Raw genomic sequence first — 57,671 nt, forward strand, 5'->3', positions numbered from 1 at the left:
GCAAGGTTTCGACGTTCGGATCACCGCCGGTGTGCACGGCGGCTGCATCCGGCTCCTCGGCTCCAAGGCTGCGAATATTGACAACCTCGAGTCCCTGCGCGGCAAGGCTATCGCAATTAGCGATCAAGCGAGCCCAGCGAAGAACTTCTTTTCGATCTACCTCGCCAAAAAGGGCATCGATCCGGCCCAAGAGGTAGAGTGGCGCCAGTACCCGGCCAACCTGCTCGCGCTTGCCGTCGAAAAGGGCGAAGTGCAGGCGCTAGCCGAGATAGATCCGCTGCCCTATCTGTGGCTCAAGGAAGGCAAACTTAACGAGATCGCGACGAACCTAACGGGTGAATTCGCCGACCGCACCTGCTGCGTTCTCGCGATACGTGGCAGCCTCACCCGAACCGAAATGCCGGTGGCGGCCGCTCTGACACGATCGATACTCGAGGCGGCAGACCGAGTTGCCAGTGATCCCGCTGATGCCGCAGCAATCTATTCGGGCTACGGCGGGAGAGGGTCCATAGAGGATCTCGCCACCATGTATGGCAGCCATACTCACCACAATCATCCCGTCGGGGCGGCGCTCAAGAAGCAACTTTTACTCTACACCGATGAACTCAAAGCAGTGAACGTCATCAAGCGAAGCACTGACCCGGCCAAGTTCGCCGACCGGATTTATCTTGATGTTCTAAGCTGAGCCGATTGGGAAGATCCGCAGTGAGCTCGGTCATCAATGACGTGCCGAGGCCATCAGAGAAATCGGGTTTCGGCTTTTTTGAAAGTTCAACCACCCGGTCGTTAAGCGGCGGACTGTCTGTGGCTGGCGCATGGTCTATAGTGGCCGTGCTCACTGCGTTCTGGCCGGATAAGCTCGAAAGCGATTGGGCCTACACGGGCGGCTTCGCCATTGCCTGCGGCGCATTGGCCGTTGCCCTTGCCTTGGCGGCCTTTGCCGGCGTTCGTTTTGTTGCTTTTCAGCGTCTCCAGCGGCTTTATCCGTGGCTGTTCGCGCTCGCGCTGTTTTTGGCTGCTTGGGAGGCCGTCACAGCAAAGCTCGGATTGCTGCCGTTGCCGTTTTTTCCGCCGCCGCAGGCCATTGTCGAAGTCGCAATCGACGATTGGGCACGACTGGCTGAAGGCGTCTTCGCCTCAGCTCGTCTGCTCGCGACCGGTTATTTTCTCGGTGCGGCAGTGGGTTTCGTGACCGGCGTGACGATCGGCTGGTCGCCGCTCGCCGGTTATTGGATCCACCCAGTTTTGCGGTTCATCGGGCCGCTGCCCGCGACGGCTTGGCTGCCGCTCGCATTTTTCGTTTTCCCGTCGAGCTTCAGCGCCAGCATTTTCCTGATTGCGCTCGCCACCGGATTTCCGGTCACCGTGCTCACCTGGTCGGGCGTCGCCGGCGTGAAGAGCGCCTATTACGATATCGCGCGGACATTGGGAGCAACCCAGAGCTTCCTCGTCCTCAAGGTCGCCATTCCGGCGGCAATGCCACATGTCTTTGTTGGCCTGTTCATGGGTCTGGGCAACTCCTTTGCGGTTCTTGTCGTAGCCGAAATGCTGGGCGTGAAGGCGGGGCTCGGCTGGTATTTACAATGGGCGCAGGGTTGGGCGGCCTATGCCAATATGTACGCCGCCCTGCTGCTCATGGCGTTCTTGTGCTCCGGGCTGATCACGCTGCTGTTCCGCTTGCGGGACCGCCTGCTCGCTTGGCAGAAAGGTCTGGTGCGATGGTAGCGGCGATCGCAAGCGATCACGCGGTCCGTGGATCGACGCTAACGCTGCGCGACGTGAGCCATGGCTTCGATTTCGAAGGGCAGCCCCTGCCGGTATTGGACCGCATCAGCCTGCAGGTCGGCCGCGGCGAATTCGTCGCTCTGCTGGGACCGAGTGGGTGCGGAAAATCGACGTTGCTGCGGCTGGTCGCGGGGCTCGACACTCCAACAGGCGGCTCCCTGCTCACGGAGGGAAGGGAGATCGAAGCACCCGATCCGTCGCGCGTCGTGGTTTTTCAAGACCCAACGCTTTATCCATGGCGGACGGTTTGGAGCAACGTTGCGCTCGGTCTGGAAGCCCGCGGGTTGCTGCGCACCCATCGCGGACGGATCGAAGACGTGTTGCGCCTGGTGGGGCTCACGGGCTTCGCCAATGCCTACCCGCACCAGCTTTCCGGCGGCATGGCGCAACGCGCGGCTCTGGCGCGTGCGCTTGTCAACGACCCGAAGATTCTCATTCTCGACGAACCTTTGGGCCAGCTCGACTCGCTGACTCGCATCGCGATGCAGGCGGAACTTGTATCACTTTGGCAGCGCTCGAGCTTCACGGCGCTGCTGGTCACGCACGATGTCGAGGAGGCGCTCTTGCTCGCCGGCCGCGTCATCGTGCTGAGCGACCGACCTGCACGGATCAAGGCCGAAGTCGTCAACAGCCAGCCCTATCCTCGCCACCGGGGCGATCCACACTTCGTTGAGCTTCGTCGCGAGGTGTTCCAGCATCTCGGCCTCGATGAGGCATGGTAGCCATCGAGGGTGGCACGTTCGACCGCGCTTTGCCGCTTCTCGTGCTCCACTTCGTTCCCGAAGCCGGCAAGGCAGTAGCCGAGATGCGCCGCGTCGTTCGGTCGGGCGGCGTGGTCGCGGCAGCGGTGTGGGATCATCTCGGCGGCATGCCCGGCATGCGCATGATGGTCGACACGGCGGCCGCGCTTGGTGAGCATCGTTCCCTAACTCGACGGTCGGAGCCGTCTCTTCCGGGGTCCTGAACCCGAAATCGTTCACCCAACCGCGCAGCGGCTACCGATCTTGGTTTGGGACCCATTCCTGCGCGGTCGAGTCCCAATGATGCGTGTCGTCGAAGTGTTTCCAGAGTGGCCGCCCTGGCTTGCTCTCACCCTTCTGTCGGGTTGCATTCAGTCCGCGGAGTTGGACGACAAGCGTCCCAGCCATCATCACCCATTCGCGAGCGTTATATCGGGAGTTCCATTTGATTGTCGCGAGCATTGGATGCCTCCTTCAAAGTTAGAAGCCTTGGCCATATTAACCCAGGCCAAGGACACAGGGATGTAAACTACTTCACAGTGAGCCAACATCTTCGACATAGCCGCGAGCGATCTCACCGCGCTGCGACCGTACTCCACGTTCGCTCGATATTCGGGCGTCCGGCATCGGTCGTGCAGGCTTGAGGCGCTTGCCACGGTGATCGTCATTGTCCTGGTGGCTGCCGGCGCTATTACGCCGGCGGAAAGTCGGCGGCGACGAACGCGTCCGATGTCGCGCGCCTCAACACAATGCAACAGGTCGCAAGCCCGTGAGGACAGCGCTCGTGCGAGCTACACCACAGTCCGATGCCGCTCGATGCAGGTGCGCAGCACCTCGTCCATCGGCCTGCCCCACCAGTCGTTGGAGAAGATCTCGATCTCCGAATAGCCGGCATAGCCCTGCGCCTCGACGGCGGCGCGCGACCGTTTGATATCGATGACGCCGTCGCCCATCATGCCGCGGTCGTTGAGGATGTCCCTGGTCGGCACCAGCCAATCGCAGACATGGAATGCGAGCAGGCGGTCCTTGCCAGCGCGCGCGATCTGGCCCATCAGCTCCGGATCCCACCAGATGTGATAGACATCGAGCGCGACGCCGAGCATGCCGGTGCGGCCGGGGTCGAGCCGGTCACAGATATCCAGCGCGTGCTTTGTGGTGTTCACGCAGGCGCGGTCGGCGGCATAGGCGGGATGCAGGGGCTCGATCGCCAGCGGCAGGTTTGCCTGTTTGGCGTAATCGAGCATTTCGGCCAAGGCGTCCTCGACCTGCGTCCGCGCGCCGGCGATGTCCTTTGATGCCTCGCTGCCGGGCCGCGAATATTGCGGCAGGCCGCCGACGACCAGCACGATGCAGGGCGCGCCCAGCGCTTTGGCCTCGTCGATACAGCGCCGGTTGTCGTCGCGGACCTCGCCTCGGCGCGAAGCGTCCGAGGTGAACATGCCGCCACGGCAATAGCCGGAGAGATCAAGCCCCGCATCGCGCACGGCGCGCACGGCACGATCGAGGCCGACGGTTGCGACCTGATCGCGCCAGGGGTCGATGGCCCGGATGCCGTGCTTTGCACAGGCGTAAATGATCTGAACGAGGTCGCCCTGCTTGCGCACTGTCGCCGTGTTCAGCGACAGCCAGCGGTGGTCCGAGGAGAAATCGCGCATCAGGATTCGATCCCGTGCGAGGCCAGCACCGTCTTCATCCGCCGCGTCGCCAGCTCCGGATCGGCGAGCAGGCCGGCCTGATCAGCCAAGCGGAACAGCTCGGCCAGATGCAGCGTCGAGCGCGTGCTCTCCTGGCCGCCGACCATAGTGAAATGATCCTGGTGGCCGTTGAGATAGGCCATGAACACCACGCCGGTCTTGTAGAAGCGCGTCGGCGCCTTGAAGATGTGGCGCGACAGCGGCACGGTCGGCCCCAGCACGTCGTGGAAGCCGGCCTCGTCGCCGGCAGCCAGCCGCGACAGCGCGTAGGACGCCGCCGGCGCGATAGCATCGAAGATGCCGAGCAGCGCGTGCGAAAAGCCTTGCTCGTCGCCAGCGATCAGCTCCGCGTAGTTGAAGTCGTCGCCGGTGTACATCTTGATACGCTTGTCCAGGCGCCTGCGCATGTCGATCTCGCGCTGCTTGTCGAGCAGCGAGACCTTGACGCCGTCGACCTTGGCGGCGTTGCCGTTGATGATGGCCACCGCCGTGTCCATCGCCTTGTCGAGATCCCCGGTGCCCCAATATCCCGTCAGGGCCGGATCGAACATGTCGCCCAGCCAATGAATGATCACGGGCTCCCGAACCTGCGAGAGCACGCGGTCGTAGACCTTGGCGTAATCATCGGCGTTGCGGCCGAGCTTGGCCAGCGCGCGCGACGCCATCAGGATGATGCGGCCGCCGACCTTCTCGACTGCCGATATCTGCTCCTCATAGGCGCGAATGACGTCGTCGAGGCTCTTGGCATCCTCGACTGCAAGATGGTCCGTGCCTGCACCGGAGAACACCAGCGCGTTGCGCCGCTTGGCGGCGGCGACCGAACGCGTGATCAGCTCCAGCGAGGTCGGCCAGTCCAGCCCCATGCCGCGTTGTGCGGTGTCCATGGCTTCGGCGACGCCGAGGCCGAGATCCCAGACGTGCTCGCGGAAGGCGATGGTCTTGTCCCAGTCGACGGCGACGGAGAGCCAGGGATCGTTGTCTGCAAAGGGATCGACGACCGTGTGCACGGCCGAGAACGCGATGCGGTTCAGCGTGCCTTCAAGCCGCGCCGGAAAGGTTCGCGAGGCCGCGAGCCGGTAGGTCTCGATCGAACGATCGGCCTTCGGCAGTTTTAACGACAATGACGACGTCGGCTGGACGGGCTTGTTCATGATTTCGGACCTCTCCCCGTCATTGCGAGGAGCGAAGCGACGAAGCAATCCAGACCGTCGCCGCGGAGGGACTCTGGATTGCTTCGCTTCGCTCGCAATGACGGCTTGGTAAACATCGCGACTTATCCAATAGCCTTCAGACCTTGATCGGGGCGACGTCGATCCAGCGCCGCTCCTTCCAGCTCTTCAGCGCGCATTCGGCCAGCTGCACGCCCTTGACGCCTTCGAGCAGCGTGAACTTGTAGGGCGCATCCTCGTAGACGTGGCGGATGAACATCTCCCATTGCTCCCTGAAGCCGTTGTCGTAGGCGACGTTGTCCGGCAGCTTCTGCCAGTCGCCGTAGAAATCGTGCAGCCGCTTCTCGTCGGAATTCCACACCGGCCGGGGCGTCGCCTGCCGTGCCTGGATCACGCAATCCGAAAGGCCCGCGACCGCCGAGCCGAGCGTACCGTCGACCTGGAAAGTGACGAGATCGTCGCGATAGACGCGCGTCACCCAGGACATGTTGATATGCGCGATGGCACCACCCTTGAGCTGGAACGTCGCATAGGCCGAATCGTCGGCGGTCGCCTTGTACTTCTTGCCCTGCTCGTCGTAGCGCTCTGGAATGTCGGTGGTGCCGATGCACATAACGCTCTCGACCTCGCCGAAGAGGTTGTCGAGCACGTAGCGCCAGTGGCAGACCATGTCCAGAATGATGCCGCCGCCGTCCTCGTCGCGGTAGTTCCAGGACGGCCGCTGCGCCTCCTGCCAGCCGCCCTCGAACACCCAATAGCCGAACTCGCCGCGCACGGAGAGGATGCGGCCGAAGAAACCGGAATCGCGCAAGAAAGCGATCTTCTTCAGGCCGGGCAGGAACAGCTTGTCCTGCACCGTGCCGTGCTTGACGCCCTTGGCGTTGGCGAGCTTGACGACCTCGAGCGCCTCTTCGAAATTCGTCGCGATCGGCTTCTCGCAATAGACATGCTTGCCGGCATTGATGGCCTGGGTCAGCAGGCCGGGCCGGGCCTGCGTGGTGGCGGCGTCGAAGAACATGGTGTCGTTCTTGTCGGCGAGCGCCGCATCGAGGTCGGTGGTCCAGCGCGTGATGTTGAAGCGCTTGGCAAGGCCCTCGACCTTCTCGGCGCTGCGGCCGACCAGGATCGGATCGGGCATGATGCGGTCGCCGTTCGTCAACCTGACGCCACCCTGCTCGCGGATCGCGACGATCGAGCGGATCAGATGCTGGTTGAGCCCCATGCGGCCGGTGACGCCGTTCATGATGAGGCCGAGGCGTTGGGTGGTCATGCCGATTTCTCCCAGAGTGATTTTGGCTGTTCGAGCGGGGCCAGCGCCGACCAGTCCGGATGGACCGACGTCGCAAAGCCCATTGCGTTGAGCGATCCCGTCAGGAGATCGCCGTCGTGAATGGAGAGCCGGACGCCCCGCCCCGCGTCGGCATAGAGATCGGGATGCGCGGCCGCGAAAGCCTGCGCTTCAGCCGCAGGGGTCTCGCCAAAGCCATCGACATAGTGGTGGCCGTTGCGCTCGGCGTGGGTAATGCCGATGAAGGCCCCAAGCGCGAGGTCCTGCTGCACGGCGAGGCCGGCCTGGCAGGTCAGGTCTTCGCCCGTCACAAAAATCTCGCTCCGCTTGCACTCCATTTCGCCGCGCGCGTTGCGTTGACGATGGATTTGTAAAACCCCTTGCAGGATTTCGACGAGATACCGCAATAGCCGAGCGCCCGTGCCGACGGGAACGCGTCGTAGGAATCATCGGCTTCATCGATGATGAAGCCGTGCGCGGCCAGAGAGCCCAGCGGTGATTGCCGGGTGATGTCGCGCGGCATCGGTTGCTCGACATAGAGCAGACGCGATGAGATCGGCCGCAAAGCGAGGTCGCGATCGAGCCGGTCCATCAATGCTTGCAGCGCCGCGAGATCGGCATACTGCTCATTCGCGTCGAGCGTGACCTTGTAGTCATGGCCGAGCGTGTCGAGTTCCTTGCCGATGCGCGCCAACCACGCCGCATCGGCTGCGGGATCGCCGGACAGCTTCAGCTTGAAATAGCGCGCACCGGCATTCTCGCGGGCATCGGCAACGCCGCCCTCGCCTTCAACGGTGTCGTCGAGACCGACGGTATGCCTGATCGCGACGCGCGACAGCGGCTTGCGGCCTGTGAGAAACTGCGCGATGTCAGCCGCCTTCAGGTCGGGTGACAGCCGCGCATCGATGCCGGCGATATTGCCGGCCATGCCGTCGAAGAAGTTGGTCTCCGCGGCACGCAGCAGCGCATCGAGGATGGCCTTGTCGATCTCCGCCGGGCCGTAGGCTGCGGCCAGCGCCGGAATGTTCTTTTTCGCAGAGGTCGCGACCTGAGCCCCGATGCACGAGGCATGCAGATCGAACGCCGTCAGGAATTCAGTCCGCACCAGGTAGAGCCCACGCGCGATCGCCAGCACGCGGCGCAACTCATCGACCGTCTGCGCCGGCGACAGCTCCGGCCGCTTGTCGAACCACTTTGGCACCAGCAGCTCGGCGCTGGCGCCAACCGCGGTTCCCCTGCCCTCGACCTCGATCTCGACCCGCACGAACAGCTGCGGCGTCGCGTCGATCGTGATCGCGCCAAAGCGGAACGGCCGCGCGAAATGCACGGGTCGTTCGAACAAGGTGATATCTCGCAGCTTCAGGCGCGGCGCCATGGTCGTTAATCCAGTGCACCCTGTGAGAAGAAATGCTTGCGGATGCGCTGCACGAGCTCGGTGAAGACCGGATCGGCCATCACGTCGAGCGAGCGCGGGCGCGGCAACGGCACCTCGTAGACCGCGGCAACCGCACCGGGGCGTTCAGTCATCACGAGCACGCGGTCGGCGAGAAACACGGCCTCGGGGATCGAATGCGTGATCAGGAGCACTGTCTTCCTGGTCTCGCGCTGGATCCGCATCAGCTCGACATTCATGCGCTCGCGCGTCAGCGCATCGAGCGCGCCGAACGGCTCGTCCATCAGCATGATCTTGGGATCATGCACTAGCGCACGACAGATCGAGGCGCGCTGCTGCATGCCGCCGGAGAGCTGCCAGGGCAGCTTCTTCTCGAACCCTTCGAGCCCAACCATCTTCAGTAGGGCCTTGGCGCGAGCGAGATATTTGTCCCGCGGGAGCCGCTTCATGTCGATCGGCAGCATCACGTTGGACAGGATGTTGCGCCAAGGCAGCAGCAACGCGTTCTGGAACACGATGCCGACATTCCCGTGCGGCGCCGTCGCCTTCTCACCCTCGACCAGGATCTCGCCGCTCGACGGCGGCAGCAGGCCGGAAATCAGCTTGAGCAGCGTGGACTTGCCGCAGCCGGACGGGCCGACCACGACGAAGAACTCGCCCTCGTTGATGTGAAAGTCCAGCGGCCGCAGCGACGGCACGTCGCCGTCGCGCGTCCGGTAAGTCTTCGACACGCCGGATAGTTTTATGCCAGACGCATCGTTAGCGGCCCGGTCGCTCACCAGTCTCAGATGCGCGGCCGGCTGCACGGCGTCGTCAGGTCTGGCGGCCCGGTTCACGATTCGCCCTTCGGCAGATAGTCGTTGGTGTAGAAGGCCTTCGGATTGTCCTTGGCCTTGGCATCGAGCCCGCCATATTCGACCATCAGATTGACGCTGTCGGTCATGTTCTGGTCGGTGACCTGGAACGGCCGCTTGCTCTTGGTCTCAGGCGTGCGGTAGAGCGGAATGGTCAGCTCAAAACCTTGCGTCAGCGTGTCGATCTTGCCGCCCTTCGGGTTGGCATCGAGGATCGACTGCGCCGCAGCCTTCGGCTCCTTCTCGGCGGCTTCGACTGCCTTGGTCGTCGCCGACATGAAGCGTCGGACGAGGTCAGCATTGGCCTTCACATAGTCGGAGTTGGCGATGATGCCGGAGGAAACCATGTTGATGCCGTAGTCGGCGAACTTGATCGGATAGACATCCTTGCCGGTGGCGTCCTTGATCTTCATCGACTGATCCATGACGTAGCCGAGCAGCAGATCAGCCTGGCCGTTGATGACCGCGTTGAGCTTGGTCTGGCCGTCGCCGGCAACGGTGGTGAAGTCGCTCTCCTTCAGGCCGGTCTTCTTCAGGAACAGCGGCCAGATCTGGGTCATGGAATTGGCCGGCGTGATCGCCACGGTCTTGCCCTTGATGTCCTCGGGCTTCCTGATGTTCTTGTCGGCAAAGCCCATGGCGGACATCGGGCTGGTCTGGAGCAGCACGCCGGTCGCGATCACAGGCGCGCCCTTGATCGCGGCGCGCATCATGGTGGGAACGTCGACATAACCGAAGTCGGCGGTCTTGGCGGCGACGGCCTGCGTGGTCGCAGCCGAACCCCGGCCTTCCTGGATCTCGAGGTCGATGCCCTCGGCAGCATAAATGCCCTTGGCCTTGCCGTAATAGAACGGCGCGTGCTCGCCATAGACGTACCAGTTGAGCATCAGCACGACCTTGTCGGCCGCCTGAGCCGGCACGGCCGCGAACATCATCAGCGCCGCCGAGACAGCCCCTATCCACCGCTTCATCGTCACTCTCCCTTGTCGTTATGTTTCGGCCGTTGGTGGCCGTTGCTTAAGTTAAGAGGCGAAAATCACGTCCTCGCGCTGGCTGACATGCCAGGGAATGACCAGTTTCTCGATGCGGTCGACGATCCAGAACAGGATGACGCCGAGCAGCGCCAGGATCACCAGCGCCGCGAACATCGTCGGCAGGTCGAAGGTGCCGATCGAACGCTGCATCACGTAGCCGATGCCCGAATTGGAGCCGACGAACTCGCCGACGACGGCGCCGACCACGGCGAGCGTCACCGACACTTTGAGGCCGGAGAAGATTGCAGGCAGCGCATGCGGCAAATTCACCGCACAAAACACCTGGAAGCGGCTGCCCTGCATGGCGCGGGCGAGATCGACCATGTCGGGGTCGACCGACTTGAAGCCCTGCACGGCCGACACCACCACCGGAAAGAAGCCGAGCAGGAAGGCCGAGATCACCTTTGGAATGATGCCGAAGCCGAACCAGACCACGAACAAAGGCGCGATCGCGATCTTCGGCACCGATTGAGAGAATACCAGCAGCGGATAGACGTAGCTCTCCACCGTCTTCGAGCCCGCGATCAGCATCGCGATGGGAATGCCGAACAGCGCGGACAGCATGAAGCCGCAGACGGTGGCATAGGTGGTCGGCCAGGACTGGCGCAGCAGCTCCGGCCAATCGGTCCACAGAACCGCGACGACGTCGGCCGGCGACGGGATCTGGTAGGCGGGAATCCTGAACAGCCGGATCGCGAGATCCCAGGCCACGACGATGAAGATCAGGAACAAAAACGGCCGGATCCAGGCCGCATTCAGCATCTTGGACACCGCACTCTGCGGCTTCAACTCAGCCACGTCTCGCTCCCGATCTTCTTTTCGTTCGGGGGAGAAATTAACCGATTGGATAAATACTGTCTAGTGGTTTCCCTGTGACGTTTTAGACCTCGATGTCATTCCCCGCGAAAGCGGGGAACCCAGTACGCCGCGGCCTATCGGTTCAACCGCAACCGTCTCGGACTACCGGATCGCCCGGTCAAGCCGGGCGATGACGGCTGAGGTTGGGGGAACGACAGACGATCCGTTCACCGGTGCGCGGATTGCGTACGCAGCTACACCGTCTGCGCCACCGCGGCGCGCGACTTCGGTGGCTTGGCGATCTCCAACAGCGCCGCGGACTGTCCCGTCAGCGCGGCCAGCACGAGGCCGGCCATGTGCGCGAGCCGTTCGTCCTTGGCGTCTTTCGCAAGCAGGTCGCGGCCGAAGATCACGCTCAGCGTCGCCGAGTTCGAGAGATAGAAGAAGCTGAGCGCCGCGATCGAGATGTAAAGCTGCACCGGATCGACCGCGACCTGGAAATCGCCGCTGTCGACGCCGCGCCGCACCACGGTGCGGATCATCTCGACGAAGGGCGAGTGCATCGACTTGACCTTGGCCGAACGCTTCAGATGCTTGGCGCGCGCGAGGTTCTCGGTCTGGAGCAGCGACAGGAATTCCGGATTGCGCAGGAAGTAGGTCCAGGTGAACTCGATCAGGCGCTTGATCGCTTCGGGTGGATCGAGGTGCTCGAGATCGAGCCCACGCTCCTCGCTGCGGATCTTGTCATAGGCGCCTTCGAGCACCGCGAGATAAAGCTCGTCCTTGTTGCCGACGTGGTAGTAGAGCATGCGCTTGTTGGCGCCGGCTTCTGCCGCGATGCGGTCGACGCGTGCGCCGGCGAGCCCGTGGGCGGAGAATTCCTGCTTGGCGGCTTCGAGGATGCGCAGCCGCATCCCTTCGGGATCGCGTTGCCATTTCAGAGTTCGCTTTGCCTTCGCCTTCGCCAAACCGGTTGCTCGCTGTTACTCGTCCAGATCGGCTTTATCATGCACGCGGCTCGCCGCATAGTTTCGTCATTGCGAGCGCAGCGAAGCAATCCAGACGGCTACCGCGGAGACTTCGTCGCAAGGGCGCCTCGCAATAACGGGTGGCGAGATCAGCGTCATTCCACTGGCTTCGGCGAACGCTCCAGCAGCACCGTCTGGATGCCGCAAGTGCCGTTCCGCACCGTCATGATCCGCGTGCCCGGCTTGCGGCCGTTGCGCACGTCGGTGACGTCGAGGCCGGCGGCGAGCAGGCGGGCGCGGGTGGCGTCGATGTCGGCAACCCGCCAGCTCAGGCCCCAGAGACTGTCGTGTTTGGAATCGCCGCCCGCCACGGGACGGCGCACCACTTCGACGACGAGGTCGCCGCAGCGGAAGAACATCAGCTGGCCCCAGTCCTGGTGCGAACGATCAAGCGCCAGGTCGAGCCCGAGCCGCGCGCCATAGAGCGCCGCGGCACGGTCGGAATCCTCGGTGGTGATCACGACGTGGTCGAGTGCGTCGATCGGCGCAACGCCGGTCGCAGCCGACTTGGGACGCTCCTCGGCCAATTCGAGGAAGAACATGCGCACGCCGCGCGTCAGCTCGGTCGCGGCCCGCGTGCGCTTCCAGTGCAGCACCGCGCTCGTCTCGGAATTGCTGCTTTCGACCTCGGCGACCGGCTCCGGCTTGAGCGCCACGCGGTCGAGCCGCCGGTGCATCTTGCCCATGTCTGCGACACGAAAGCACAGGCTGGCGAGCACGCCCTCGCGGTCGTCGAGCAGCGCGCGGATCCGGTCCGCTGCCACGCTGAACCCGCTCGGCGCCATCAACTCGATCGTCATGTTCGCAAGCGTGAACAGCACGCGGTCGGCGCCCTCGCCGGAATTCTGCCAGGCCGGCGCCCGCCCCAACAGCGTCTGATAGGCCGCCTTGGCCGCACCGATATCCTGGACCAGAGCGACAATGTGATCGAGGCCAGTGATCATATTCCCCCCTTTTTACAGACCTGGAACAACCGGCCGAAACACGGCATTCGTCCGGGCTTGGCATTGCCCTGTCATGGTCGTATTCCGGCCCCTTGCCGACCTCAAGCGCCTGGTGACAGTTTTGCGAATAATTTCAGCGTCTCCCGCGCGGAACCGGTGCTAGAGTAAGTCCGCCGGCCGGGACCACAAAGCGCATCACGGACAACCAATGCAGGCTCTCTTTATCGGACAGACCTATATCGACGTCGTCTTCATCACCGACCACATGCCGACCGGCGACGAGAAGCACGTAGCCTCGGACTACGCGGTTTCCTTCGGCGGCAATGCGGTGACGGCGGCGTTCTGCTGCGCCAAGCTCGGCATCGTTCCCGATCTCATCGCCACCGCGGCCAATGACTGGCTCGGCCGCATGTTCATGGACATGTGCGCGAAATACGCGATCTCGCTGCACGGGCGGAAGGTGAACCAGTCATCGCTGTCCTTCATCATGCCCAAGGACGGCAAGCGCGCCATCGTCCGCTGCCGCGACGACGACCATATCCATCCGTTCCCGATGCTCAATCTCGGCGGCTGCCGCGCACTGCACATCGACGGCCACCAGCCGGATGCCGCGATCCACTACGCAAAAGTCTGCCGCGAGGCCGGCATTCTGACCTCGCTCGACGGCGGCGGCCTGCGCACCAACACGCATGAGCTGCTGGAATTCATCGACGTCGCGATCGTGGCCGAGCGGCTGTGCGAGCAGATGGACCTGACGCCGGAGAAGATGCTCGACTACCTCAAGAGCCGCGGCTGCAAGATCGGCGGCATCACCATGGGTGAGAAGGGCCTGCTCTGGTACAACGAGACCGGCACGGTCGAGACCATGCCGGCGATGCCGATCCCGCGCGAGCGCGTCATCGACACCAACGGCGCCGGCGACGTCTTCCACGGCGCCTATGTGTATTCCTACCTCGCTCATCCCGGCAAAAGCTGGCGCGAGCATTTCGACTTTGCGCGGGCCGCCTCGACCTTCAAGATCCAGCGGCTCGGTAACGAGGCGGGACTGCCGACCCTTGTGGACATCGCCAAAGTCAGGCACGAGTTCGAGGTCAGGGTCTAGGCTTCGCAGAGGTTATCATGGGGCGCGTCTTCGTCGCCGGCAGCATCAACATGGATGTGGTGGCGACCGCCGATCGCCATCCCAAAGTCGGTGAGACCGTCGCCGGCAAGCAGGTGCTGTATTTTCCAGGCGGCAAGGGCGCGAACCAGGCCGTCGCGGCATCGCGGCTTGGCGTGAGGACCACGCTGATCGGCCGGCTGGGGAAGGATTCCTTTGGGGCGGAGCTGAGGACGTTCCTCACTGCGCAGGGTATCGATCCCGGCTCGATCAAGGACACGCCCGAGACGCACACAGGCACCGCTATCATCACGGTCGCGGCCTCCGACAATACCATCGTCGTCATTCCAGGCAGCAATGCGCTGGTCAGCGCGGACGATGTCGCGGCCGTTCCGCTGGCGAAGGGCGATGTCGCCGTCAGCCAGTTCGAGATCCCGCTGCCGACGATTGCCGCGTTCTTCCAGCGCGCGCGCAACGCTGGAGCGACGACGCTGCTCAACCCGGCACCAGCGCAGAAAATGTCCGGCGAGTTGCTCGCACTCGTCGACATCCTGGTGCTGAACGAGACCGAGCTCGGCTTCCTCGCCGGCGCGGAGCTCACCGACAGCGACGAGGCCGCACGGATCATCGACGTGGCGCGAAAGCTTCAGGCCCGCGATGACCAGACCATCTGCGTCACGCTCGGCAAACGCGGCGTGCTGGCGCTCGCCGGCCAGGAAGAATTTGCGGTGCCCGGCCGCGCGGTGAAGGCCGTCGACACCACCGGTGCCGGCGATTGCTTCGTCGGCGCGCTCGCGGCGCAACTGGCCGAAGGTGCCGCCTTGCGCACGGCCCTCGCCTTCGCCAATGCCGCCGCCTCGATCAGCGTGCAGCGCATGGGCGCCGGGCCATCGATGCCGACGGCGGCGGAAGTCGCCGCCGTTCTATAATGCGGCGCGAGGGAGAAGACATCAAGCCAGCGCGCTTTTCAGGTCGAAGCTTTCATCCCCGGCCTGCTCCGGCGTGATCGAGCGGTCCATGCCCTGCAAGCGGCGGCCGAACATGTGATCGCCGGCGCGGTTGATGGACTCGATGCCGAGCAGCCTGTCACCCTTGTAGCAGAACGCGGAGAACGCCTTCTTGGCGGGATCGCCGCGCAGCACGATGCGGTCATAGCCGGTGGTGAGGCCTGCGATCTGAAGCTTGTCGTCGCCCTGATCGCTCCAGAACCAGGGATGGCTGTCATAGACCTTCCTGTCGCCGGTCAGCCGCGCCGCGACGCAGCGGGCGTGGTCGGCGGCGTTCTGCACCGATTCCAGCCGCCACGATCCGCCGAAGCGCGGGCTTGCGAACAGCGCGCAGTCGCCGACAGCCGAAATGTCGGGATCAGCCGTCACGAGATATTCGTCGACGATGATGCCGGCCGCGACCGGCAAGCCCGCTTCCGCTGCAAGCTCGATATTCGGCAGCACGCCGACGCCGACCACGATCAGGTCCGCGGGCAGGTGCCGGCCGTCGCTCAAGGAGACGCCGGTGACCTTGCCGCCCTCGGCCTCGATGGAGGTTGCCTGCACGCCGAGGTGGATGCGGATGCCGGCCTCGCGATGCCGCGCCTGAAAATACTCCGAGACCTCTGCCGTCACCGCGCGCGCCATCACGCGCGGGGCAAGTTCGAGCACGTCGACCTCGAGCCCCTTGATCCGCGCTGTGGCAGCGAATTCGAGGCCGATGAAGCCGGCGCCGATCACCACCACCCGCGTCTTCGACGGCATGATCTTTCGCAGCGCCTCGCTCTCGTCGAGGATACGCAAATATTTCACGTCGGGCAGATTCGCATTCGGCAAATCAAGCAGTCGGTTGCGCGCGCCGGTGGCCAGCACGAGATGGCCGTAGGCAAGCGTCTCGCCCGAGGCGAGCAGGACTTTTCGCCCAGTGCGATCGATCGACACGGCGCGGCCCGCGATCAGCTCGATCGTCTGGTCGTGGTAGAATTTCTCCGGCCGAAACATCAGGCTCTCCGGCCCGGCGGAACCCTTGATGTAGGCTTTTGACAGAGGCGGCCGCTGATAGGGCAGATGCGCCTCGTCATTGATCAGACAGATGCGCCCGGCAAAACCGGCCTGGCGCAGGGATGCCGCGACCTGGTAGCCACCATGGCCGGCACCGACAATGATCACCGGACCGTCCGTCATTGGAACACCCCGACTTTCTGGACACAGGTGTACCCCACGTCGTCGCCTCTCTTGCTGATCTGGCTTGTCAGCCTCGTCGATGAGGAGCCGGCGCTCGTGTCCGTCCCTAAACGATGGCCACCCATTTGAGCCTATCGTTCCTGCTTTCGCAAGGGTGGTCCGCGGGGCACTGGCGGCCGGGGATTGTCACCCCTCGCCTTCTGCGATTTAGTTGCAGCAACAAACCTCATGCCGGGGATTTCCAGATGCCAGCTCCCATCTCTCAACCCGATGATCCCGCCCTGCTGCGGATCGACGGTCCGATCGCGACCATCACGCTCAACCGCCCCACCGCGTTCAACTCGATCAACCTCGCCATCGCGCAAAAGCTCGAACAGCTCGCGGCCTACATCGAGGGCAATGACGCGATCAGGGTTGTGGTGATCGAGGGCGAAGGCCGCGCCTTCTCGGCCGGCGGCGATTTGCAGACGATCGGTGCTGCGGCTGAAGCCAACACGGTGACGCCAGTGGTCGGCGAGTTGCTGAAGCACTATCACGCCTTCATCGAGATCATCCGGCGCATGCCGAAGATCTCGATGTCCAGCGTGCACGGCTCGGCCGCCGGCGCCGGCATGGGCCTCGCCTTCGTCACCGATCTCTGCATCGCAGCGGAGGACGCCAAATTCACACCGGCCTATGCCAAGATCGGCGTCTCACCCGACGGCGGCAGCACGGTCGGCATCGTCGGCACGGTCGGCTCCCGCCGCGCGCTGCAGATCTTCCTGGCCGAGGACAATTTCACCGCGCAGCAGGCCCATGAATGGGGCCTCGTCGCCAAGATCGTTCCCGCGGCCGAACTGAAAGCGGCAACGCGGCAGCTCGCCGAGCGGCTGGCGCAGAACCCGCCCGCCGCGATCGCCGGCACCAAGTCGCTCGTTTATGCGGCTGCCACCACGCCGGTAAAGCAGCAGCTCGACGCCGAGGAGCACAAGATCATCATGGCGATGAACACGGAAGATTTTCGTGTCGCCGTAAAAAAGTTCACGAGCAAGGGCAAGTGAGCGCGCCGGCACCATCGCGCTCGTTCTGCGGTCTGCGCCACGGCGCGACCGACTGGAATCGCCGGGGTCTTTTCCAGGGCCGGACGGACAATCCACTGAACGAGGATGGTCTGGCGCAAGCGCACGAGGCAGCTAGCATGTTGCGCGGTGTCGGCATCAGCCGAATCGTCGCAAGCCCGCTGGTGCGCGCGGCACGAACGGCCGAGATCATCGCGGACGCGATCTCGGTGCCGCTTACGATCGACGACGGCATCATCGAGTTCGATTTCGGAAGCTTTGAGGGCCTCCCCGTCCGCGACCTCATGCTCAAGCACGGCGTCAACTCAGCGACGGGACTCGTCTCGATCCTGCCCGCCGACGGCGAGAACTGGGACGCCATGACCGAACGCTCGCTGGCTTGCGTCTCCACGTGGCTCGACAATTATCTCGACGACCATCTCCTGTTCGTCTGCCATGACGCGGTCATGCAGGCATGGCGAAGTCACTTTCCGGCAGCTATTTCAAGAACAGCCACGGCACGCCGTTTCGCTACCTCCGCGAACGCGACGAATGGCGTGTCGAGCAAATCGTCACTTAGGACAAATGTAACCGGTCCCTGCCGGTGACTTGAAACAGCCAACCGATTCCGGCAGCATGTGCTGCGGCAGCCACAGCACCACGCTCGGGAAATAGATCGTGAACGCAATGGTGGCGAAGAACACGACATAGATCGGCAATGCCGCGCGTAGCGCTTTTGCAAAGCTGACGCCGACGAATTTCGACGCCATCAGCAACACAAGCCCATAAGGCGGCGTGATCAGGCCGAAGGCGAGCGTGGCGATCAGCACCACGCCCATGTGTACGCCGTTGATGTCGCCCGCCTCCGTGAGCGCATTGACCAGCGGCATGAAGATGATGATGGTCGGCACCGGCTCGATGAAGTCGCCGACAACGGTGAACAGCAGCACCATCAGCAGCATGATCAGATGCGGATCGTTGCCGGCAATCGAGGTGATGACGTCGGCGATGTAACTGGCGCCGCGCAAATAAGCGAGCATCCAGCCGAAGGCGTTGGCGGCGCCGATGGTGATCAACGGCAGCGAGAAGATCAGGCCGGCGAGGCAGAAATCGTACGGTATTTTCCTGAAGTGGCCGCGGTTGAGCGCGGGGATCACGACCAGGATGATCCAGGCCACGGCAACGACGCCGGCTTCCGTCGGCGTGAACCAGCCGGTCAAAATGCCGCCGAGCAGGATCACCGGGATCATCAGCGGCAGGGCCGCGTCTCCGGCGGCAAATACCACCTGCCGCAGCGGCGCGCGCGGCTTGCTCAGGCCGGAGGGGCCGAAGAAATAGCAATAGATCATCAGCCCGAAGCCGATCATCAGGCCGGGTACGACGCCCGCCATGAACAGGCCGGCGATCGAGACGTTGCCAACGGCGCCATAGACCACCGCCGTGATGCTCGGCGGCACCAGCGCCGCGATGGTCGAGGCGGAGGCGATGATCGCGGCGATGAAAGCGGGCTCGTAGCCCTCGCGCTTCATCGGGCCGCCGAGCGCGCGGCTCATGACGGCGACGTCGGCGGTGGTCGAGCCCGACATTTCCGAGAAGAACATGCTGAAGACGACCACGACCTGCGACAGCCCGCCCCTGATATGCCCGACCAGCGACACCGAGAGGTTCGCTATTCGCACAACGACGTTGGCCGAGCTCATCAGCTCGCCGACCAGCAGGAAGAACGGGATCGCCAGCAGCGCCTCGGAATCGACGCCGTCAAAGATTTTCTGAATGATCGCGGCGAGCGAGACATCCGACAGGATCGCGCCGACAAAGACGCCGGCCATCAGCGAGAACGGCACGGGCACGCCGAGATAGCCGAACGACAGGAAGCAGATCGACATCAACGCCAGGACAATGGGTGCGCTCACGGCTGCGCCCTCGTCGGCGCGTCGGTGACGACGGGTGCAGCGTCCTCGTCCGGTGGCTCCGGATGGTCAAAGCCGTTGCGCACGCCGTTGACCAGCTGCTCGATGGTGAACAGGCCGATCAGCACGCCCGACAGCGGGATGATCGCATAGAGCGAGGCGATCGGCGTGCCCGACGGCAGGCGAAAGCTGCCGAAGCCGCGGAGGTAGTTCTGGTAGCCGTACCAGATCAGGCAGAAGGCGACGCCGAGCACGATGAGGCGGATGATGATCTCGACGATGATCCGCGGCGTGCCATGCATCGCCTCGGAGATCGCGGTGAGATAGAGGTGGTCGTTGCGACGCGTCGCCGCCGCAGTGCCGACGAAGATCGCGTAGATGAAGAACGTCGAGGTCACTTCCTGGAGCCACAGCCAGGGATGACCGATGGTACGGGTGACGATGTCGGCGGTGACCGACAGCGAGAAGCCGAAGCACAGCAGACCGCACAGGATCATCAGCGCGAGCTCGAGCCAGTCGAGCCCGCGCCATTTCAGGTGACGCTGGCGTTGCAGGACCAGTTTGTCGGAAATCATTCAATTCCCTCGTCGTCCCGGCGAAGGCCGGGACCCATAACCCCAGCTGCACGTGGTGAAAGCAAGCCGACGGCTATCCTGCCCAAAGCGGCCGCCGCGGCGTATGGGTCCCGGCCTTCGCCGGGACGACGCGGGGAGATGGCAGTCTGCGCCGCCCTAATTAATCGACCGGATCAGGTTCTTGATCTTCTCGGCGTGCGGGCCGAGATCCTTGGCGAGCTTGTCGAGATAGGGATCGGCGATCGCCGTGAAGCTTTTCTTGTCGACGTTGTCGACGATCTTGACGCCCATCTTCTTGAGCTTCTCGGCCGCGCTGCGTTCGAGATCGAACGCCTTCGCGGGCTCCTTCGAGCTGATCTCGTTCCCCGCCGCCTGCACCCAGCCCTTTTGCTCGGCCGAGAGGCTTTGCCAGAGCTTGTCGGAGATGAACACCAGCGCGTTGTTGGCCTCATGCTCGGTGATGTTCAACACCGGCGCCACCTCGTAGTGCTTGTTGACGAGGTAGACGTTGATGCTGTTCTCGGCGACGTCCATCACGCCGGTCTGCAGCGAGGTGTAGACGCTGCCGAAGGGCATATGCACGGTCTGGGCGCCGTAGGCGGGGAACATGGTGTCCTCGGTCGCGGTCGCCTGTACGCGGATCTTCAGACCCTTGATGTCGCCGACATTATGGATCTCCCTCTTGGAGTACATGTGGCGCACGCCCTGCGAGCCCGTTGCGATCACATGCAGGCCCTGCGTGGTCTCTTCGATCATGGCTTTGAGCGCTTCAAAGACTTTCGGATCCGCAAGGCCTTTGACCACGTGCTGCTCGTCGCGGAACAAATAGTGCAGCGACATCACGCCGGCCTGCGGCGAGATCGTCGCGGTGTTGGCCGAAGAGACGATCGAGAACTCGACGTCGCCGGCCTTCACGAGCTGGAGAACCTGCGGCTCCTGCCCGAGCTGTGCGCCCGGATACTGGTCGATGATCATAGTGCCCTTGCTCAATTCCTTGAGCTTGTCGGCAAACAGGTCGCCCGCGATCGAATAGCCGGTGTTGCGGGGCTGGTCATAGGCGAAGCGATAATGCTTCACTTCCTGCGCCGATGCGCCCGTGACGAAGAGAACAGCGGCCGCTGCCGCCAGCCGATGTAAGAATCTTGGCATGGATCTCGCAATCATCGTTTCCCCCTGTTTTATCGCCCGCCGCTTGTGCGGTCTGAGCGTCCGTTCGGGTGGTTGATCACCCCTTCTCAGTATTAGGCCCAGTCCTCTGCATGAAATCGAAGTCGCAGCCATCGTCGGCCTGCATAATTGTCTCGTTGAACAGCCAGGCGTAACCGCGCCGAGCTTCGTCTGGTGCTGCGGCCGGCTTCAATGCGGCGCGCCGGCGCTCCAGCTCGGCCGCATCGACCAGCAGCTCGATGCTGCGCTTGGCAACATCCAGCTGGATCATATCGCCATTCTTCACCAGCGCCAGCGGGCCGCCGACGGCGGATTCCGGCGTGATGTGCAGCACGATGGTGCCAAACGCGGTGCCGCTCATGCGCGCGTCGGAAATGCGCACCATATCCTTGGTGCCGCCGCGCGCGAGCTTCTTCGGGATCGGCAGATAGCCGGCCTCGGGCATGCCGGGCGCGCCCTTCGGGCCGGCGTTGCGCAGCACCAGCACATCATCGGCGGTCACGTCGAGATCGGGATCATCGACCCGCAAGGTCATGTCCTCGACGGATTCGAACACCACCGCGCGCCCCGTATGCTGCAGCAGCTTCGGGCTTGCAGCCGATTGCTTGATGACGGCACCGCGCGGCGCGAGATTGCCGTGCAGGACGGCGAGACCGCCTTCCTTCTTGATCGGATTGCTGCGCGGGCGGATCGCGTCCTGACCGGGTACGTCCTCCGCATTCGCGACGACATCGCGCAGGCTCTGGCCCGTGATCGTCTTCGCATCGAGATCGATGAGGTCGCCGAGCTGCGCCAGCAACTTCGGCATGCCGCCGGCGTGGTGGAAATGCTCCATATAGTGCTCGCCGGACGGCTTGAGATCGACCAGCACCGGCACCTCGCGGCCGATCTGGTCGAAGACGCCAAGATCGAGCCGGTGCGGCGAGCGATGCGCCATCGCCGTCAGATGGATCAGGCCATTGGTCGAGCCGCCGATCGATTGCAGCACGACCTGGGCATTTTTGAAGGACGCTGGTGTCAGCACCTCGCTCGGCTTCGGCCCCTTGGTCTTGGCCATTTCGGCCGCAACGCGGCCGCTCGCTTCTGCGAGACGGAAACGCTCGGCATGCGGCGCCGGGATCGTCGCGCTCATCGGCAGCGACAGGCCCATGGCTTCGATCATGCAGGCCATGGTCGAGGCCGTGCCCATCACCATGCAGGTGCCGACCGACGGCGCCAGGCGGCCGTTCACCGCCTCGATCTCCACGTCGTCGATCTCGCCGGCGCGATACTTGCCCCACAGACGGCGGCAGTCAGTGCAGGCGCCGAGCACCTCGCCCTTGTGATGGCCGACAACCATGGGACCCACGGGAATGACCACGGTCGGCAGATCGGCGCTGATGGCGGCCATGACTTGCGCGGGCAGCGTCTTGTCGCAGCCGCCGATCACGATCACCGAATCCATCGGCTGGGCCCGGATCATCTCCTCGGTATCCATCGCCATCAGATTGCGCAGATACATCGAGGTCGGATGCGCAAAGCTCTCGGCGATCGAGATGGTCGGGAACACGAACGGCATCGCGCCGGACAGCATCACGCCGCGCTTGGCGGCCTCAATGATCTGCGGCACGTTGCCGTGGCAGGGATTGTAATCGCTATAGGTGTTGGTGATGCCGACGATCGGGCGTTCCAGCGCGTCGTCGGAATAGCCCATGGCCTTGATGAACGCCTTGCGCAGGAACAGCGAGAAGCCGGCATCGCCATAGCTCGTCAAACCCTTGCGCAGGCCACTCGTCATCATGCCACTCCAATCACCTTGCCATTGTCGTACAGCCTGCCCCTCGATTGTCAATAACGTAGGTGCTCGCAAGGGGCATTTCTGGCTCCTGACGCCGCCTACGACACAAATTATTGACAATCCGACCCTTCCCTGCTCCACAGGACGCACCGGCCAGGAGCCGGAGGCTGAGGGGATGCCCGACATTCACACCGCAGACGCCATGACGGTCCGGCGCGACGATCCGGACGACGTCGTCGCGCGGCTCGAGGAGGACATCATCTTCGGCCGCCTCGCGCCGGGCGCGCGCCTGACCGAAGACGCGCTGATGTCGGCCTACGGCACCTCGCGGCATTTCGTGCGCCAGGCGCTGGTGGATGCCGAGCGCCGCGGCATCGTCCGCCGCGAGAAGAATGTCGGCGCCACCGTGCGGTTCTATTCGGCCGAAGAAGTCCGGCAGATCTACGAGGTCCGGGAGATGCTGACGCGGCAGGCCGCGCTGATGATCCCCCTGCCCGCGCCGCAAGGCCTGATCGACGAGCTGACGGCATTGCAATTGCAGTATTGCGCAAAGGCAGATGTGCGGGACCTTCGCGGCATCCACGAAGCCAACGACGCCTTCCACGTTGCGCTGTTCGCGGCGTGCGGCAATCCCTATCTGGTGCGCTCGCTCCAGGACTATATGAGCCTGACCTTGCCGATGCGCGCCAAGAACCTCGCCGACCGCGACGGGCTGGCGCAATCGCGACGCCAGCACGAGCTGATGATCGAGCTCTTGAAGGGTCGCGACAGCTGGGCGCTGGCGCAGCTCTGCGTCGACCACATGCAGTTCAGCAAGTCGGATTATCTGGCGCGGATCGCGGATGAGGCCCCGCGCTAGCGTGTGCGTGTCAGGCTCAACGCGCGCTCAATACCGCCTCAGCAAGCCGCGCTCCACGCTGCTATCGCCATAGCCGGCACAGGCCCCTTTCGGGTCGTTGATCAAGTCCGCCCGGACCCGCCTGAACGTTTTGCCGGCCGCCTCCGACACCTCAGGGCGGAATTTACCGGGATCGTAGGTCTCGCCATCGCGGGCCTTGATCGCAGCCGAATAGGCGTCGATCATGGCCATCGCGGCATTGGGGCTGCCGAGAAGCCGGGCACCGAGTTGAACGCCGCCTGCACCATCGACCTCGTAGCCGACGCATCGTTGCTCCAGCACCACGGATGCCGTGACGAGCTGGTCGAGGAACGCCGCCTCGCCGTCGCTGAGTGTTGCGGCTCGCGACGGTCCTGGCAAGATCATCGCGAGCATTGCGACGACCGGCAGCGCGATTTTCAAGCGTGCCCCTGACGGCCGGCCACAAGCCCGTACACAAAGAGGAGGATGATGGCTCCGACCACACTCCCGATGAAGCCGGCGCCCTCCCCGAAATGATACCATCCCACGGCCTGGCCGAGCCAGGTCGCAACGAACGCACCGACAATTCCCAGGACCGTCGTCAAGATGAACCCCCTGGGCTCGGATTTGTCGCCGGGCATGAGGAATTTCGCGACCAGTCCAACGATAAATCCGATGAGGATCGTCCAAAGGATACCCATGCCATCGCTCCATTCGGTCAGTTTGCGCATCGACGCCTGAAGGAATGCGTGATCGCTTGAAGAGCCAGACGATCCCCGGGGCGACGTTGATCTAGATCAATAGACAGAAGCGGCCAAACCGAAAGCTATTGCTCCTCCCTGCGCGGAAATGCGTTCAACGCGTTCCGCAACGCGAAGCGGATCAAGCATGGCGATCATTGGCGAGATCACGCACACCACGACCTACCGCTATGCAAAGCCGGTCACGTTTGGCACGCACCGGGCGATGTTCCTGCCGCGCCGCGGCTCATCGACCCGGCTGCTTCGCTGGTCCGCTCATACCAGCCTGGCATCCAAGGTGCATTGGGTCACCAACTCCCGCTCCAATGCGGTCACGGTGATTGACTTCAGCGAACCCGGCAGTGAGCTGACATTCACGTTCAAAGTCCGCGGCGTCTATTTTGGCATCAAGGGCCTGGAGTCGTTTCCGCTGGAGCCGCGGGCCGAGATCGTCCCCGTGCAGTACACGCCGGACGAATGGACCGACCTTGCCGGTTACCTACGTCCGCATGCCGAGGACACCGACAGCAGACATGCGGCGTGGACCAAGAGCTTCGTTGCCGGCGATCAGGATGGGACCGCCGACGTGCTGCGCCGCATGCTGGGCAAGTTTCGCAGCGAGTTCAGCTATCACGGGAGAATTCGGAAGGCACCCAGTCGCCGGGCGAAACGCTCCGCACGAAATCAGGCACCTGCCGGGACTTCGCCTGGCTTATGATTGAGACGTTGCGCCGGCTCGGCTTCGCGTCTCGCTTCGTCAGTGGCTATCTCTATGACGCGGCGCTCGATGGCGGCGCCGTGGGCATGACCGGCTCCGGCGCGACCCACGCATGGGTGCAGGTGTTCCTGCCTGGCGCGGGCTGGCTGGACTACGATCCGACCAACAGCCTGAGCGCCGGCTTCGATCTGATTCCAGTGGCCATTGCGCGGCATCCGGCACAGGCCGTGCCGCTGGCCGGCTCGTGGTTCGGCAATTCCGGCGATTACCTCGGCATGTCGATCAATGTCGCCGTCCACAAGATCGGCGAAGTGCTCGATCCTTCGGAGGGATAGGGAAACACGCACGGCGACCATGGTATTTTATCGCGACAACGCAAAGCGACATGGGCTGCTCGACGCCATCATCGTCCCATTTGAGGCCCTCAAGACCAGGCTCCGACAACTCTATGAAGGCGACACTTTCGGCTGCATCCGATTCCGATACGCCCTGCTGGCGCTCGATATCGTCACGGTTCTGTTCATCATCGCGACGTCGTTCCTGCCTCGCAACGGGGTCATCAAGTCGCTGGATGTCGTATTCGGTGTCCTGATCCTGGCGGATTTCTCGGCACGGATGATCATCAGCCGTCGACCGCTGCATGACCTCGCGCGTCTTTCGACCTGGACCGACATCGTCGTCATCATTTCGTTCCTGGCGCCGCTGGCCGGGGAGGCGGGCGGCTTCCTGCGCGCATTTCGAACGTTGCGGCTGCTGCGCGACTATCAGATGGTGGCGCAACTCCGCACCGATAGCGCCTTCTTTCGGCGAAACGAGGAAGTCGTCTTTGCCGTCGCCAATCTCGGCGTATTCATCTTCGTGATGACGGGGATTGTCTACGAAACCCAGAAGTCCCACAACCATCAGATCGCCAACTATGCCGACGCGCTCTACTTCACGGTCACCGCGCTGACCACGACCGGCTTCGGCGACATCACCCTGCCCGGAACCGTGGGACGTCTGATCACCGTCGTCATCATGATCTTCGGCGTGACCCTTTTCCTAAATCTCGCCAAGGCGTTGCTGGCGCCGTCCAAGGTGCGCTTCCCCTGCCCGGTCTGCGGACTGCAGCGACATGACGTGGACGCCGTGCATTGCAAGGCCTGTGGGACCATCTTGAACATTCCCGATGAGGGAATGGACTAGGCGAGAAGACCGCCCCTCACCCGCAACCCGGAGCGAGGGGCACATGAACTCCTACCGCTTATTCCAATCAATAATCCGGCTCTTATCGCCGTCGAACTCATTGCGGGACCGCTGCCAGCAAACCATTAAGCACGCTCCAATTGCGTGCTGAAAATCAATTAGACAACCAGTTGTTGTGATTCCTTTAAGAGTATGTCTGTACAGACACAATGTTACATTGTGTTGCGGAATGTTGGAATGTGTTCGGACCTCGCAAATGGGGACCGCGATCTAGCGTCGCGTTGCGACCAAAGCCCAGTGCCGCTCCCCTCAGGGCGCAGTGAGCGCGCAATCCGGCTCATCATCGGCGGAATTCTGGCTGGTCTGCTCCTCGCGTGTCATCTTCTCGACTTCAGGATCGCGTTCGGAAGCGGGCTCCTGACAGTCGCTGCAAATGCAATTTTGTTCGGCGCCGGTGTTCTGATCGAAAGGCAGGGCTGGCCGAGGCTGTCCGGCTGGCTCAGGGCGACAGCCCAAATGGGCTTCGTGACCATTCTCCTGACAGCCCTTAGCTATGTCCTTGCGAGCACAAAACTGCCGCTGTGCGATACAGCCCTTATCTCACTGGATCAGGCAATGGGGATCGACTGGCGAAGCCTCGTCGACTTCATGATGAAGCAGCAAGTGCTGATGATTGTGCTCAACATCGCCTATGTCAGCCTTCACTGCCAATGCCCATTGCTGTTGCCGCTGCTCTTTCTAAGAGGCCAGCACGAAGAAGGAATGCAGTTCGCCCTCGTCTGGACGATTACGCTGGCTGCTACGGTTCTCATCTTTCCACTCGCGCCTGCTCTGGGCGGCTACCTGCATTATCAGCTGGACCCGAAGGATTTTCCCGAAATTCGCTCTTTCAGCGCATGGGTGTTCGCCTCGCCGTTCCAGGCCTTGCGGAACGGCAGCCTGAATGTCCTCGACCTTGCATCGCTCGACGGCATCATCACGTTTCCAAGCTTCCATGCGGCTGCGGCAGTTCTGATGGGGTGGCGCTGGTTTGCGGTGCCACTGTTGCGGTGGCCGATGCTCTTGCTGAACATTCTGATGCTGGTGTCGTCCGTTCCCGTTGGCGGCCACTACATTGTCGACGTGATCGCCGGAAGCCTGCTGGCAATCCTCGCGATCATCGCAACCTCGCGCCTGCGTTCGCCTGCGGGGAGAGGCCGGATTGCATCGAAGATGCAACCCGGCTGAAAGGACTGTCCGCGAATTCAACTCTCACCTCGCTAGTGGAGACAGCCCCTTATCCCGTAAGAACGGGGCGAGGGAGCGCGCCTGCATTCACGTCAACGACTACCGCTTATTCCAATCGATAATCCGGCTCGCATCACCGTCGAACTCGTTGCTGCAGAACGCGCCGCCCTGAAAATGGTCGCCGATCGGATCCGGCTTCAGCTTGGCCTGCTCCGCCATCGCGTGCGCCACATAATCCTCGGAGCGGCCGGTCGGGCGATAGCCGAATTCGTAGGCGCGGTGGTTGTCCCACCAGGCGCGCTCGTTCAGGGACACGCCGTAGAAGACCTCGAAATGAATGTCGGGATGCTCGAGCCCGATCTGGCAGAGCTGCACCAGGTCCTCCGGCTTCAGCCACATCGCGATACGGCGATGATCCAGCGGCTTCTCGTCGCAATTGCCGATCCGGATGCAGGTGACCTTCAGCCCGTGCTTGTCGGCATAGAGCGAGCCGACCGCCTCACCGAACACCTTGCTGACGCCGTAGCGGCCGTCGGGACGCACGGTGACGTCGGTGCCGATCCTGCGGTGGCGCGGATAGAACCCGACCGTGTGGTTGGAGGAGGCGAACACCACGCGCTTGACGCCCTTGCGGTGCGCGGCCTCGAACAGATTGTAGCCGCCGATGATGTTGGCCTGGAGGATGTCTTCCCAGGGGCCCTCGACCGAATAGCCGCCGAAATGGATGATGCCGTCAACGCCCTCGCAGATCGCCTCGACCTGCGCCAGGTCGGACAGGTCCGCCGCCTTGAACTGCTCGTTCGCCCCGAGATCGGCCGGCGGACGGATGTCGGAGAGCAGGAGGTCCGGATAGATCGGCAGCAGCAATTTCCGCAGGCGCGTTCCGATCCCGCCCGAAGCTCCCGTCATCAAGATGCGCGGCATTTCTTCCCTCGTATTTGGCGACCGATTTGCGGTCAAAGGTCTCTAATGATAGCAGATTTGGGTAGAGGGAACGCAACAACGAGAAACTGCACATGAACGATGCATCGTCCCACACCCAAGACCGGCCTCAAGGCTGGCGGCCGGCGACCTATTACCCCGATCCGGCGATAAAAGCACTGGATCCCCGTTTCGAAAAATACTGGCTGAAGCTGTCGGCGGTGGAGCGGCTCACGACCGGCCTGCGCTGGGCCGAGGGCCCGGTCTGGTTCGGCGACGGGCGGTATCTGCTCTGCAGCGACATCCCGAACCAGCGCATCATCAAATGGGAGGAAGAGACCGGCGCGGTCTCGATTTTCCGAAAACCCTCCAATTTCGCCAATGGCAACACCCGCGACCGCCAGGGCCGGCTGGTCACCTGCGAGCATGGCGGCCGACGCGTGACCCGCACCGAATATGACGGCACCATCACCGTGCTGATCAATTCCTTCGGGGACAAGCCGCTGAACTCACCGAACGACGTGGTGGTGAAGTCCGACGGTGCGGTCTGGTTCACCGATCCGACCTTCGGGCTGCTCGGCAATTACGAGGGCTACAAGGCCGAGCCCGAGATCGATCCGAACGTCTACCGGCTCGATCCCGCGACCGGCAAGGCGACCATCGTCGCCGAGGGCGTGCTGGGGCCGAACGGGCTGTGCTTCTCGCCGGACGAGAAGATCCTCTATGTGGTGGAATCGCGGGGCGTGCCGAACCGCAAGATCCTCGCCTATGACGTCTCTGCGGACGGCACCACGATCTCCAACAAGCGCGTCTTCATCGACGCAGGTCCGGGCACGCCGGACGGCATGCGCTGCGACATCGACGGCAATCTCTGGTGCGGCTGGGGCATGGGCGATCCCGAGCTCGACGGCGTCGTGGTGTTCGCGCCCGACGGCGTCATGATCGGCCGCATCGCGCTGCCCGAGCGCTGCGCCAACCTCTGCTTCGGCGGCGTCAAGCGCAACCGCCTGTTCATGGCCGCGAGCCAGTCGATCTACGCGCTGTATGTGAACACGCAGGGCGCGGTGGGGGGATAGGCTCGCTCTCGTCATTGCGAGCGAAGCGAAGCAATCCAGAGTCTTTCTGCGGAGACAGTCTGGATTGCTTCGTCGCAAGAGCTCCTCGCAATGACGAAAGAACAAACAAAAACGCCGGAGCGGTTTCCCGCTCCGGCGTCATGTTGGTTCAGGCGATAAAACTTACGCCGCGTTGAAGCCGGCGACGGCTTTCACTTCGAGGAAGTCCTCAAGGCCGTACTTGCCCCACTCGCGGCCGTTGCCGGACTGCTTGTAGCCGCCGAACGGCGCGGAGCGGTCGTTGGGCACGCCCTGGAGGTTGACGTTGCCGGCGCGGATCTGACGGCCGACCCGCTTGGCGTTCTCGACCGTATCGGCCGTGACGTAACCAGCAAGACCATAGGGCGTGTCGTTGGCGATGTGCACGGCCTCGGCCTCGTCCTTGGCGCCGATGATGGTCAGCACCGGTCCGAAGATTTCTTCGCGGGCGATCGTCATGTCAGGGGTGACGTCGGCGAAGATGGTCGGACGGACATAGAAGCCCTTGTTGACACCCTCGGGCAGGCCCGGGCCGCCGGCGACGAGCGTTGCGCCCTCGTCGATGCCCTTCTTGATGAGGCCCTGGATCTTGTCCCACTGGCCGCGGTTGACGACCGGACCGATGGTGGTGCCTTCGGCGCGGGGATCACCGGCCTTGGTCTTGTCGGCGACAGCCTTCGCGATCGCGGCGACTTCCTTCATCTTCGACAGCGGCACGATCATGCGCGAGGGCGCGTTGCAGGACTGGCCGGAGTTGTTGAACATGTGCATCACACCGCCGGTCACCGCCTTCTGCAGGTCGGCGCCCTCGAGGATGACGTTCGGCGACTTGCCTCCGAGCTCCTGGCTGACGCGCTTCACGGTCGGCGCCGCTCGCTTGGCAACGTCGATGCCGGCGCGGGTCGAGCCGGTGAACGAGATCATGTCGATGTCGGGGTGCTCGCTCATGGCGGCGCCGACCTCGGGGCCGAGACCGTTGACGAGGTTGAACACGCCCTTCGGAACGCCGGCTTCATGAAGGATTTCGGCGAAGATCAGCGCCGAGGTCGGCGTAAACTCCGACGGCTTCAGGATCATGGTGCAGCCGGCGGCGAGCGCGGGCGCGACCTTGCAGGCGATCTGGTTGAGCGGCCAGTTCCAGGGCGTGATCATGCCGACCACACCGACCGGCTCGCGCAGCACCACGGCGGTGCCGATCGGCTCCTCGAAATGATAGTTCTTGAGCACGTCGAGCGTGGTCATGAGGTGGCCGAGACCGGCGCCGGCCTGGAGCTTCTCGGCCATCGGCAGCGGGGCGCCCATTTCGTCGGAGACGGAAGCACCGATCTCTTTGATGCGGCCCTTGTAGACCTCGATGACTTTCGTGAGCAGCGCGACGCGCTCCTCGCGGCTGGTCTGGGAGAAAGTTGCAAAGGCGCGCTTGGCGGCGGCGACAGCCTTGTCCACGTCAGCCTTGGAGCCGAGCGCAATCTCGTACATCGCCTCTTCCGTCGCCGGATTGACGACCGGGGTGGACTTCTTGACGGCGGGATCGACCCAGGCGCCGTCGATGTAGAATTGCAAGCGATTGACCATCGTTAAACCTCTTCTTGGGGCTTGGAGGGGGCGTTTCGGCAGGCATCCTTGCACGAAAGCGCCGGCAATTGAACCCGCCATATGCGGGGCCAGCGTTGCGGCAGACGGGGACTATATGAGCCGACGATGGGAACGTGGCAAGGTGGCTGCGCGTCATTCCGGGGCGCGCATTATCGCCCCGAAATCACGGCCCGGTTACTTCCGCTACACCGCCATCTTGCGATGGAGCACCGGCGCGCCGGTGGTGAGGCTTTCCGCCGCATCGATGATGGCATTCGCGTCGATGCCGTAGTGGCGATAGAGGTCGGCGAGCGTGCCGGTCTGGCCGAACTGCTCGACACCGAGCGCCTCGACGCGATGGCCACGGACGCTGCCGAGCCAGCCGAGCGTCGCCGGATGGCCGTCGATCACGGTCACGATGCCGCAGTCGCGCGGCAACGGCGAAAGCAGTTTTTCGATGTGGCTCAGATGCTGCACGCCACGACGATCACGCCGCAACTTTCGTGCGGCGGTCCAGCCCGCGTGGAGACGATCCGCCGAAGTGATCGCGAGCAGGCCGATGTCGCGGCGGCTCTCGCCGATGAAACCGGTCGCCTCGATTGCTTCCGGCCCGATCGCGCCGGTATAGGCGATCACGAGTTCGGCATTGGGCCCGGGCTTGCGCAGCCAATAGGCGCCGTCGGTGATGCCCATCTCCAGTTCCGGCGTCATGATCCGCTGCGCCTGCTCGATGCTGCGCGTCGAGAGCCTTAAGTAGACGGAACCGCCCTCGCCGGGATCGCGCTGCATGTGGTTGAAACCCCACCCCATGATCACGGCGAGCTCGTCGACGAAGGCCGGCTCGAACGAGGCGAGCCCATCCTGCGCCATGCCGATCAGCGGCGTCGCGATCGACTGATGCGCGCCGCCCTCAGGCGCGAGCGTGATGCCTGACGGCGTCGCCGCCACCATGAAACGCGCATCCTGGTAGCAGGCATAGTTCAGCGCATCGAGGCCGCGCTCGATGAAGGGATCGTAGAGCGTGCCGACCGGCAAAAGCCGCTCGCCGTTGATCTGGTGCGACAGACCGAGAGCCGAGAGCATGATGAACAAATTCATCTCGGCAATGCCGAGCTCGAGGTGCTGGCCCTTGGGCGAGGCGTCCCAGTTGAATGTGGAGGGAATTTTCTCGCTGCGGAATAAGTCCGCCTTCTCGGCGTTCGCAAACAGGCCGCGGCGGTTGACCCACGGACCGAGATTGGTCGAGACGGTGACGTCCGGCGAGGTCGTGACGATGCGCTTGGCGAGTTCACTGTCGCTGCGCGCGATCTCGTTCAGCACGAGGCCAAAGCCCTGCTGGGTCGACATTTGCGGCGACGGCTTGAACGCCAGTTGCGACGGCACCTCGACGACGGGCGCGGTCAGCCGGCGGCCATCCTGGTTGAACGGCACGCGCGCGAGGAAGGCATCGAGCTCGGCAGCCTCTTGCGTAAGGCCTTCGTACTTGTCCCACTCATGCCCAGGCCGGATGTTCTGGCTCTCGCGATATTTCTCCATCTGCGCGACCGTCATCAGGCCGGCATGGTTGTCCTTGTGGCCCTGGAACGGCAGGCCGACGCCCTTGATGGTGTAGGCGATGAAGCAGACCGGGCGATCGTGGTCGACGAATTGAAGGCGTCCAGCATGCTCGCCATGTCATGGCCGCCGAAATTCGACATCAGCGCCAGCAGTTCGTCATCGCTGCGCTTGTCGATCAGCCTGGTGATCGGTCCCTGGTCACCGATCTCGTCGTGCAAATGCTTGCGGAAGGCTGCACCGCCCTGAAAGCACAGCGCCGCATAGAGCGCGTTCGGGCAATTGTCGATCCAGCGCTTCAGCGCATCGCCGCCGGGCTCGGCAAAGGCTTGGCGCATCAGGCGGCCGTATTTCACGATCACCACGTCCCAGCCGAAATTGCGGAACATGGTCTCGAACTTTTCCCAGAGACCCTCGCGCACGACGGCATCGAGCGACTGGCGGTTATAGTCGACCACCCACCAGGTGTTGCGCAGGCCATGCTTCCAGCCTTCTGCCAAGGCTTCGAAAATGTTGCCCTCGTCCATCTCGGCATCGCCGACCAGCGCGATCATCCGCCCCTCGCGGCGATCCTTCATCCAGCCATGGGCCTTGACGTAGTCCTGCACCAGCGAGGCGAACAGCGTCTGCGCGACGCCGAGGCCGACCGAGCCGGTCGAGAAATCGACGTCGTCGACATCCTTGGTGCGCGAGGGATAGGACTGCGCGCCCTTGAAGCCACGGAAATTCTCGAGCTTCTCGCGGCTCTGCCGGCCGAACAGGTACTGGATGGCGTGGAACACCGGGCTCGCATGCGGCTTCACCGCGACGCGGTCTTCGGGCCGCAGCACCGAGAAATACAGCGCCGACATGATGGTGGCGAGCGAGGCTGACGAGGCCTGGTGGCCGCCGACCTTCAGGCCGTCTGAATTCGGCCGGATATGGTTAGCGTGATGGATGGTCCAGGATGACAGCCACAGCGCCTTGCGGGCCAGTGCAGTCAGGGTTTCGAGACGCGCGGAATCGACCGGCATGGCGATGCTCCGGAAAATAAGGCGGATCATACGCCTGTGGGCGGCATCAGATTTCTCAATTTTTCGCGTCATACCCGTCGATATTGGGATACCATACCAAGAATATCCCATAGAAGACAGGTTTTATCCCAATGCCCGAGCTCGATGCCATCGACCGAAAAATCCTCAGCTCTCTCCAGAACGATAGCCGCCTGACCATGCAGGAGCTCGCCGACAAGGTCGGGCTCTCGGTCTCGCCCTGCCATCGCCGGGTCAAGCTGCTCGAGGAGCGCGGTGTCATCTCGCGCTACATCGCGACCGTCGACCAGAAGGCGCTGGGGCTGCATGTCAGCGTGTTCATTTCGATCAAGCTGGCGCGGCAGAAGGAGGAGGATCTCAACCGCTTTGCGCGCGCGATCTCGAAATGGGACGAGGTGCTGGAATGCTATCTGATGACCGGCAACCGCGACTATCTCTTGCGCGTCGTGGCGGCCGACCTCGCCTCCTACGAGACCTTCCTGAAGACCAAGCTGACCCGGCTCGACGGCATCGCCTCGATCGAGTGGAGCTTTGCGCTGGCCAGGTCAAATATTCGATCGCGCTGCCGGTGTGACGGCCTCGCCCGGGCCATTTTGGAGCCGGTGTCACATGGGCGCAACAAACCCCGCCGATGGTCGTGGACGACAGGCACCCGAGCCCGCGAGAAGGACCCATGACCGCAGCCGACCGCACATCCCAGACAGCCAAGCGCGAGCGCATCATCCAGGAGCTGGCCGACGATCTTGACGAGGAGCTGGAGATGGAGCTCGACGACACCCGGCTCGACGAGCTGCTGGACGAGACCGACGTTCTGAACCCGACGGTCGATCGCAGTCTCTATTTCAGGGAATTGCTGCGGCTCCAGGGCGAGCTGGTCAAGCTCCAGGACTGGGTGCAGAGCGAGCGGAAGAAGGTCGTCGTGCTGTTCGAGGGCCGCAACTCGCCGGCAAGGGCGGCGTCATCAAGCGCATCACCCAGCGGCTCAATCCCCGAATCTCCGCGTCGCGGCCCTTCCGGCGCCGAACGAGCGCGAGCGCACGCAATGGTACTTCCAGCGTTACGTGGCGCATCTCCCCGCAGGCGGCGAGATGGTATTGTTCGACCGCAGCTGGTACAATCGCGCCGGCGTCGAGCGCGTGATGGGCTTCTGCACCGACGAGCAGTACCAGGAGTTCTTCCAGTCGGTGCCGGAGTTCGAGCGGATGCTGATCCGCTCGGGAACCATCTTGATCAAATACTGGTTCTCCATCACCGACGACGAGCAACAGTTCCGCTTCACCATGCGCATCAAGGATCCCCTGAAGCAGTGGAAGCTGAGCCCGATGGACGTCGAGGCGCGCAGCCGCTGGGAGGCGTACACCAAGGCCAAGGAGACGATGCTGGAGCATACGCATCTGCCGGACTCGCCATGGTGGATCGTCGACGCCGTGGACAAGAAGCGCGCGCGGCTCAACTGCATCGCGCATCTTCTGAGCCAGATGCCGTACCAGGAGGTCGCGCGCGCGCCTGTGGTGCTGCCGCCACGCGTCCGCAATCCCGACTATCACCGCGGCCCGATCCCGCCGGAGATGTACGTGCCTTCGAAATACTGACGGCGCCCGCCGTGTCATCCCGCGGGCAAGCTTGCCGATGAGGACAGCGAGATGCCCGTGCCGAGCGATCTAAGCGTGACCAGGGACACCGCGTCTCGCCGCCGCTACCGTTTCGGCCCGTGGCTTGCGCTGGCTAGCCTGCTCTCGGTGCTGACGGTCGGGCTGGCGCTGGCCTATTGGGTCTGGCAGCCGGCGACGCTGCGCATCGCCGTCGGGCCGGCCGGTAGCGACGACCAGACGCTCGTGGCGGCCATCGCCAAGGCGTTCGATGGCAAGACGGTCGATGCCAAGGGCGGATCGGTGCGGCTCGTGCCGGTCGAGAGCGACGGCACGCTGCAAAGCCTCAATCTGCTCGGGGCTGGCAAGACCGATCTTGCGGTCGCGCGCGGCGATCTCACTATGCCGCCCGACACCAATTCGGTCGCGATCCTGCGCCGGAATTTTGTGGTGCTGTGGGCGCCGACGGGACGCAAGGGTACGCCCAAGTCGAAGGTCACTGAGATCGCAGCACTCAGCGGACGCCGCATTGGCATCGTCGGTCTCGGCGATGGCAATCTCAATTTGCTACGCGTCATCCTGGGTGAGTCCGGCGTCAATCCACAAAAGGTGATGACCAGCCAGTTCGGCACCGACCGCATTGCCGAGATGACCCAGGACGGCACGCTCGACGCCTTCATGATGGTGGGCGCACTCGACGACAAGGTCATCGCGGAGACGATTGCCGCGACCACGCGCCTGCGCGGCGATCCGAAATTCCTCTCCGTCGACGTCTCCGAGGCCATTGCCGAGCGGCATCCACTCTATAAATCCGAAGAGATCCCGGCCGGCGCATTTGCCGCCACGCCGCAGCGTCCCGACGACAAGATCGAAACAATAGCGGTCAATCATCTGATCGTGGCGCCGAGCTCGCTGTCAGAAGACGCGGTCGCAGCTTTCACCCGCGAGCTGTTCGCGATCCGGCCATCGCTTGCAAAGGATCTGCCTGGCGCGAGCCACATCCAGAAGCCCGACACCGACAAGGACGCCGCGCTGCCGGCCCATCCCGGTGCTGCCGCCTTTATCGACGGCAATGAGCGCAGCTTCATGGACAAGTACAGCGACTACATCTGGGGCGCGGTGCTGCTGCTGTCCGGCATCGGTTCGGTCGCCGCGTGGTTGCGGCATTATCTGCGGCGCGAGGAGCGCAGCCAGAACGCACAGCATCGCGACCGCCTGCTTACGGCGATCACCAGCGTGCGCGAGGCGAATTCGGTGGACGATCTCGCTTCGATGCAGAGCGCGGCCGACGACATCTTGCGCGAGACGCTTGCCTGTCACGAGGACGGCGCCATCGAGGACGGCGACCTCGCCGCCTTCGGCCTCGTGCTGGCGCAGTTCCATCAGGCGATCATCGACCGCCGGGCCGTGATCGCCCGAACGGACGACACCGAGAAGCCTGCGAAGCCGGGCGGCGCCGTCCTTCAACAGGTCCCTATCTCCACGGCTGCACGATGATCTTGGTGTGCGCCTCGGGATTGGCGAGGTCGGCGAACGCCTTCGCTACACCATCGATGCCGACCTCGGCGGTCACCATCGCGGCGGCATCCACCTGCCCTTCCGCGATCAGGCGCAGCGACGCTGCGAACTCATCCGGCGTGTAGCCGAGCACATACTGGACATTGAGCTCCTTCATGATGCCGAGCATGGGTTCGCTCTTGTCGGTCTCCATGCAGACGCCGACCACGACGACTTTGGCATCGCGCGGCGCGCCCTCGAACACCTGCTGCAACAGGCCGGGCACGCCAACGCATTCGAAGATGATCGCGGGCTTCAGCGCCGGCAGCATGGCCTGGAGCGGCGGTCGCGCCGCCTTCTCCGCCTCCGACATCTGCGCATGCTCGGCCCAGGTCGCATAGGGCTGCGACTCCTTGGGATCAACAACGATGTCAGCGCCGAGCTTTGCCGCGAGCGCGCGGCGTGCCGGCGAATAGTCGGCGGCGACGATCGGATGCAGGCCCCTGATCTTCAGCGCGGCGATCACGGCGAGCCCGACCGGCCCGCAGCCGATCACGAGCGGCACCTCGCCGCCACGGATATTGGCCTTCGCCACGGCGTGAACGCCGACGGCGAGCGGCTCGGTCAGCGCGGCATGTTCGGGCGCAAGACCGTTCGGCACTTCGAGCAGCAAGGGCTCGCTGAGCAGCATCGCTTCCGCATAGCCGCCGACATTCTCGTTGGAATAGCCGATGCCCTCGATACCCTGGGCTGTCAGCAGTGCTGGCAGCGAGCAGACGCGGGCGCCGGGCTTGAGCTTGCGCGTCGTGCCCGGACCATAGTCGACGATCTCGCAGCAGAACTCATGGCCGAACACGACGTCGCGGGTGAGGTCCATCGGCTTGCGGCCGACCTTCCGCGACATTTCCACCATCCGTGGCGCATGCTGGCGCGCGTGCAGGTCGGAGCCGCAGATGCCGCAGGCGAGCGTCTTGACCAGCACCTGGCCGGGGCCCGGCGTCGGTTCTGCCATCCGGTCGACGACAATCTCACCATTCCTGAAAATCGCAGCGCGCATCCGGCTCCTCCCCTATTGTTGGAACCGTAGATAGCACGAAGCGGGACGCGAAATATTGCGTCAGGGGTTCGGGGAACGCTCGGCCTGCACCAGAAGCTGGGCACGGCGGATCCGCTCGCGATGGGCGATGTAGAGCCCGCTGGCGACGATGAATGCCGCGCCGACGATGGTCCACAGATCCGGCAACTCGCCGAAGATGAAGAAACCCAAAATGCTGACCCAGAGCAGTTGCGTGTAGGAGAACGGCGCCAGCACCGAGGCATCGCCGTACCGATAGGCCAGCACGACGATCCACTGGCCGACGGTGGAGGCAACGCCGATCACGATGCCAAGTCCGATCGCGGTCCAGCTCGGCGTCACCCAGACGAACGGCACCATGACGCTGAGGATCGCAACACCGGTGAGCGCGGAATAGGCCATCGTGGTGACGACGGCTTCCCGCCCGCTGATCATGCGGGTCAGGATCAGTGCAGCAGCCCAGCAGAACGCCGAGATGATCGGGAAGAACGCGGCGACGTGAAACGCGCTCGAGCCCGGCCGCAGGATGATCATCACGCCGATCAGGCCGATCGCGGTCGCGATCCAGCGGCGCATGCCGACCTTCTCGCTGAGGAAGATGATCGACAGCGCAGTGACGAACAGCGGCGAGACGAAGCCGGTCGCGGAGGCTTCCGCTATCGGCAGGAAGCTCAGGCCCGTGATGAAGAACAGCGACGAGCCGAGCAGCGCGGCGCCGCGCATCAGTTGCAAACCGAGGCGCTCGGTCCGCATCGCATAAAACGGCGAGGCCGGCACCATCACTGGCATGAACATCAGCGCGAAGGTGACGAAGCGGATCCAGGTGATCTCGATCGAGGGCAGGCTTGTCGACAGATATTTCGCGGTGACGTCGGAGCAGCCGAGAAACACCGTCGACAACAGCACCAGCGCGATACCTTTGAAGGGATGATCGACGCGCGCAGGCGCGCGGCGGCCGACATGCTTCTTCTCGGGCATAGGCACGGAAATACTGTCGAGCCTTGCGGCTACGGCGGGCGGCGGGGTCACGGCTGGAACCTGGGAAATTACGATTCGGGGACGCTCGTAAAAAACGACAAATGCGCCGCTTTCACAACTTCCGAAAACAGGATGCCGATATGCGCCGATCGCCGCGCGCGTCAATATTCCATTAATAATAGGCGTTTGTGCACTACAGCATAGGCAGGCCGCGCGGCTTCGGACCGCGCGGAAACGCCGCATCCAGCGCCGAAATCTCGTCCTTCGTCAGCACGAGATCGCCGGCTGCCGCATTTTCGCCAGCATGTTCGGCGGACGACGCCTTCGGGATCGCAAACACCGTAGTCGCACGGGTGAGGAAGCTCAGCGCGACCTGACGCGGCGTCGCGCGACGCGCCTCTGCGATGCGCGCAAGCACGGCGCCGCCCTTGCTGCTGCTTGCAGGAAAATCATCGTGACCGAACGGCGAATAGGCGACGACAGCGACGCCGCGCGTCTCGCACCAGGGGATCACCGCATGCTCGATCGCGCGCTCCTTGAGATGATAAAGCACCTGATTGCAGGCGATCTTGCCTTCACCAGAGACGTCGAGAATTTCGTCGAGATCGTCGGCGTCGAAATTGGAGACGCCCCAGGATTTGATCTTGCCGGCCTTCACCAAGTCCTCGAACGCGGCGACTGTATCCTCGAGCGGATAGGAGCCGCGCCAATGCAGCAGATAGCAATCGAGACGATCGGTCTTCAGCCGCTTCAGCGAGCGCTCGCAGGCCGTGATGGTGCCGCGGCGCGAGGCGTTGCTCGGCAGTACCTTTGAGACGAGAAACACTTCATCGCGCCGGCTGGCGATCGCGTCCGCAATGACGAGCTCAGCGTCGCCATACATCTCGGCTGTGTCGATATGGGTCATGCCGAGATCGAGCCCGCGCTGAAGCGCCGCGATCGCGCGCTTGCGGTCGCCATGGTCGAGATACCAGGTGCCCTGCCCGATGACGGAGACATTGGCGCCGGTTTTGGCGAAGGGTTTTTTGTTCATGTTGTTCCTTCAGATGCTCTACAGCCCGCTGATGTCAGCAACCAGCACGCTGCCTGTTGCAGACTCCGTGATATAGAGCCGATCTTTCTTCGCGCCACCGATGGCGACATTGGTGCAGTTCGGCCCCGCGCACGACTTGATCCGCGCGATCAATTCGCCGTTCGGCGCGAACACGAAGACATGGCCGAGCGACGCATGGCCGACGAAAAGGCGCCCCTTCGCGTCCATGGTCATGCCATCGGGACCGCTGGTGCCGAACAGCGCGCAGAAGCGACCGACCTTCGAGACGCTGCCGTCCTGCATGAACGGCAGCCGCCACACTGCATTGTCACGCGTCATCGCGACGAACAGCACGGATTCGGTTGGGTCGAGCACCAGCCCGTTCGGACTGATGCCGGTATCGATCAGGCAATCGAGCCGGCCACTCCGCGTCAGACGATAGACCCGGCCGCTCGGATCGTGCAGGCCGGTCTGGCCTTGATCGGTGAAATAGATGTCGCCGTTGGAGGCAAGATGCAGATCGTTGCAGCCGCGGAACGATTCCGAATTACGCGCAGTCAGCACCGGCTTGATCCGGCCGGCCCTGGCATCGAGCTCCATGATCCCATGCATGTAGTCGGCAACCAGGATGCGACCGTCGGCGGCGATCTTCAAGCCGTTCGGCCAGCCCTCGTACTCGATCACGAGCGACCATTCGCCATCCGGCGCGATGCGGAAGATGCGGCCGAAAGGAATGTCGACAATGTAGAGATGGCCGTCCTTGTCGAAGGACGGCCCTTCGATGAAGCTGTCGGTCGGCACACCCGGCCGGTTGGCATCGGCCCAATCGGTCCGCACGCCCTTGCGGCGGAATTTGTCGGGCATGGCGGAGAAGATTTTGGTTTCGATCAGGCGCGGCGGCGTTTCCAGGTACATCATGGTTGTTCTTGGTTGCGAGGATCGTTGGGCTGATAGACTGCGTAGCAGCATAGAACACAACGACAGCCGCGTCGATTGGCCGGGGCCTACCCGCCGCGTAGCACCCTGAGCGCATTCAGGATCACCGCGACGTCGATCGCCTCCTGCAACAACGCACCTTCGACCGGCGTGAGATAGCCGAACGCCGCAGCAATCATGCCGAGAGTGGACAGGCCGATCCCGGCGAAGACGCTTTCGAGCGCGATGAAGCGTGCGCGGCGCGCGATCTCGATCGCCGGCACGATGCGATCAAGGCTGTCGACGAGCAACACGGCGTCGGCTGCCTCCGCCGACGCGGCGGCACCTTTCGCGCCCATGGCGACACCGACATCGGCCGCAGCCAGCGCAGGCGCGTCGTTGACGCCGTCACCGACCATCATCACCAAGCCGGCCTTGCGCTCGGAGAGCACGACCATGACCTTCTGGTCCGGCGTCAGCTCGGCGCGCACCGCATCGAGCCCGAGGCCGGCTGCGACGGCATCGGCTACGTCGCGGCGGTCGCCGGTCGCCAGCACGATGCGCTCGATGTCGAGCGCCCGAAGCCTTGCCAGCAGCGCCGCGATGCCGGCGCGAAGCTCGTCGGCGAGCACGATGTGGCCGGCGAGCTGTCCGTCGACCGCAAGCCACACCACCACGGCGCCCGGAGAGTCTTGGGCTTGTACGTGCTCGAGGCCACGCCCCGTTTGCGTCAGTTGCGCGCGCACATAGCTGATGCCGCCGACCGCCGCGCGACGACCTTGCACCGTTCCCCGGATGCCCTCGCCCGGTGTCTCGACCATCTCGGCCGGCACCGTCAACGCGAGGTGCCGCCGCTGGGCCTCGGCGACCAAAGCCCGGGCGATGACGTGCTTTGACGCCTGGTCGAGCGAAGCCGCGATGCGGATCACCTCGTCGTCGGCAAATCCTTCGGCGGCTCGGATCGCGACCACCCGTGCCTCGCCGTCGGTCAGCGTCCCGGTTTTGTCTACCACCAGCGAGCGGATGCGCGCCATGGCCTCCAGCGCCTTGCCGCCCTTGACGAGGATGCCGTGACGCGCGGCACGCGACAGGCCGGCGACGATGGCGACGGGTACAGCGAGAATCAGCGGACACGGGGTCGCCACCACCAGCACCGCGACCATGCGGACCGGGTCGCGCGTCCAGGCCCACGCGCCGCCGGCAATGACAAGCGTCGCGACCAGGAAAAACAGGGCATAGCGATCGGCGAGCCGCACCATCGGTGCTTTCGAGCGCTGCGCAGCCTCGACGAGACGGACAATGCCGGCATAAGTACTCAGTGCAGCCGGACGCGCCGCAATGAAATCGAAGGCTTCGCCCGCATTGGTCGCACCGCTCATCAAGGCCTCGCCGGCGGTGCGCTGCACCGGCAGCGACTCACCCGTCAGCGCCGACTGGTCGAGCACGGCGAGCGGGCTTGCAAGTGTGCCGTCGGCCGGCACGATCTCACCCTGGCGGATCAAGAGCCGGTCGCCCGACACGATCAGGTCGACGCCGATCTCCTCAAACTGACCATCGCGATGACGCATCGCGGTGCGCGGTGCGCGAGACAGCAGCGCAGTCATCTCGCGCCGCGCGTGGCCTTCGGCGAAGTCTTCGAGATATTGTCCGCCGGAATACATCAGTGCGACGACGACGGCGGCCAGCTCTTCGCCGACCGCGAGCGCCGACGTCATCGAAAGCGCAGCGACGATGTCGAGACCGAACTCGCCGCGCCGCAGCCGGCGTACGATTTCCACCAGCAGCGCCAGCAACGCCGGCAACGTCGCGACCGCCCAGACCAGATCGCTCCATTGGTTCCAGGCGGTGGCACGCAGGACAAACCCCAGCGCGAGACCGGCGGCCGGAAAGCCGATCAGGAACGGACGAATGGGGACGTCGGACTGAGGCGCGGACACGGCCGATCCCGGGCGGGTTGCTCGACAGACAGTATCGCAAGGCGGCCCGGCACCGTGATGACCTGGATCAAGCCATCAGCCATTCGACCTGGTGACCCGCAAGACGCTGCCATGCCCCGCGAAGCCGGACGATGACCGGGGACCGGATCATGCTTTAGCCCGCGGCGCCTGCAAGCTTCGCTTGCTTCGCCGGCACCACCTCGTTCGTCGCGATCAGGCGCTTCAGCTCGGGGATGCAAGAGCCGCAATTGGTGCCGGCCTTGAGCTTTGCGCCGATCTCGGCCGCCGTGCGCGCGCCGGCGGCGATGGTGTCGCAGATGGTGCCGCGGCCGACGCCGAAGCAGGCGCAGACGATCGGCCCGGTCGCGGCGGCGCCTTCGCTGGACTTGCCGGACAGCAGCATGCGGCGCTGATCGTCGGTGACGCGATCGGCGGCGAACACGCTCTTCACCACCTCCCAGTCGCCGGCATCATGCGCTGGGCCGACGAACAGGCATGTCTCGATGCGATCGCCCGCGAACGAGGCCGCGCGATAAACGCCCCCGCCGAAATCGCGGTACTCGGCGACATCTTCGCCCGCGACTCCATCGAGCCAGGCCGGCCAGCGCGCCAGATCGGCATTGTCGGCGAAGAGATAGCCGAAGCCGCCGGCGACGGTCGCGCGGGTCCACAACAAATTCGGCGGCAGATCGAGCTGCTTGCGCGACAGCGCAAAGCCGCGGAAGACGTATTCATATGGCGCGATCGCAGCCGGCGTCGCCTTCGATTCCGGCTGGCCCGAGAACGGATCGGTGAACGGCGCGGCCAGCGCACCGACCCGGCCGTGCGAAGCGTTCATCTCGCTCCAGTGGATCGGCGCAAACAGCATCCCGCGCTGCTGCCGATCGCTGACGACGACCTTCAGGATGCACTGGCCGTAATCGGTGGTGATGCGGGCGAAACCATCATGAGCGATGCTGTATTTGTTGGCGTCGTCAGGATGGATCTCGACGAAAGGCTCAGGCAGATGCGCACCGAGGCGCTTGCTCAGGCCCGTGCGCGTCATGGTGTGCCACTGGTCGCGGATGCGTCCGGTGTTGAGCCGCAATGGCCGTGACGGGCCGGTCTCGCCGCGCAGCGCCGGCACCTCCGGCGCGACGAAGCGGCCCTTGCCGTCATTGGTGAAGAAGCCGCCTTCCGCAAAAAGCGTTCGCGGGGCGCCTCGCCTTCGCGTGCCGGCCACAGCACCGGCTTCAAGGTATCGAAGGCTTCGTCGGACAGCGACGTCAGCGCGCCGATGTCGAAATCGCGGCTGCCATTGTTCTCGAAGGCCGAGAGCGCGGCATGCTCGCGGAAAATGTCGGCGGCGGATTTGTAATTGAAACTGTCGCCGAAGCCGAGGCGCTTGGCGGTCTCGCTGAGGATCCACCAGTCCGGCCGCGCCTCGCCCGGCGCCGGCAGGAACGAGCGCTGGCGCGAGATGCGGCGTTCGGAATTGGTTACCGTGCCCGACTTCTCGCCCCAGGCGAGCGCAGGCAGCAGCACATGCGGGCCGGCATCGACGGTGTCGTTGGACAGCACGTTCTCCGAGACCACGAACAGCTCGAGCTTCTTGAGAGCCTCGCGCACGAAGTCAGCATCGGGTAGCGACACCGCCGGGTTGGTGCCCATCACCCACAACGCCTTGACCTCGCCGCGGTTGATCGCCTCGAACAACTGCACCGCCTTCAACCCTTCATGGGTGGCAATGCGCGGCGCCTTCCAGAACCGCCGCACGCGGTCGATGTCGGGCGGCGTGAAGTTCATATGCGCGGCGAGCTGATTGGCAAGGCCGCCGACCTCGCGACCTCCCATCGCGTTGGGCTGGCCGGTGAGCGAGAACGGCGAAGCACCCGGCTTGCCGATGCGCCCCGTGGCGAGATGGCAGTTCAGGATCGCATTGACCTTGTCGGTGCCCTGCGCCGACTGGTTGACGCCTTGCGAATACAGCGTGACGACCCGCTCGGTCTCGCGGAACATCTTGAAGAAGCTCGCAACGTCCTGCTCGGTCAGCCCGGTCGCAAGCGCGGTCGCGGTGATGCTGCCGGCGATGTTACGCGCGCGGGCCAGCGCGTCATCGAAGCCCGAAGTGTTGCTGGCGATGTAATTCTGGTCCAGTGCACCGCTGTCGACGAGATGGACGAACAGGCCCGAGAACAACGCGGTGTCGGTGCCGGGCTTGAGGCCGAGGAACAATTCGACGTCGCTCGCGGTGTCGGTGCGGCGCGGATCGATCACGATCATGCGCGCGCCGCGCTCCTGCCGGTTCTTCACCATGCGCTGGAACAGCACAGGGTGGCTCCAGGCCGCATTCGAGCCGACGAAGACCAGAAGATCGGCCTGGTCGAGATCCTCGTAGCAACCGGGCACGGTGTCGGCACCGAAGGCGCGGCGGTGGCCGGCGACCGAGGACGACATGCAGAGCCGCGAATTGGTGTCGACATTGGCAGTGCCGACGAAGCCCTTCATGAGCTTGTTGGCGACGTAATAGTCCTCGGTCAGCAACTGGCCGGAAAGATAGAACGCGACCGCGTCGGCACCGTCGCGCGCGACGATGTGCTGCATGCGATGGGCGACGTGATCGAGCGCATCGCTCCAGGCCACGCGCTCGAGCACGCCCTTGCAGCGGATCATCGGATAGAGCAGCCGGCTCTCGAGCCCGACAGTCTCACCGAGCGCGGAGCCCTTGGAGCACAGCCGGCCGAAATTGGCGGGATGATCGGGATCGCCGGCGATCGCGGCGCCACCCTGGCCGTCGGGCGTTGCCAGCACGCCGCAGCCGACGCCGCAATAGGGGCAAGTCGTCTTGGTGGCGCGGAGGTTTGGGTCAATCGCCGTCATCGTCAAGCCGCCTTTGGCGGGAGTGCGAGCGCGCGGCCGAACATCATGTCGGTGCGGAACGCGGTGATCTTCTCGCGGGTGCGGATCAGCTCGAGATACCAGAGCGCATCGGCGGTATCGCCGATCAGCTCCGCGCCGGTGAGGCATCCATCGGCGATCACAAGCTTCTTGTAACTCCCACGCCTGCGGTCGGTGAGCACGAGGCTTTCGCTGCCCTCCCCGCCCACGAAGTCGCCGGCGGAGAACACGCTGACGCCGGACACTTTCAGATTGGTCGAGACCACGCTGCCGTGGTAGGCGGCGGGCCGGCCACCCAGATGTCGCGCCAGCACGCGCGCCTGCTCGTAGGCCGGCTCGACCAGGCCATAACAGGTGCCGCGATGCTCGGCGCATTCGCCGACCGCAAAAATGTCGGACGAAGCGGTCTGCATCACGTCGTTGACGACGACGCCGCGGTTGACCGCGATGCCTGCCTCCTTGGCCAGCGCAATGTTGGGCCTGATACCGGCGGCGAAGATCACGGCGTCGGCCTCGATGCGGCTGCCGTCGGCAAGCTCGACGGCTTCGACGTGACCGTCGCCATGAATGCACTTGGTGCTGGCATTGAGCAGGATGCGGATGCCCTTGCGCTCGACCAGCGTCTTGAGCAGGTCGGAGGCGGGCAGATCGAGCTGGCGCTCCATCAGCCGGTCCATCAGATGCAGCAGCGTCACCGGCGCGCCGGCCTTGGCGAGACCGTAGGCCGCCTCTAACCCGAGCAGGCCGCCGCCGACGACGACGACGCGCTTTTTGCCGGCTGCGAGCGTCAGCAACAGGTCGACATCGCGGGTGTCGCGAAAGGTGTGCACACCGGCCAGATCGGCGCCCGGCACGTTGAGCCGCAGCGGCGTCGAGCCGGTCGCGAGCACGAGCTTGGAATATTCCATGCTCTCTTCGCCAGCGATCTTGAGCTCGCGGCGGCCGGTGTCGATCTCGGTGACGCGATAGCCGTAGCGCACCGTGACGCCGCGATGGCGCCACCAGTCGGCGGGCCGCAGCTCGATCTCGTGCGAGCCGGTCTCCCCCGCAAGCACGGAGGAGAGCAGCACGCGATTGTAAGCGAGCCGCGGCTCTTCGCCGATCACAGCAACCGCGTAGCGGCCGAGCGCGGTCTTGGCGAGCTCGTCCACCAGACGCGCGGCGGCCATACCGTTACCGACGATGACGAGCGGTTCACTCACAAGGCATCTCCTATTCAGCGGCCTGCGACTGTGCGCCGTAGGCCTCGGAAATCATGAAGCCGGACAGCACGCCGTAGGCGTCGGTCCAGGCGGTAGCCAGTTCGGGCGTCCAGGCCTCGCCGAGGCCCTTCTCCAGGGTCCACAGCAAGGTCGCGCCGACCACGGGGTAGTGCTCGGCCTTGGCGCCATAGCCGACGTGACGCTTGGCAAGCGCGGAGGCCGCGGGAAGAATCGAGTCCAGGTTCGACAGGCCGCCGACGACGGCGGCGAGCATGCCCATCAGCTTCTTGCGCTGCTCGGTCATGTCTTCCGGAAACATCGCGCGCACGGACGGCGCCACCTCGAACAGGCGATCATAGAACAACACGGAGGCTGCTTCTGAAATCGGCGCGACCTTGGAAAAGCTCTGCTGGACGAGGGTGATCTGTTCGGGTGTCATGTTGTTCTCCTGCCTGTTTCGGTTTGCCTTGGTGCGCGCCGTTGCGAACAAGGTTCATGGGTCAAACGTCATCAGAGAGACCTCTCCCCGCGTACGGGGAGAAGCGAGTTTCATACCAAGTTGTCACACCCGTGCTTCAGCGAGGCTTGGCGCGCCTTCACCCTGCGGGCTACGACGCAGGTAGAACCACCAGGTCAGCGCGAGGCAGGAGGCGTAGAAGCCGAGATAGATCGCGAGCGCGAGCTGCGGCCCGCCGGTCATGGCGATCGACTTGCCGAAACCGGTCGGGATCAGATAACCGCCGACGGCACCGACCGCGCCGATGAAGCCGACCGCCGCACCACTCTCGATGCTCGCCGTCTTCAGCGCGACCGCGCGCGCCGCGTCGCCCTTGCCGCGCACCTTGAACAGGTTCTGCTCGCGGAAGATCGAGGGGATCATGCGGTAGGTCGAGCCGTTGCCGATGCCCGTCGTGACAAACAGGATCAGGAACATCGACAGGAAGCCGATGAAATCCTTCTGCCCGACGAAGTAGAGCACCCCGACCGTCGCCGCCGCCATCGCCATGAAATTCCAGAAGGTGAGGATGGAGCCGCCGATCTTGTCGGCGAGCAAGCCGCCGAGCGGACGCGACAGCGAGCCGACCAGTGGCCCGAGGAACGCGATCGCGATCGTCACCGTCGGAAACTGCGTCTTGATCAGCAGCGGAAACGCCGCCGAGTAGCCGATGAAGGATCCGAACGTGCCGATATAGAGATACGCCATGATCCAGGTGTGCTTGCGCTTGACCACCGCGAGCTGGTTCTTGATCGACGACTTGGCCGTTGTGAGGTTGTTCATGAAGAACACCGCACCGAACACCGCGATCGCGATCGGCAGCACCCACATCAGGCCGGCGTTTTGCAGGAACACACCGCCGACGGGGTTTGCCTGGAACAGGTTGATGATTCCGAGCGTCATCAGGATCGGCGTCAGGAGCTGCACGCTGGAGACCCCGATATTACCGCCGGCAGCGTTCAGACCGAGCGCCCATCCCTTCATCCGGTCCGGGAAGAAGAACGAGATGTTGGTCATGCTGGAGGCAAAATTGCCGCCGCCGAGACCCGCGGTCGAGGCGATCAGCAGCATCAGCCAGAACGGCGTATCGGGCTGGCCGACGAAATAGGCGAGCGACAGCGTCGGAATGAACAGGATCGCCGCGCTGAAGATGGTCCAGTTGCGGCCGCCGAAGGTCGTGACCGCAAACGTATAGGGGAAGCGCATCAACGCGCCGATGAGCCCCGGCACGGCCACGAGCTGGAACAGCTCGTCGGTCGTGTAATGGAAGCCCGCCTGCGGCAGCTTGGTGGTGACAATGCTCCAGATCAGCCACACCGAGAAGCCGATATGCTCGGCAACGATCGACCAGATCAGGTTACGCCGAGCGATGGTCTTACCGCCCGCATTCCAGAACGCCTCGTCTTCGGGGCGCCGGTCAGAAATCCAAGTCTGATTTAGAGACGGATCCTTCGTCATTGAATATCCCTTCTAGGCTCACCGCTGCGTCGTTGCAGGGTCTGCCTCCGGCCACGGAGGCACGCTCCGAGGCCAAGCCCCGGTGGCGAGTTCACGATGCTGATTGATGATGTTGAGGGACGTCGTCGTTGGCGTCGCGAATTAGCATTTCAAATTCCGTGCCAATTGCGCGCAGTCGAGAAATATAGGGAATTCAGGGACTTATTCGAATTGACCGAAATATTTGCAGGGTCATTTCGCACGCAAATTTTGCGATTCGCTCAATCCTTGTGCGGCGCACAAGGATTGAGCTTGATGGCTTCAAATTAGGCGCAACCCATCGCGCGTTAGCCACGCGTTTTACGCGGCTTCGACGAAGCGATGACGCTCGTAGAGGAATTCGAGCACGCGCTGCCGGCACTTCAAATAAGTCGTGTTGGTGGCGAGCTCGAGCCGCTTGCGCGGACGCACGAGCGGGACCTCCAGCACCTCGCCGATGCGCGCGGACGGCCCGTTCGTCATCATCACGATGCGATCGGACAACAGCACGGCCTCGTCGACATCATGGGTGATCATCAAAATGGTATTGCCGAGCTTCTGATGCAGCGCCATCACAGAGTCCTGGAGATGGGCGCGGGTCAAAGCATCGAGCGCGCCGAAGGGCTCGTCGAGCAGCAGCACCTTCGGCTCCATCGCCAGCGCACGCGCGATGCCGACGCGCTGCTTCATGCCGCCGGAGATTTCCGAGGGACGCTTGTCCCTGGCATGCGCCATCTGCACCAGGTTGAGATTGTGCATGACCCAGGCGTCACGCTCGGCGCGGGACTTGGTCCTGGCAAAAACCTTGTCAACGCCGAGCCTGACGTTCTCGTAAACCGTGAGCCACGGCAAAAGGCTGTGGTTCTGGAACACCACGGCGCGGTCGGGCCCCGGCGAGTTGACCTCGCGGTTCTCCAGCAGCACGCCGCCGGTGGTGGCGCCGGTCAGCCCAGCGACGATGTTGAGCAGGGTCGACTTGCCGCAGCCGGAATGGCCGATGATCGAGACGTATTGCCCCTTCTCGATCGTCAGGTTGATGTCCTTCAGCACCTCGGTCGTGGCATTGCCACGGGTAAAGATCTTGTCGATATGGTCGAGCTTCAGATAGGCGTTCATGTGCTCTCTCCCCTCAGTTCGGCGCGGTGCCGCGAGTGACGATCTTGCCGAGGCCCGCGATCAGGCGATCGAGGACGAAGCCGACGATGCCGACATAGAACAGCGCCAGGATGATTTCGCTGATATGCGAGGAGTTCCAGGCGTCCCAGATGAAGAAGCCGATGCCGACGCCGCCGATCAGCATTTCCGCCGCGATGATGGCCAGCCAGGACAGGCCGATGCCGATGCGCAAGCCCGTGAAGATGTAGGGCGCCGCCGCCGGGATCATGATCTTGGCGAAGAACTCGAGCGGATTGAGCTGCACCACTGCGGCGACGTTGCGGTAGTCCTGCGGGATGTTGCGGATGCCGACCGCGGTGTTGATGATGATCGGCCAGATCGAGGTGATGAAGATGACGAAGATCGCCGACGGCTGGCCGTCGCGGAACGCCGCGAGCGACAGCGGCAGCCAGGCGAGCGGCGGGATGGTGCGCAAGACCTGGAATAGCGGATCCAGCCCGCGCATCGCCCAGACGGATTGACCGACCAGCACGCCGAGCGCGATGCCGGCGATCGCCGAGAGCGAGTAGCCGAGCGCGACGCGCTGGAGACTTGCGGAGAGATGCCAGAACAGACCCTTGTCGATGCCGCCATGGTCGAAGAACGGATCGAAGATCAATTCCTTGGTGTCCTTGAACACCTTTGACGGCGGCGGCAGCGCCGAGCCGGCGCGGCGACAGACGAGCTCCCACACCAGCGCCAGCAGCGCGACCACGACGAGCGGCGGGATGACGCGCACCGCGGTCTCCCGCGCCATCCGCGCGTAAGCCTCAGCTCGCGGCGGGCGCTTCGGTGTCATCGCGACGACCGGCGCGGCAGCCCCCGCAGGCGTCGCGGTCTCAACATCCATCTTCGTGGCAGGCATGTTCATCGCAATCTCTCTCCGGCTTCGCAAGCAACGATGCGGCCGCCCTGGGGCGGCCGCAGGCTCCCATCAGACTTCGACGCGCTTGATCGCGAGCGACTTCAGATAGGCGGCCGGATTTTCGGGATCGAACACTTTGCCGTCGAAGAAGGTCTCCTTGCCGCGCGAGGTCGAGGCCGGGATCTCCGCCGCCGCGACGCCGAGCGTCTTGGCCGCATCGCGCCACATGTCCTCGCGGTTGACCTTGGCGATCAGCGCCTTGCTGTCGAAGCCGGGCTCGTATTTGCCCCAGCGGATGTCCTCGGTCATGAACCAGAGATCGTGGCTCTGGAACGGATAGGACGCGAAGTCGCGCCAGTACTTCATGATGTGCGGCGAGTTCTCCACGACCTTGCCGGCGTTGCCGTAGTCGAACTTGCCCTTGGCGCGGTCGGCGATGTCCTCGACCGGGCAGTTGATCCACTGGCGCTTGCCCATGATGGTGGCGAGCTCGTCCTTGTTCTCCATCTTGTCGGCCCATTGCTGGGCTTCCATCACCGCCATGATGATCGCCTTGGCCGCCTTTGGATTCTTGTCCACCCAGGCCGCGCGCATGCCGAGCGATTTTTCCGGATGCTTGCTCCAGATCTCGCCGGTGTTGACGGCGGTGTAGCCGATGGCCTGATGCACGAGCTGCCCGGGCCAGGGCTCGCCGACGCAGAAGGCGTCCATGGTGCCAACCTTCATGTTGGCCACCATCTGCGGTGGCGGCACGGTGATGGTCTCGACGTCCTTGTCCGGATCGATGCCGCCGGCGGCGAGCCAGTAGCGGACCCAGAGATCATGCGTGCCGCCCGGGAAGGTCATCGCGACCTTCGCCGACTTACCCTCGGCCTTCTTCTTCTCGAACACCGCCTTGAGCGGCGACGCATCAGCACCGATCTTGAGATCGGCATATTCCTTGGCGACCGAGATGCACTGTGCGTCGAGATTGAGCCGCGCCAGGATGTACATCGGCGTCGGCTGGCTGTTCTGCGTCACCTTGCCGGCCGAGATCAGATACGGCATCGGGGTGAGGATGTGCGCGCCGTCGATGCCGTTGCCTTCGGAACCGAGCACGAGGTTGTCGCGGGTCGTGCCCCACGAGGCCTGCTTCTGCACGTCGACGTCGGGCATGCCATACTTCGCGAACAGCCCCTTGTCCTTGGCAACGAACAGCGGACCGGCATCGCTGAGCGCAATGAAGCCGAACTTGGCGCCCTTGACCTCTGGGCCTGCGTCCTGCGCGAAGGCGCCGGCTGGGAAATTGAGCTTGGCGGCGGCGAGAGGGCGGCGGTGCTGCCGGCGGCCTTCAACAATTGACGGCGGCTGAGGCCCGAGGGCCGGCGGATGCGCTTGGTCATGATTGGTGTCGTCCTTTGCGTCGTTGCAGAATTGATGGCGTCAGTGCGTGCGAGCAGCCCGTCCGTCCGGTGACGCCTGAAAAAGGCGCATGCGAACGCGCGACGGAGGGAACCCCCGTCTGGTGGCGTCAGCAGTTCGGATGAGAAGTCTCGCGGGACGGCTTCAATGGCGTCAGCTTGAATGATTCAAGCTTCATGCCAAGCAAAATGACGCATAAAATATATTTATATCAATTACTTATAATGCGCGCGCCGGATTGTCGCAGCGCCCGGCGCACACGCCAGATCTGCGATCCGCCTAGATTTTGTGCGCCGCACATAAACTAGGCAGACCGGATTCACATCATGCTAGGCCGGCTCCGCCGCCTTCGTCCCCAGCGGCTTCGGTGCCATGCCGCCGCCCGGCTTGAGGTGGAATTCGTAGCTCATCAGGTGCCACTGCCCGCTGGCCTTGCTGCCGTCGGGCATCGTCGGATCGTTGCGCGGCTCGACCTTGGCGATGAGGTCGTCCTTGACCCCGAACACCACGTCGGAATCGAGATATTTGTCGCCGGCCATGAAGACGTGGGTGATCAGCGGCTCATAACCCTTCGCATTGACCAGGAAGTGCACATGCGCAGGCCGCATCGGATGCCGCTTGGTCTGCACGATCATCTCTCCAACCGGCCCGTCGGTCGGGATCGGGTAGCTGCACGGCAAAATGGTGCGGAAGAAGAAGCGGCCGTCGTTGTCCGTGATAAAGCGCGCCCGCGCCGAAGCGCCGACCTCGTCATAGTTCGTTTTCTGTGAATCGTAGAAGCCGTCATCGTCGGCATGCCAGACGTCGACGGGAACGCCTGTGAGCGGCTTGCCCTGGAGATCGGTGACGCGGCTCTGCACGAACATCCGCTCGCCGGTGAGATTGTTCGGCGAGATGTCGGTGCCGTGGGCCGTGACCTTGTGCTCGCCGACATAGAACGGGCCCAGCACCGTGGTCTGGGTGGCACCGTCGCGATCGCGATGGTTGACGGCGTCGACCAGCATGGAGACGCCGAGCACATCGGAGAGCAGGATGAACTCCTGGCGCGTGTCGGTGCATTTCTGGCCGGTGCGGGTCAGGAAATCGATGGTGTATTCCCATTCCTCGAAGGTGAGACCGGTCTTGCTCACGTAATCGTGCAGCGACTTCACCAATTCCTGGAGCAGGAATTTTGCACGCGGGTTTGGTGCGTTGTCGAAGCTCTTGACGACGGCTTCGGTGAGTTCGGTCTCGTTGAACTGGGTCATGATGCGCTGCCTTGCGTTTTTCTCGTTGGCCCCATTCGAGGTCCTTGGGGCTTCCTGGAGGCGTTCCAGGCTAGAGCCTACACCAGTACGCCTGCGCGCGTTAAGCGCGACTCGCTTGGAATATGGCTGTCATTTCGGCTATCACCTTCCTGAGAAACTGCCCTGAGGAACTGATGCTCGCCCCTACCCCCGCCTCGCCCGAATCCGTCGGCCTGTCCAAGGCCGCGCTCGACCGCGTCGATGCTCACCTGAAGACCCGGTACATCGATGCCGGCCGCTTCCCGGGCACGCATCTGCTGGTCTATCGCCGCGGCAAGATCGCCCACAGCTCGGTGCAGGGCTTTGCCGATGTCGAGCGCAAGGCGCCGGTCAAGGATGACACCATCTATCGCATCTACTCCATGACCAAGCCACTCACCAGCGTCGCCTTCATGATGCTGGTCGAGCAAGGCCTGGTCGCGATCGACGAGCCCGTCGCCAAATACATCCCGGAATGGAAGGATCTCGGCGTCTTCGTCGCCGGCAACGCCCCGGCCTTCCTGACCCGGCCGCCGACCCGGCCGATGCTGATCGTCGACCTCTTGCGCCACACCTCCGGGCTGACTTACGGCTTCCAGCAGCGCTCCAATGTCGACGCCGCCTATCGCACCGAGAAGATCGGCGAGGTCGAGAAATCCGGCACGCTCCAGACCATGATCGAGAGCCTTGCAAAAATCCCGCTGGAGTTCTCGCCGGGCGAGTCCTGGAACTATTCGGTCGCGACCGACGTGATCGGCTACCTCGTCGGCAAGATTTCCGGCATGCCGTTCGAGCAGTTCCTCAAAACACGTATCCTCGATCCGCTCGGCATGACCGACACCGACTTCCACGTGCCAACCTCCAAGGCGCACCGTTTCGCCGCCTGCTACAACGCCGATCCCAGTGGTGGCTTCACGTTCCATGCCGGCCAGCGCCGCGAGGGCCTGACGCTCCAGGACGATCCGACCAAGAGTTCGTTCCTCAACCCGCCCTCCTTCATTTCCGGTGGCGGCGGGCTGTGCTCGACAATGGCGGACTATCTCACCTTCTGCCGCGCACTGCTCAATGGCGGCGAGCTCGGCGGCGTCAGGCTGATCGGACCGAAGACGCTCGCGCTGATGACGAGCAACCACATTCCCGGCGGGCAGGCGCTGCCGGAAGTGTCGCGCTCGCTGTTCTCGGAAGCGAGCTATAATGGCATCGGCTTCGGTCTCGGTTTCGCCGTGACCATGCGCCCGGCCGAGAGGCTGGTCGCCGGCAGCCCCGGCGAATACAATTGGGGTGGCGCGGCCACGACCTCGTTCTGGATCGATCCCGCCGAGGAACTGATCACGATCTTCATGACGCAGGTGCTGCCGTCGAGCGCCTATCCGCTCCGGCGCGAGCTGCGCAGCATGGTCTACGCCGCGATCACCGAGAGCAATCTGTAAGCCTCTTTTGCACTGCACCTTGCGCGCCGCGCAGATGCCGGCGCGCAAGCCGTCCGAAAAGCGCAGTGGCGGAATACCGGCGCTGCTTTATGCTTCGCCGGTCCGGCGCCGTCGCGCTGGAACCAGGATACCCGCGTTTGCCAAAGTTAACTCTGCCGGTCCGGCTCGCTCTCCTGGTCGCGGGGACGACGCTGCCCATGATCGTGTTCGCGGTCAGCATCGCCTTCTACAATTACAAGCAGGACCGCAGCGACGCAACTCGCCGCGTGCTGGAGAACGTGCGCAGCATGCGCCTGGTGCTGGATTCCGAGGTGCAGCGGATGACCGGCAGCTTGCAGGTCCTCGCGCTGACGAATTCGCTCCGAAACGACGACTTCCCGAATTTCCGCCGCATTGCGCTTGGCTTTCTCGACCAGTATGGCAAGGGCGGCCTGGTACTGATCTCCGACCGCAAGGGCCGGATCCTGTTTTCGTCTGCGACGGAAGACACAGCTAACCTGCCGCCGCGCATCAATCTCGAGATCGTCGAGAAGATGTTTGCGGCCAAGGCGCCGCAATATTCCGACCTGTTCACCGGCGCGCTCAATCAGCGACAGGTTCTCACCGTCGAAGTTCCGGTGTTTCGCGACGGCGAGGTGATCTACGACCTCTGCTTCAGCCCGCCGATCAGCATCTTTCAGGACCTGGTGGAGAAGCAGAGGCCCGATCAGCAATGGACGGTATCCCTGCTCGACACCAAGGGCACCGTGTTCGCGCGCGTACCGAACCCCAGCGAAACCTTCGGCAAGCGCGCTACGCCGTCGCTCTACGAGGAAATGTTCCGCGCGCCTGAGGCGGCGCTCTCGTCGATCTCGCTCGATGGCGTTCCGCTCGCCTCCGCCTATACGCGATCGCGGCTCACGGGGTGGACCGTCGCTGCCGGCGTCCCGGAAAGCTCGTTGATCGCACCGCTCTGGCGCAACATCGCGATCACCAGCCTGATCGGCGGCGTGCTGCTGCTGATCGGCCTGACCTTTGCCGTCAGAATGGCGACCGCGATCGCGCGCGGCGAGATGCTGCACAATCTCTTGATCGAGGAGCTCAACCACCGCGTCAAGAACACGCTGGCGCTGATGCAGGCGATCGCGGTGCAGACCTTCCGCGGCGCAAGCCGCGACGAGCGGGCGAAATTCGAGGGCCGTCTCGGCGCGCTGGCCGAAGCGCATAATCTCCTCGGCCAGGAGAAGTGGCAGGGCTCGGAGCTGAAGGACGTGGTGACACGCGTGCTCCAGCCCTTTCTGCTCTCCGGTCCTGAACGCATCCGCATGACCGGCCCTGCGGTGCCGCTGTCGCCGCGGCTGGCCGTGGTGCTGTCGATGATCGTGCATGAGATCGCCACCAACGCCGCGAAATACGGCGCGCTGTCCAACGAGACCGGCCGGGTGGTGCTCGAATGGGAGGTCATCGCGGACACGCCGAAGCCGCGGCTGCGGCTGATCTGGAGCGAGATCGGCGGCCCGCCGGTGACGGTGCCTGTGCAACGTGGTTTCGGCTCACGCCTGATCGAGCGCAGTGCGCGCGACCAGCTCGGCGGCGAGGCAACTGTCGACTTCCTGCCGCGCGGCGTCGTCTGCACGGTCAGTTGCGCGCTGGACGAGGAGAGGTGAACGGACTGAGAGGAAAGCTCTCGCTTTGCCCCCGGAAGGTGACGTTGACATCGTCAAGCAACAGTCCGGACTGGTCGCTAGAGCGATAGTGGTGTGACGGCCTGTCGCACCTATTGTCTCAAACCGTTTTCATCGGCAATTTCAACGTTTCTCGGCGCTTCTCGGCGCGATCCCCGTTCAAGACATCGACAAATCAGCGCTACCGATCGTTCATTTGCGAAAACGCGCGCCTGCTTGGAGCAGGATCGGACAAAGCGTGGCTGCTTGAGGAAAGACGCTGCGCCTTCGATCGCGCATAGAACGCGGATCGAGCCGCACAAATGCAGGCCTGATCCGAAGCTTGAGGCGATCAGGAGAAGCCACGCAATGATCGGGAGCACCGCACTCATGTGCCATCCCTCGCACAAGGGCTTGCCGCCCACCCCTGGCACACGGCCAAACGATGGATCGAAGTCCGAGCCGCGCGCCGCCGATGCGGAGATGGCGCGCGTACTCAAGACGAAGCCGCTACGGATTGCGTCGGATTCACAAAGCGGCGCCATCGCCTATTGGAAGCACGAGCCGCTCCACGACATCGTCGAACCCATGGCCGATCACGTCATCATGACTTATCCGGCCGGCTCGCAGTCACTGGAGCGGCGCACCGGAAAACTGGCCGCAATTGGAACGGCGCGTCCCGGCGTCGTGACGATCATTCCAGCCGGCTCGACGTCGCGATGGGATATTCACCGTCCCGTCCATGTCGTTCAGCTCTATCTTCCGCAGAGGACGCTTCTGCGTATCGCCAATGATGCCAATACGGCGAGCCCCGGCGACCTCCTGGAAAGAACCGGGCATCCCGACGCCATCACGTCCCGGCTGCTCCTGAGCGCCGCAGACTCGCTCGAAGGCAGCGCCACGCTGGATACACTGTTTCGGCAGCAACTGACTGATCTTCTCGCCACGCGCCTGCTGGTTGCTCATTCGGGCATGCCGGCCACCCTGCAGCCGACCATCGGCGGCCTTTCGCCCGCGGTCCTCCGCCGGGCGATCGAACGCCTGCGTTCGGACAGCAATGCAGATGTTTCGCTCTCGGCACTTGCGTCCGACGCCGGTCTCTCGCGCTTCCATTTCTGCCGGTCCTTCAAGGAGAGCACCGGGCTCTCGCCGCATGCCTGGCTGCGCCAACACCGGCTCGAGCAGGCCATGAACATGCTGCGGGAGAGCGACCAATCGGTGGTCTCGGTCGCCGCGGCGCTTGGCTATTCCTCGCAGACCGCCTTCGCCGCGGCATTCAAGAAGCTGACGGGTGAAACGCCGAGCGATTGGCGCAGGCGCGTGCGTTAACAGCAATCTCTCGACGGGTACGGCAATCGCTCTGGGGCAGGCGAATAACTGGTTCGCTAAACATCTCGGCATCGCACCACGCGGACGGAGACAGACGATGGACTGGAGACACCTCGCAATCGCACCGCGACGGAAAGCCGT

At 63.8% G+C, this 57,671-nt stretch carries 44 protein-coding genes and 8 pseudogenes (1 of these 52 only partly in view); 20 read left to right on the forward strand and 32 right to left on the reverse strand.

Features of this window, described 5'->3' with window-relative positions; all coding sequences use genetic code 11:
- From ACPPVR_RS30815 to ACPPVR_RS30830, 4 genes and pseudogenes are all read left to right on the forward strand, one after another.
- Positions 1-685: the 3' portion of an ABC transporter substrate-binding protein gene (locus tag ACPPVR_RS30815; protein ID WP_426610310.1), read on the forward strand. Its footprint begins 446 nt before the window's first position; 685 of the gene's 1,131 nt are visible here — the last part of the coding sequence; its start codon lies off the left edge, out of view; the stop codon is at positions 683-685.
- A 20-nt stretch (positions 686-705) separates the two neighbouring features.
- Entirely contained in the window at positions 706-1,725 is a 1,020-nt protein-coding gene (locus ACPPVR_RS30820; protein ID WP_426610311.1) for an ABC transporter permease, read from the forward strand.
- A complete protein-coding gene (locus ACPPVR_RS30825; protein WP_426610312.1) occupies positions 1,719-2,507 on the forward strand; it encodes an ABC transporter ATP-binding protein in 789 nt (262 codons plus the stop codon). Before ACPPVR_RS30820 ends, ACPPVR_RS30825 begins: the two co-directional genes overlap by 7 nt.
- Before the next feature lie 5 nt (positions 2,508-2,512).
- Positions 2,513-2,701: pseudogene (locus tag ACPPVR_RS30830) on the forward strand (methyltransferase domain-containing protein); the annotation flags it as partial.
- 615 nt (positions 2,702-3,316) lie between these two features.
- Here the strand turns inward: ACPPVR_RS30830 and ACPPVR_RS30835 are convergent.
- The 9 genes and pseudogenes from ACPPVR_RS30835 to ACPPVR_RS30875 form a co-directional block, all read right to left on the reverse strand.
- Positions 3,317-4,180 (reverse strand): sugar phosphate isomerase/epimerase family protein, encoded by an 864-nt coding sequence (locus ACPPVR_RS30835; protein ID WP_426610313.1) that lies wholly within the window; start codon positions 4,178-4,180, stop codon positions 3,317-3,319.
- A complete protein-coding gene (locus ACPPVR_RS30840; RefSeq protein WP_426610314.1) occupies positions 4,180-5,370 on the reverse strand; it encodes a dihydrodipicolinate synthase family protein in 1,191 nt (396 codons plus the stop codon). The genes ACPPVR_RS30835 and ACPPVR_RS30840 overlap by 1 nt, the downstream gene beginning before the upstream one ends.
- A 136-nt stretch (positions 5,371-5,506) precedes the next feature.
- On the reverse strand, positions 5,507-6,658 hold the full coding sequence (locus ACPPVR_RS30845; RefSeq protein WP_426610315.1) for a Gfo/Idh/MocA family protein: 1,152 nt from the start codon (positions 6,656-6,658) through the stop codon (positions 5,507-5,509).
- Positions 6,655-8,051: pseudogene (locus ACPPVR_RS30850) on the reverse strand (hypothetical protein). The gene ACPPVR_RS30845 and the pseudogene ACPPVR_RS30850 overlap by 4 nt, the downstream one beginning before the upstream one ends.
- A 5-nt stretch (positions 8,052-8,056) precedes the next feature.
- Entirely contained in the window at positions 8,057-8,905 is an 849-nt protein-coding gene (locus ACPPVR_RS30855) for an ABC transporter ATP-binding protein (protein WP_426610316.1), read from the reverse strand.
- The gene (locus tag ACPPVR_RS30860) at positions 8,902-9,894 is read right to left on the reverse strand and encodes an ABC transporter substrate-binding protein (protein WP_426610317.1); all 993 of its coding nucleotides are present in this window, start codon (positions 9,892-9,894) and stop codon (positions 8,902-8,904) included. Before ACPPVR_RS30860 ends, ACPPVR_RS30855 begins: the two co-directional genes overlap by 4 nt.
- A 51-nt stretch (positions 9,895-9,945) precedes the next feature.
- Positions 9,946-10,755 (reverse strand): ABC transporter permease, encoded by an 810-nt coding sequence (locus ACPPVR_RS30865; RefSeq protein ID WP_426610318.1) that lies wholly within the window; start codon positions 10,753-10,755, stop codon positions 9,946-9,948.
- Between the two features lie 254 nt (positions 10,756-11,009).
- Positions 11,010-11,669, reverse strand: a complete 660-nt coding sequence (locus ACPPVR_RS30870) for a TetR/AcrR family transcriptional regulator (protein WP_426610319.1) — start codon at positions 11,667-11,669, stop codon at positions 11,010-11,012.
- 209 nt (positions 11,670-11,878) lie between these two features.
- The gene (locus ACPPVR_RS30875; protein WP_426610320.1) at positions 11,879-12,727 is read right to left on the reverse strand and encodes a VOC family protein; all 849 of its coding nucleotides are present in this window, start codon (positions 12,725-12,727) and stop codon (positions 11,879-11,881) included.
- Between the two features lie 208 nt (positions 12,728-12,935).
- Between ACPPVR_RS30875 and ACPPVR_RS30880 the strand changes: the two genes are divergently transcribed.
- Positions 12,936-13,829 carry a sugar kinase gene (locus tag ACPPVR_RS30880; RefSeq protein ID WP_426610321.1) on the forward strand — a complete coding sequence of 298 codons (894 nt, stop codon included), beginning with the start codon at positions 12,936-12,938 and terminating at the stop codon, positions 13,827-13,829.
- A 17-nt stretch (positions 13,830-13,846) separates the two neighbouring features.
- Positions 13,847-14,755: a ribokinase gene (gene rbsK, locus ACPPVR_RS30885; protein ID WP_426610322.1), complete on the forward strand. Its 909-nt coding sequence runs from the start codon at positions 13,847-13,849 to the stop codon at positions 14,753-14,755.
- Positions 14,756-14,776: 21 nt separating this feature from the next.
- Here rbsK and ACPPVR_RS30890 read toward each other — a convergent pair whose 3' ends face one another.
- Positions 14,777-15,997 (reverse strand): NAD(P)/FAD-dependent oxidoreductase, encoded by a 1,221-nt coding sequence (locus tag ACPPVR_RS30890; protein WP_426610323.1) that lies wholly within the window; start codon positions 15,995-15,997, stop codon positions 14,777-14,779.
- Positions 15,998-16,242: 245 nt separating this feature from the next.
- On the opposite strand from ACPPVR_RS30890, the gene ACPPVR_RS30895 reads away from it, so the two are divergent.
- Positions 16,243-17,037, forward strand: coding sequence for an enoyl-CoA hydratase/isomerase family protein (locus tag ACPPVR_RS30895; RefSeq protein WP_426610324.1), 795 nt, complete (start codon positions 16,243-16,245; stop codon positions 17,035-17,037).
- Positions 17,034-17,642, forward strand: a complete 609-nt coding sequence (locus ACPPVR_RS30900) for a histidine phosphatase family protein (protein WP_426610325.1) — start codon at positions 17,034-17,036, stop codon at positions 17,640-17,642. The genes ACPPVR_RS30895 and ACPPVR_RS30900 overlap by 4 nt, the downstream gene beginning before the upstream one ends.
- Here ACPPVR_RS30900 and ACPPVR_RS30905 read toward each other — a convergent pair.
- The 4 genes from ACPPVR_RS30905 to ACPPVR_RS30920 form a co-directional block, all read right to left on the reverse strand.
- A complete protein-coding gene (locus ACPPVR_RS30905; RefSeq protein ID WP_426610326.1) occupies positions 17,607-18,947 on the reverse strand; it encodes a TRAP transporter large permease in 1,341 nt (446 codons plus the stop codon). The genes ACPPVR_RS30900 and ACPPVR_RS30905 overlap by 36 nt on opposite strands.
- A complete protein-coding gene (locus ACPPVR_RS30910) occupies positions 18,944-19,519 on the reverse strand; it encodes a TRAP transporter small permease (RefSeq protein ID WP_426610327.1) in 576 nt (191 codons plus the stop codon). The genes ACPPVR_RS30905 and ACPPVR_RS30910 overlap by 4 nt, the downstream gene beginning before the upstream one ends.
- A 156-nt stretch (positions 19,520-19,675) precedes the next feature.
- Entirely contained in the window at positions 19,676-20,683 is a 1,008-nt protein-coding gene (locus ACPPVR_RS30915; protein WP_426610328.1) for a TRAP transporter substrate-binding protein, read from the reverse strand.
- Between the two features lie 61 nt (positions 20,684-20,744).
- Positions 20,745-22,463: an IlvD/Edd family dehydratase gene (locus tag ACPPVR_RS30920; protein WP_426610329.1), complete on the reverse strand. Its 1,719-nt coding sequence runs from the start codon at positions 22,461-22,463 to the stop codon at positions 20,745-20,747.
- Between the two features lie 175 nt (positions 22,464-22,638).
- Between ACPPVR_RS30920 and ACPPVR_RS30925 the strand changes: the two genes are divergently transcribed.
- On the forward strand, positions 22,639-23,322 hold the full coding sequence (locus tag ACPPVR_RS30925; protein ID WP_426610330.1) for a GntR family transcriptional regulator: 684 nt from the start codon (positions 22,639-22,641) through the stop codon (positions 23,320-23,322).
- Between the two features lie 27 nt (positions 23,323-23,349).
- On the opposite strand, the gene ACPPVR_RS30930 is transcribed toward ACPPVR_RS30925, so the two are convergent.
- A complete protein-coding gene (locus ACPPVR_RS30930) occupies positions 23,350-23,763 on the reverse strand; it encodes a hypothetical protein (RefSeq protein WP_426610331.1) in 414 nt (137 codons plus the stop codon).
- Complete coding sequence (locus ACPPVR_RS30935; protein ID WP_426616216.1) at positions 23,760-24,023, reverse strand: GlsB/YeaQ/YmgE family stress response membrane protein; 264 nt, start codon at positions 24,021-24,023, stop codon at positions 23,760-23,762. The genes ACPPVR_RS30930 and ACPPVR_RS30935 overlap by 4 nt, the downstream gene beginning before the upstream one ends.
- A 187-nt stretch (positions 24,024-24,210) precedes the next feature.
- Between ACPPVR_RS30935 and ACPPVR_RS30940 the strand changes: the two are divergent.
- The 4 genes and pseudogenes from ACPPVR_RS30940 to ACPPVR_RS30955 all read left to right on the forward strand — a co-directional run.
- A pseudogene (locus ACPPVR_RS30940) lies at positions 24,211-24,390 on the forward strand (transglutaminase N-terminal domain-containing protein); the annotation flags it as partial.
- 149 nt (positions 24,391-24,539) lie between these two features.
- Positions 24,540-25,115, forward strand: a complete 576-nt coding sequence (locus ACPPVR_RS30945; protein ID WP_426610332.1) for a transglutaminase-like domain-containing protein — start codon at positions 24,540-24,542, stop codon at positions 25,113-25,115.
- A 19-nt stretch (positions 25,116-25,134) separates the two neighbouring features.
- Complete coding sequence (locus ACPPVR_RS30950; protein WP_426610333.1) at positions 25,135-25,965, forward strand: potassium channel family protein; 831 nt, start codon at positions 25,135-25,137, stop codon at positions 25,963-25,965.
- Between the two features lie 297 nt (positions 25,966-26,262).
- Positions 26,263-27,192, forward strand: a complete 930-nt coding sequence (locus ACPPVR_RS30955) for a phosphatase PAP2 family protein (RefSeq protein ID WP_426610334.1) — start codon at positions 26,263-26,265, stop codon at positions 27,190-27,192.
- A gap of 99 nt (positions 27,193-27,291) precedes the next feature.
- On the opposite strand, the gene ACPPVR_RS30960 is transcribed toward ACPPVR_RS30955, so the two are convergent.
- Positions 27,292-28,116, reverse strand: a complete 825-nt coding sequence (locus ACPPVR_RS30960) for an NAD-dependent epimerase/dehydratase family protein (RefSeq protein WP_426610335.1) — start codon at positions 28,114-28,116, stop codon at positions 27,292-27,294.
- Positions 28,117-28,208: 92 nt separating this feature from the next.
- Here ACPPVR_RS30960 and ACPPVR_RS30965 point away from each other — a divergent pair, with 92 nt between their 5' ends.
- On the forward strand, positions 28,209-29,189 hold the full coding sequence (locus tag ACPPVR_RS30965) for an SMP-30/gluconolactonase/LRE family protein (RefSeq protein WP_426610336.1): 981 nt from the start codon (positions 28,209-28,211) through the stop codon (positions 29,187-29,189).
- 162 nt (positions 29,190-29,351) lie between these two features.
- On the opposite strand, the gene ACPPVR_RS30970 is transcribed toward ACPPVR_RS30965, so the two are convergent.
- Together ACPPVR_RS30970 and ACPPVR_RS30975 are read right to left on the reverse strand one after the other, a co-directional pair.
- Positions 29,352-30,782 carry an aldehyde dehydrogenase family protein gene (locus tag ACPPVR_RS30970; RefSeq protein ID WP_426610337.1) on the reverse strand — a complete coding sequence of 477 codons (1,431 nt, stop codon included), beginning with the start codon at positions 30,780-30,782 and terminating at the stop codon, positions 29,352-29,354.
- A 204-nt stretch (positions 30,783-30,986) separates the two neighbouring features.
- A pseudogene (locus tag ACPPVR_RS30975) lies at positions 30,987-33,349 on the reverse strand (transketolase).
- Between the two features lie 131 nt (positions 33,350-33,480).
- Between ACPPVR_RS30975 and ACPPVR_RS30980 the strand changes: the two are divergent.
- From ACPPVR_RS30980 to ACPPVR_RS30990, 3 genes and pseudogenes are all read left to right on the forward strand, one after another.
- Positions 33,481-33,941, forward strand: a pseudogene (locus tag ACPPVR_RS30980) (Lrp/AsnC family transcriptional regulator).
- A 99-nt stretch (positions 33,942-34,040) separates the two neighbouring features.
- Positions 34,041-34,959, forward strand: a pseudogene (ppk2, locus tag ACPPVR_RS30985) (polyphosphate kinase 2).
- A 51-nt stretch (positions 34,960-35,010) separates the two neighbouring features.
- Positions 35,011-36,453 carry a TAXI family TRAP transporter solute-binding subunit gene (locus ACPPVR_RS30990; protein WP_426610338.1) on the forward strand — a complete coding sequence of 481 codons (1,443 nt, stop codon included), beginning with the start codon at positions 35,011-35,013 and terminating at the stop codon, positions 36,451-36,453.
- On the opposite strand, the gene ACPPVR_RS30995 is transcribed toward ACPPVR_RS30990, so the two are convergent.
- From ACPPVR_RS30995 to ACPPVR_RS31055, 13 genes and pseudogenes are all read right to left on the reverse strand, one after another.
- Positions 36,431-37,510 (reverse strand): zinc-binding dehydrogenase, encoded by a 1,080-nt coding sequence (locus ACPPVR_RS30995; protein WP_426610339.1) that lies wholly within the window; start codon positions 37,508-37,510, stop codon positions 36,431-36,433. The two genes, ACPPVR_RS30990 and ACPPVR_RS30995, sit on opposite strands and share 23 nt — an antisense overlap.
- Positions 37,511-37,570: 60 nt before the next feature.
- Entirely contained in the window at positions 37,571-38,506 is a 936-nt protein-coding gene (locus ACPPVR_RS31000; RefSeq protein WP_426616217.1) for a DMT family transporter, read from the reverse strand.
- A gap of 193 nt (positions 38,507-38,699) precedes the next feature.
- Positions 38,700-39,539 (reverse strand): aldo/keto reductase, encoded by an 840-nt coding sequence (locus ACPPVR_RS31005; RefSeq protein WP_426610340.1) that lies wholly within the window; start codon positions 39,537-39,539, stop codon positions 38,700-38,702.
- Between the two features lie 18 nt (positions 39,540-39,557).
- On the reverse strand, positions 39,558-40,454 hold the full coding sequence (locus tag ACPPVR_RS31010) for an SMP-30/gluconolactonase/LRE family protein (protein ID WP_426616218.1): 897 nt from the start codon (positions 40,452-40,454) through the stop codon (positions 39,558-39,560).
- A gap of 89 nt (positions 40,455-40,543) precedes the next feature.
- Positions 40,544-42,391, reverse strand: a complete 1,848-nt coding sequence (locus ACPPVR_RS31015; RefSeq protein ID WP_426610341.1) for a heavy metal translocating P-type ATPase — start codon at positions 42,389-42,391, stop codon at positions 40,544-40,546.
- 154 nt (positions 42,392-42,545) lie between these two features.
- Positions 42,546-45,250, reverse strand: a pseudogene (locus ACPPVR_RS31020) (molybdopterin-dependent oxidoreductase).
- A gap of 2 nt (positions 45,251-45,252) precedes the next feature.
- The gene (locus ACPPVR_RS31025) at positions 45,253-46,470 is read right to left on the reverse strand and encodes an NAD(P)/FAD-dependent oxidoreductase (protein WP_426610342.1); all 1,218 of its coding nucleotides are present in this window, start codon (positions 46,468-46,470) and stop codon (positions 45,253-45,255) included.
- Between the two features lie 10 nt (positions 46,471-46,480).
- Positions 46,481-46,909 carry a globin family protein gene (locus tag ACPPVR_RS31030; RefSeq protein ID WP_426610343.1) on the reverse strand — a complete coding sequence of 143 codons (429 nt, stop codon included), beginning with the start codon at positions 46,907-46,909 and terminating at the stop codon, positions 46,481-46,483.
- Positions 46,910-47,032: 123 nt separating this feature from the next.
- Entirely contained in the window at positions 47,033-48,424 is a 1,392-nt protein-coding gene (locus ACPPVR_RS31035; RefSeq protein ID WP_426610344.1) for an MFS transporter, read from the reverse strand.
- A gap of 339 nt (positions 48,425-48,763) precedes the next feature.
- Positions 48,764-49,558: an ABC transporter ATP-binding protein gene (locus ACPPVR_RS31040; protein ID WP_426610345.1), complete on the reverse strand. Its 795-nt coding sequence runs from the start codon at positions 49,556-49,558 to the stop codon at positions 48,764-48,766.
- A gap of 13 nt (positions 49,559-49,571) precedes the next feature.
- The gene (gene ntrB / locus ACPPVR_RS31045) at positions 49,572-50,468 is read right to left on the reverse strand and encodes a nitrate ABC transporter permease (RefSeq protein WP_426610346.1); all 897 of its coding nucleotides are present in this window, start codon (positions 50,466-50,468) and stop codon (positions 49,572-49,574) included.
- A gap of 63 nt (positions 50,469-50,531) precedes the next feature.
- Positions 50,532-51,844 (reverse strand): annotated as a pseudogene (locus tag ACPPVR_RS31050) (CmpA/NrtA family ABC transporter substrate-binding protein).
- A gap of 348 nt (positions 51,845-52,192) precedes the next feature.
- Complete coding sequence (locus ACPPVR_RS31055; protein WP_426610347.1) at positions 52,193-53,110, reverse strand: dioxygenase; 918 nt, start codon at positions 53,108-53,110, stop codon at positions 52,193-52,195.
- A 173-nt stretch (positions 53,111-53,283) separates the two neighbouring features.
- Between ACPPVR_RS31055 and ACPPVR_RS31060 the strand changes: the two genes are divergently transcribed.
- The 3 genes from ACPPVR_RS31060 to ACPPVR_RS31070 all read left to right on the forward strand — a co-directional run bounded on the left by ACPPVR_RS31060 (position 53,284) and on the right by ACPPVR_RS31070 (position 57,530).
- On the forward strand, positions 53,284-54,558 hold the full coding sequence (locus tag ACPPVR_RS31060; RefSeq protein ID WP_426610348.1) for a serine hydrolase domain-containing protein: 1,275 nt from the start codon (positions 53,284-53,286) through the stop codon (positions 54,556-54,558).
- Positions 54,559-54,695: 137 nt separating this feature from the next.
- Positions 54,696-56,204 (forward strand): sensor histidine kinase, encoded by a 1,509-nt coding sequence (locus ACPPVR_RS31065; RefSeq protein ID WP_426610349.1) that lies wholly within the window; start codon positions 54,696-54,698, stop codon positions 56,202-56,204.
- A 366-nt stretch (positions 56,205-56,570) separates the two neighbouring features.
- The gene (locus ACPPVR_RS31070) at positions 56,571-57,530 is read left to right on the forward strand and encodes a helix-turn-helix domain-containing protein (protein ID WP_426610350.1); all 960 of its coding nucleotides are present in this window, start codon (positions 56,571-56,573) and stop codon (positions 57,528-57,530) included.
- Positions 57,531-57,671: the final 141 nt, after the last annotated feature.

The organism is Bradyrhizobium sp. McL0616, assembly GCF_049993385.1.
Lineage (GTDB): Bacteria > Pseudomonadota > Alphaproteobacteria > Rhizobiales > Xanthobacteraceae > Bradyrhizobium.

Coding starts and splice junctions, on each gene's coding strand:
- ACPPVR_RS30875 (WP_426610320.1), bottom strand. CDS start 12,727: ATGATCACTGGCCTCGATCACATTGTCGCTCTGGTCCAGGATATCGGT.
- ACPPVR_RS30960 (WP_426610335.1), bottom strand. CDS start 28,116: ATGCCGCGCATCTTGATGACGGGAGCTTCGGGCGGGATCGGAACGCGC.
- ACPPVR_RS30945 (WP_426610332.1), top strand. CDS start 24,540: ATGGACCGACCTTGCCGGTTACCTACGTCCGCATGCCGAGGACACCGA.
- ACPPVR_RS30920 (WP_426610329.1), bottom strand. CDS start 22,463: ATGACGAGTGGCCTGCGCAAGGGTTTGACGAGCTATGGCGATGCCGGC.
- rbsK (WP_426610322.1), top strand. CDS start 13,847: ATGGGGCGCGTCTTCGTCGCCGGCAGCATCAACATGGATGTGGTGGCG.
- ACPPVR_RS30860 (WP_426610317.1), bottom strand. CDS start 9,894: ATGAAGCGGTGGATAGGGGCTGTCTCGGCGGCGCTGATGATGTTCGCG.
- ACPPVR_RS30840 (WP_426610314.1), bottom strand. CDS start 5,370: ATGAACAAGCCCGTCCAGCCGACGTCGTCATTGTCGTTAAAACTGCCG.
- ACPPVR_RS30990 (WP_426610338.1), top strand. CDS start 35,011: ATGCCCGTGCCGAGCGATCTAAGCGTGACCAGGGACACCGCGTCTCGC.
- ACPPVR_RS31030 (WP_426610343.1), bottom strand. CDS start 46,909: ATGACACCCGAACAGATCACCCTCGTCCAGCAGAGCTTTTCCAAGGTC.
- ACPPVR_RS30915 (WP_426610328.1), bottom strand. CDS start 20,683: ATGATTGCGAGATCCATGCCAAGATTCTTACATCGGCTGGCGGCAGCG.
- ACPPVR_RS31040 (WP_426610345.1), bottom strand. CDS start 49,558: ATGAACGCCTATCTGAAGCTCGACCATATCGACAAGATCTTTACCCGT.
- ACPPVR_RS31035 (WP_426610344.1), bottom strand. CDS start 48,424: ATGACGAAGGATCCGTCTCTAAATCAGACTTGGATTTCTGACCGGCGC.
- ACPPVR_RS30935 (WP_426616216.1), bottom strand. CDS start 24,023: ATGGGTATCCTTTGGACGATCCTCATCGGATTTATCGTTGGACTGGTC.
- ACPPVR_RS31070 (WP_426610350.1), top strand. CDS start 56,571: ATGATCGGGAGCACCGCACTCATGTGCCATCCCTCGCACAAGGGCTTG.
- ACPPVR_RS31000 (WP_426616217.1), bottom strand. CDS start 38,506: ATGCCCGAGAAGAAGCATGTCGGCCGCCGCGCGCCTGCGCGCGTCGAT.
- ACPPVR_RS30950 (WP_426610333.1), top strand. CDS start 25,135: ATGGTATTTTATCGCGACAACGCAAAGCGACATGGGCTGCTCGACGCC.
- ACPPVR_RS30970 (WP_426610337.1), bottom strand. CDS start 30,782: ATGGTCAATCGCTTGCAATTCTACATCGACGGCGCCTGGGTCGATCCC.
- ACPPVR_RS30910 (WP_426610327.1), bottom strand. CDS start 19,519: ATGATTTCCGACAAACTGGTCCTGCAACGCCAGCGTCACCTGAAATGG.
- ACPPVR_RS30925 (WP_426610330.1), top strand. CDS start 22,639: ATGCCCGACATTCACACCGCAGACGCCATGACGGTCCGGCGCGACGAT.
- ACPPVR_RS30890 (WP_426610323.1), bottom strand. CDS start 15,997: ATGACGGACGGTCCGGTGATCATTGTCGGTGCCGGCCATGGTGGCTAC.
- ACPPVR_RS30825 (WP_426610312.1), top strand. CDS start 1,719: ATGGTAGCGGCGATCGCAAGCGATCACGCGGTCCGTGGATCGACGCTA.
- ACPPVR_RS31010 (WP_426616218.1), bottom strand. CDS start 40,454: ATGTACCTGGAAACGCCGCCGCGCCTGATCGAAACCAAAATCTTCTCC.
- ACPPVR_RS30895 (WP_426610324.1), top strand. CDS start 16,243: ATGCCAGCTCCCATCTCTCAACCCGATGATCCCGCCCTGCTGCGGATC.
- ACPPVR_RS30995 (WP_426610339.1), bottom strand. CDS start 37,510: ATGCGCGCTGCGATTTTCAGGAATGGTGAGATTGTCGTCGACCGGATG.
- ACPPVR_RS30965 (WP_426610336.1), top strand. CDS start 28,209: ATGAACGATGCATCGTCCCACACCCAAGACCGGCCTCAAGGCTGGCGG.
- ACPPVR_RS31005 (WP_426610340.1), bottom strand. CDS start 39,539: ATGAACAAAAAACCCTTCGCCAAAACCGGCGCCAATGTCTCCGTCATC.
- ntrB (WP_426610346.1), bottom strand. CDS start 50,468: ATGAACATGCCTGCCACGAAGATGGATGTTGAGACCGCGACGCCTGCG.
- ACPPVR_RS30880 (WP_426610321.1), top strand. CDS start 12,936: ATGCAGGCTCTCTTTATCGGACAGACCTATATCGACGTCGTCTTCATC.
- ACPPVR_RS30845 (WP_426610315.1), bottom strand. CDS start 6,658: ATGACCACCCAACGCCTCGGCCTCATCATGAACGGCGTCACCGGCCGC.
- ACPPVR_RS31055 (WP_426610347.1), bottom strand. CDS start 53,110: ATGACCCAGTTCAACGAGACCGAACTCACCGAAGCCGTCGTCAAGAGC.
- ACPPVR_RS31060 (WP_426610348.1), top strand. CDS start 53,284: ATGCTCGCCCCTACCCCCGCCTCGCCCGAATCCGTCGGCCTGTCCAAG.
- ACPPVR_RS30870 (WP_426610319.1), bottom strand. CDS start 11,669: ATGCGGCTGCGCATCCTCGAAGCCGCCAAGCAGGAATTCTCCGCCCAC.
- ACPPVR_RS30835 (WP_426610313.1), bottom strand. CDS start 4,180: ATGCGCGATTTCTCCTCGGACCACCGCTGGCTGTCGCTGAACACGGCG.